This window comes from Streptococcus equi subsp. zooepidemicus (assembly GCF_015689395.1).
Classification (GTDB): Bacteria; Bacillota; Bacilli; order Lactobacillales; family Streptococcaceae; genus Streptococcus; species Streptococcus equi.
In genome coordinates, this window is record NZ_CP065054.1 from 115,344 (window position 1) to 173,014 (window position 57,671).

Annotated in this window: 53 protein-coding genes, 1 tRNA gene and 3 pseudogenes (2 of these 57 cut by a window edge); 46 read left to right on the top strand and 11 right to left on the bottom strand. The window is 41.5% G+C overall.

Translation table 11 applies throughout. The features are described from left to right. Both rpoB and rpoC read left to right on the top strand, forming a co-directional pair. On the top strand, positions 1 to 2,757 hold the 3' portion of the coding sequence (rpoB, locus tag I2432_RS00710) for a DNA-directed RNA polymerase subunit beta (RefSeq protein ID WP_037580647.1). The gene continues 810 nt to the left of window position 1, outside the view; only the last 2,757 of its 3,567 coding nucleotides appear in the window; the start codon falls outside the window, past its left edge; it ends in the stop codon at positions 2,755 to 2,757. A 90-nt stretch (positions 2,758 to 2,847) separates the two neighbouring features. Then, entirely contained in the window at positions 2,848 to 6,483 is a 3,636-nt protein-coding gene (gene rpoC / locus I2432_RS00715; RefSeq protein ID WP_206158894.1) for a DNA-directed RNA polymerase subunit beta', read from the top strand. A 44-nt stretch (positions 6,484 to 6,527) separates the two neighbouring features. Here the strand turns inward: rpoC and I2432_RS00720 are convergent. Next, positions 6,528 to 6,716, bottom strand: a pseudogene (locus I2432_RS00720) (transposase); the annotation flags it as partial. Between the two features lie 286 nt (positions 6,717 to 7,002). Between I2432_RS00720 and I2432_RS00725 the strand changes: the two are divergent. From I2432_RS00725 to I2432_RS00790, 14 genes and pseudogenes are all read left to right on the top strand, one after another. After that, on the top strand, positions 7,003 to 7,557 hold the full coding sequence (locus I2432_RS00725) for a hypothetical protein (RefSeq protein WP_012514775.1): 555 nt from the start codon (positions 7,003 to 7,005) through the stop codon (positions 7,555 to 7,557). Positions 7,558 to 8,120: 563 nt separating this feature from the next. Further along, positions 8,121 to 9,167 carry an acyltransferase family protein gene (locus tag I2432_RS00730; protein ID WP_206158895.1) on the top strand — a complete coding sequence of 349 codons (1,047 nt, stop codon included), beginning with the start codon at positions 8,121 to 8,123 and terminating at the stop codon, positions 9,165 to 9,167. A 60-nt stretch (positions 9,168 to 9,227) separates the two neighbouring features. Further along, on the top strand, positions 9,228 to 9,593 hold the full coding sequence (locus tag I2432_RS00735; RefSeq protein WP_012514777.1) for a DUF1033 family protein: 366 nt from the start codon (positions 9,228 to 9,230) through the stop codon (positions 9,591 to 9,593). A gap of 536 nt (positions 9,594 to 10,129) precedes the next feature. Then, a pseudogene (locus I2432_RS00740) lies at positions 10,130 to 12,133 on the top strand (DUF1430 domain-containing protein). 1 nt (position 12,134) lies between these two features. Further along, complete coding sequence (locus tag I2432_RS00745) at positions 12,135 to 12,782, top strand: ATP-binding cassette domain-containing protein (RefSeq protein WP_206158896.1); 648 nt, start codon at positions 12,135 to 12,137, stop codon at positions 12,780 to 12,782. A 180-nt stretch (positions 12,783 to 12,962) separates the two neighbouring features. Next, positions 12,963 to 13,901 carry a competence type IV pilus ATPase ComGA gene (gene comGA, locus I2432_RS00750; RefSeq protein WP_206158897.1) on the top strand — a complete coding sequence of 313 codons (939 nt, stop codon included), beginning with the start codon at positions 12,963 to 12,965 and terminating at the stop codon, positions 13,899 to 13,901. Further along, complete coding sequence (gene comGB / locus I2432_RS00755) at positions 13,834 to 14,868, top strand: competence type IV pilus assembly protein ComGB (RefSeq protein ID WP_249093266.1); 1,035 nt, start codon at positions 13,834 to 13,836, stop codon at positions 14,866 to 14,868. The genes comGA and comGB overlap by 68 nt, the downstream gene beginning before the upstream one ends. Next, positions 14,869 to 15,192, top strand: a complete 324-nt coding sequence (comGC, locus tag I2432_RS00760) for a competence type IV pilus major pilin ComGC (RefSeq protein WP_206158899.1) — start codon at positions 14,869 to 14,871, stop codon at positions 15,190 to 15,192. Continuing rightward, positions 15,170 to 15,595 (top strand): competence type IV pilus minor pilin ComGD, encoded by a 426-nt coding sequence (gene comGD, locus I2432_RS00765; protein ID WP_012514783.1) that lies wholly within the window; start codon positions 15,170 to 15,172, stop codon positions 15,593 to 15,595. Before comGC ends, comGD begins: the two co-directional genes overlap by 23 nt. Before the next feature lie 4 nt (positions 15,596 to 15,599). Further along, positions 15,600 to 15,842 carry a competence type IV pilus minor pilin ComGE gene (comGE, locus tag I2432_RS00770; RefSeq protein WP_249093270.1) on the top strand — a complete coding sequence of 81 codons (243 nt, stop codon included), beginning with the start codon at positions 15,600 to 15,602 and terminating at the stop codon, positions 15,840 to 15,842. Then, positions 15,829 to 16,263, top strand: a complete 435-nt coding sequence (gene comGF, locus I2432_RS00775) for a competence type IV pilus minor pilin ComGF (RefSeq protein WP_012677237.1) — start codon at positions 15,829 to 15,831, stop codon at positions 16,261 to 16,263. Before comGE ends, comGF begins: the two co-directional genes overlap by 14 nt. Beyond that, entirely contained in the window at positions 16,241 to 16,603 is a 363-nt protein-coding gene (comGG, locus tag I2432_RS00780; protein WP_206152302.1) for a competence type IV pilus minor pilin ComGG, read from the top strand. Before comGF ends, comGG begins: the two co-directional genes overlap by 23 nt. Before the next feature lie 61 nt (positions 16,604 to 16,664). Then, positions 16,665 to 17,618, top strand: coding sequence for a class I SAM-dependent methyltransferase (locus tag I2432_RS00785; RefSeq protein ID WP_037580627.1), 954 nt, complete (start codon positions 16,665 to 16,667; stop codon positions 17,616 to 17,618). Between the two features lie 59 nt (positions 17,619 to 17,677). Then, positions 17,678 to 18,877, top strand: a complete 1,200-nt coding sequence (locus I2432_RS00790) for an acetate kinase (protein WP_165627047.1) — start codon at positions 17,678 to 17,680, stop codon at positions 18,875 to 18,877. Between the two features lie 610 nt (positions 18,878 to 19,487). Here the strand turns inward: I2432_RS00790 and I2432_RS00795 are convergent. Next, a complete protein-coding gene (locus I2432_RS00795) occupies positions 19,488 to 19,670 on the bottom strand; it encodes a class IIb bacteriocin, lactobin A/cerein 7B family (protein ID WP_206158901.1) in 183 nt (60 codons plus the stop codon). A gap of 17 nt (positions 19,671 to 19,687) precedes the next feature. After that, on the bottom strand, positions 19,688 to 19,939 hold the full coding sequence (locus tag I2432_RS00800; protein WP_206158902.1) for a bacteriocin class II family protein: 252 nt from the start codon (positions 19,937 to 19,939) through the stop codon (positions 19,688 to 19,690). 513 nt (positions 19,940 to 20,452) lie between these two features. Between I2432_RS00800 and I2432_RS00805 the strand changes: the two genes are divergently transcribed. The 6 genes from I2432_RS00805 to I2432_RS00830 all read left to right on the top strand — a co-directional run bounded on the left by I2432_RS00805 (position 20,453) and on the right by I2432_RS00830 (position 28,375). Further along, a complete protein-coding gene (locus I2432_RS00805) occupies positions 20,453 to 22,495 on the top strand; it encodes a BglG family transcription antiterminator (protein ID WP_115250224.1) in 2,043 nt (680 codons plus the stop codon). Position 22,496: 1 nt separating this feature from the next. Beyond that, complete coding sequence (locus I2432_RS00810; RefSeq protein ID WP_012514792.1) at positions 22,497 to 22,784, top strand: PTS sugar transporter subunit IIB; 288 nt, start codon at positions 22,497 to 22,499, stop codon at positions 22,782 to 22,784. A 12-nt stretch (positions 22,785 to 22,796) separates the two neighbouring features. Then, entirely contained in the window at positions 22,797 to 24,140 is a 1,344-nt protein-coding gene (gene ulaA / locus I2432_RS00815; protein WP_206158903.1) for a PTS ascorbate transporter subunit IIC, read from the top strand. A 2-nt stretch (positions 24,141 to 24,142) separates the two neighbouring features. After that, a complete protein-coding gene (locus I2432_RS00820) occupies positions 24,143 to 25,000 on the top strand; it encodes a transketolase (protein ID WP_115250226.1) in 858 nt (285 codons plus the stop codon). Continuing rightward, complete coding sequence (locus tag I2432_RS00825) at positions 24,997 to 25,929, top strand: transketolase family protein (protein WP_206158904.1); 933 nt, start codon at positions 24,997 to 24,999, stop codon at positions 25,927 to 25,929. The genes I2432_RS00820 and I2432_RS00825 overlap by 4 nt, the downstream gene beginning before the upstream one ends. Positions 25,930 to 26,479: 550 nt before the next feature. Further along, positions 26,480 to 28,375 (top strand): M13 family metallopeptidase, encoded by a 1,896-nt coding sequence (locus tag I2432_RS00830; RefSeq protein ID WP_206158905.1) that lies wholly within the window; start codon positions 26,480 to 26,482, stop codon positions 28,373 to 28,375. 200 nt (positions 28,376 to 28,575) lie between these two features. On the opposite strand, the gene tsf is transcribed toward I2432_RS00830, so the two are convergent. From tsf to ahpC, 4 genes are all read right to left on the bottom strand, one after another. Beyond that, on the bottom strand, positions 28,576 to 29,616 hold the full coding sequence (gene tsf, locus I2432_RS00835; protein WP_206158906.1) for a translation elongation factor Ts: 1,041 nt from the start codon (positions 29,614 to 29,616) through the stop codon (positions 28,576 to 28,578). Positions 29,617 to 29,783: 167 nt separating this feature from the next. Continuing rightward, entirely contained in the window at positions 29,784 to 30,554 is a 771-nt protein-coding gene (gene rpsB / locus I2432_RS00840; RefSeq protein WP_012677249.1) for a 30S ribosomal protein S2, read from the bottom strand. Positions 30,555 to 31,013: 459 nt separating this feature from the next. Then, the gene (gene ahpF, locus I2432_RS00845) at positions 31,014 to 32,546 is read right to left on the bottom strand and encodes an alkyl hydroperoxide reductase subunit F (protein WP_206158907.1); all 1,533 of its coding nucleotides are present in this window, start codon (positions 32,544 to 32,546) and stop codon (positions 31,014 to 31,016) included. Between the two features lie 20 nt (positions 32,547 to 32,566). Next, positions 32,567 to 33,127 carry an alkyl hydroperoxide reductase subunit C gene (ahpC, locus tag I2432_RS00850; protein ID WP_012514798.1) on the bottom strand — a complete coding sequence of 187 codons (561 nt, stop codon included), beginning with the start codon at positions 33,125 to 33,127 and terminating at the stop codon, positions 32,567 to 32,569. 348 nt (positions 33,128 to 33,475) lie between these two features. Between ahpC and I2432_RS00855 the strand changes: the two genes are divergently transcribed. The 4 genes from I2432_RS00855 (at position 33,476) to I2432_RS00870 (ending at position 37,036) form a co-directional block, all read left to right on the top strand. Continuing rightward, a tRNA-Cys gene (locus tag I2432_RS00855) sits at positions 33,476 to 33,546 on the top strand. A gap of 212 nt (positions 33,547 to 33,758) precedes the next feature. Continuing rightward, positions 33,759 to 33,962: a cold-shock protein gene (locus I2432_RS00860; RefSeq protein ID WP_012514799.1), complete on the top strand. Its 204-nt coding sequence runs from the start codon at positions 33,759 to 33,761 to the stop codon at positions 33,960 to 33,962. Positions 33,963 to 34,133: 171 nt separating this feature from the next. Next, positions 34,134 to 34,595 carry a CtsR family transcriptional regulator gene (locus I2432_RS00865; RefSeq protein WP_012514800.1) on the top strand — a complete coding sequence of 154 codons (462 nt, stop codon included), beginning with the start codon at positions 34,134 to 34,136 and terminating at the stop codon, positions 34,593 to 34,595. Then, a complete protein-coding gene (locus I2432_RS00870) occupies positions 34,595 to 37,036 on the top strand; it encodes an ATP-dependent Clp protease ATP-binding subunit (RefSeq protein ID WP_206158908.1) in 2,442 nt (813 codons plus the stop codon). Before I2432_RS00865 ends, I2432_RS00870 begins: the two co-directional genes overlap by 1 nt. Before the next feature lie 340 nt (positions 37,037 to 37,376). Here the strand turns inward: I2432_RS00870 and I2432_RS10450 are convergent. Next, a pseudogene (locus tag I2432_RS10450) lies at positions 37,377 to 37,522 on the bottom strand (putative holin-like toxin). Between the two features lie 280 nt (positions 37,523 to 37,802). Between I2432_RS10450 and I2432_RS00880 the strand changes: the two are divergent. The 6 genes from I2432_RS00880 (at position 37,803) to groL (ending at position 42,449) form a co-directional block, all read left to right on the top strand. Continuing rightward, the gene (locus I2432_RS00880; RefSeq protein WP_206158909.1) at positions 37,803 to 38,234 is read left to right on the top strand and encodes a hypothetical protein; all 432 of its coding nucleotides are present in this window, start codon (positions 37,803 to 37,805) and stop codon (positions 38,232 to 38,234) included. Between the two features lies 1 nt (position 38,235). Further along, positions 38,236 to 39,525, top strand: coding sequence for a lipase family protein (locus tag I2432_RS00885; protein ID WP_206158910.1), 1,290 nt, complete (start codon positions 38,236 to 38,238; stop codon positions 39,523 to 39,525). Further along, positions 39,507 to 39,899, top strand: a complete 393-nt coding sequence (locus I2432_RS00890; RefSeq protein WP_206158911.1) for a hypothetical protein — start codon at positions 39,507 to 39,509, stop codon at positions 39,897 to 39,899. Before I2432_RS00885 ends, I2432_RS00890 begins: the two co-directional genes overlap by 19 nt. Next, the gene (locus tag I2432_RS00895) at positions 39,880 to 40,170 is read left to right on the top strand and encodes a hypothetical protein (RefSeq protein ID WP_206158912.1); all 291 of its coding nucleotides are present in this window, start codon (positions 39,880 to 39,882) and stop codon (positions 40,168 to 40,170) included. Before I2432_RS00890 ends, I2432_RS00895 begins: the two co-directional genes overlap by 20 nt. 298 nt (positions 40,171 to 40,468) lie before the next feature. Then, complete coding sequence (groES, locus tag I2432_RS00900) at positions 40,469 to 40,756, top strand: co-chaperone GroES (protein WP_012514806.1); 288 nt, start codon at positions 40,469 to 40,471, stop codon at positions 40,754 to 40,756. A 67-nt stretch (positions 40,757 to 40,823) separates the two neighbouring features. Beyond that, a complete protein-coding gene (gene groL, locus I2432_RS00905; RefSeq protein WP_206158913.1) occupies positions 40,824 to 42,449 on the top strand; it encodes a chaperonin GroEL in 1,626 nt (541 codons plus the stop codon). Positions 42,450 to 42,783: 334 nt separating this feature from the next. Here the strand turns inward: groL and I2432_RS00910 are convergent, their stop codons facing one another. Next, positions 42,784 to 43,254: an 8-oxo-dGTP diphosphatase gene (locus I2432_RS00910; protein WP_206158914.1), complete on the bottom strand. Its 471-nt coding sequence runs from the start codon at positions 43,252 to 43,254 to the stop codon at positions 42,784 to 42,786. A 235-nt stretch (positions 43,255 to 43,489) separates the two neighbouring features. On the opposite strand from I2432_RS00910, the gene I2432_RS00915 reads away from it, so the two are divergent. The 8 genes from I2432_RS00915 (at position 43,490) to I2432_RS00950 (ending at position 50,483) form a co-directional block, all read left to right on the top strand. After that, positions 43,490 to 44,353 carry a helix-turn-helix domain-containing protein gene (locus I2432_RS00915; RefSeq protein ID WP_206158915.1) on the top strand — a complete coding sequence of 288 codons (864 nt, stop codon included), beginning with the start codon at positions 43,490 to 43,492 and terminating at the stop codon, positions 44,351 to 44,353. A gap of 336 nt (positions 44,354 to 44,689) precedes the next feature. Next, complete coding sequence (locus I2432_RS00920) at positions 44,690 to 44,983, top strand: uberolysin/carnocyclin family circular bacteriocin (RefSeq protein ID WP_042669851.1); 294 nt, start codon at positions 44,690 to 44,692, stop codon at positions 44,981 to 44,983. Positions 44,984 to 44,992: 9 nt separating this feature from the next. Then, positions 44,993 to 46,132, top strand: a complete 1,140-nt coding sequence (locus I2432_RS00925) for a hypothetical protein (RefSeq protein WP_206158916.1) — start codon at positions 44,993 to 44,995, stop codon at positions 46,130 to 46,132. Beyond that, positions 46,129 to 46,611, top strand: a complete 483-nt coding sequence (locus I2432_RS00930; protein WP_111692112.1) for a stage II sporulation protein M — start codon at positions 46,129 to 46,131, stop codon at positions 46,609 to 46,611. Before I2432_RS00925 ends, I2432_RS00930 begins: the two co-directional genes overlap by 4 nt. Then, on the top strand, positions 46,608 to 47,195 hold the full coding sequence (locus I2432_RS00935) for an ABC transporter ATP-binding protein (protein WP_012678903.1): 588 nt from the start codon (positions 46,608 to 46,610) through the stop codon (positions 47,193 to 47,195). Before I2432_RS00930 ends, I2432_RS00935 begins: the two co-directional genes overlap by 4 nt. Further along, entirely contained in the window at positions 47,192 to 47,674 is a 483-nt protein-coding gene (locus tag I2432_RS00940) for a hypothetical protein (protein ID WP_206158917.1), read from the top strand. Before I2432_RS00935 ends, I2432_RS00940 begins: the two co-directional genes overlap by 4 nt. 24 nt (positions 47,675 to 47,698) lie before the next feature. Next, a complete protein-coding gene (locus I2432_RS00945) occupies positions 47,699 to 48,214 on the top strand; it encodes a DUF8777 family protein (protein ID WP_043983904.1) in 516 nt (171 codons plus the stop codon). 634 nt (positions 48,215 to 48,848) lie between these two features. Continuing rightward, complete coding sequence (locus I2432_RS00950; protein ID WP_115250239.1) at positions 48,849 to 50,483, top strand: zinc ribbon domain-containing protein; 1,635 nt, start codon at positions 48,849 to 48,851, stop codon at positions 50,481 to 50,483. 140 nt (positions 50,484 to 50,623) lie between these two features. On the opposite strand, the gene I2432_RS00955 is transcribed toward I2432_RS00950, so the two are convergent. Further along, positions 50,624 to 51,517: an RluA family pseudouridine synthase gene (locus I2432_RS00955; protein WP_206158918.1), complete on the bottom strand. Its 894-nt coding sequence runs from the start codon at positions 51,515 to 51,517 to the stop codon at positions 50,624 to 50,626. Further along, a complete protein-coding gene (locus I2432_RS00960) occupies positions 51,501 to 51,692 on the bottom strand; it encodes a hypothetical protein (RefSeq protein WP_012677265.1) in 192 nt (63 codons plus the stop codon). Before I2432_RS00960 ends, I2432_RS00955 begins: the two co-directional genes overlap by 17 nt. A 234-nt stretch (positions 51,693 to 51,926) precedes the next feature. Between I2432_RS00960 and I2432_RS00965 the strand changes: the two genes are divergently transcribed. The 6 genes from I2432_RS00965 to nusG form a co-directional block, all read left to right on the top strand. Further along, the gene (locus I2432_RS00965) at positions 51,927 to 53,708 is read left to right on the top strand and encodes a transglutaminase domain-containing protein (RefSeq protein ID WP_249093273.1); all 1,782 of its coding nucleotides are present in this window, start codon (positions 51,927 to 51,929) and stop codon (positions 53,706 to 53,708) included. Between the two features lie 140 nt (positions 53,709 to 53,848). Next, positions 53,849 to 54,229, top strand: a complete 381-nt coding sequence (locus tag I2432_RS00970; protein WP_012514818.1) for a RidA family protein — start codon at positions 53,849 to 53,851, stop codon at positions 54,227 to 54,229. A 37-nt stretch (positions 54,230 to 54,266) separates the two neighbouring features. After that, positions 54,267 to 56,588 carry a penicillin-binding protein PBP2A gene (pbp2a, locus tag I2432_RS00975; protein ID WP_115250240.1) on the top strand — a complete coding sequence of 774 codons (2,322 nt, stop codon included), beginning with the start codon at positions 54,267 to 54,269 and terminating at the stop codon, positions 56,586 to 56,588. Between the two features lie 48 nt (positions 56,589 to 56,636). Then, positions 56,637 to 56,789, top strand: a complete 153-nt coding sequence (gene rpmG / locus I2432_RS00980; RefSeq protein WP_012677268.1) for a 50S ribosomal protein L33 — start codon at positions 56,637 to 56,639, stop codon at positions 56,787 to 56,789. Positions 56,790 to 56,800: 11 nt separating this feature from the next. Further along, complete coding sequence (gene secE, locus I2432_RS00985; protein WP_115250241.1) at positions 56,801 to 56,977, top strand: preprotein translocase subunit SecE; 177 nt, start codon at positions 56,801 to 56,803, stop codon at positions 56,975 to 56,977. Between the two features lie 390 nt (positions 56,978 to 57,367). After that, positions 57,368 to 57,671, top strand: partial view of a transcription termination/antitermination protein NusG gene (nusG, locus tag I2432_RS00990; protein ID WP_012514821.1) — the 5' portion only. Its footprint extends 242 nt past the window's final position; only the first 304 of its 546 coding nucleotides appear in the window; it begins with the start codon at positions 57,368 to 57,370; its stop codon lies beyond the right edge, outside the window.

The following is a 57,671-nucleotide window of genomic DNA, read 5'->3' on the forward strand; positions in this document are numbered from 1 at the left end:
GACTTGGCAGCAGTTGGTCGTTATAAGATTAATAAAAAGCTGAACATCAAGACACGTCTTTTAAATCAAATTATTGCTGAAAATCTAATAGATAGTGAGACTGGAGAGATTCTGGTTGAGGCTGGAACAGAGATGACTCGTAGTGTGATTGAGTCAATCGAAGAGCAGCTTGATGGGGATTTGAACAAGTTTGTCTACACACCCAACGATTATGCGGTGGTGACAGAGCCTGTAATCCTCCAAAAATTCAAGGTGGTTTCACCAGTTGACCCTGATCGTGTGGTAACTATCGTTGGTAACGCCAATCCAGATGACAAGGTTCGTGCCCTTACTCCGGCTGATATTTTGGCTGAGATGTCTTATTTCCTTAACCTTGCTGAAGGTCTTGGAAAGGTCGATGACATTGACCACTTAGGCAATCGTCGTATCCGTGCGGTTGGTGAATTGCTTGCTAACCAATTCCGTATCGGTCTTGCTCGTATGGAGCGTAATGTCCGTGAGCGTATGTCTGTACAGGATAACGATGTGTTGACTCCTCAACAGATTATTAATATTCGTCCGGTGACTGCTGCTGTCAAGGAATTCTTTGGCTCTTCACAGCTATCACAGTTCATGGATCAGCACAACCCATTGTCTGAGCTGTCACACAAACGTCGTTTGTCTGCCTTAGGACCTGGTGGTTTGACACGTGATCGTGCTGGCTATGAGGTGCGTGACGTGCACTACACTCACTATGGTCGTATGTGTCCGATTGAAACACCTGAAGGACCAAATATCGGTTTGATTAATAACCTGTCTTCATTTGGGCATCTTAACAAATATGGCTTTATTCAAACCCCTTACCGTAAGGTTGATCGTGTGATTGGCCGAGTGACTAATGAGATCGTTTGGTTAACTGCTGATGAAGAGGATGAGTTTACAGTGGCTCAGGCTAATTCTAAGCTCAATCCAGACGGTACCTTTGCTGAAGATATTGTCATGGGACGTCACCAAGGTAATAACCAAGAATTTCCTGCTAGCCAGGTTGATTTTGTTGACGTGTCTCCTAAGCAGGTAGTGGCTGTTGCGACAGCTTGTATTCCTTTCCTTGAAAATGATGACTCCAACCGCGCCCTAATGGGAGCTAACATGCAGCGTCAGGCTGTGCCATTGATTGATCCAAAGGCTCCTTATGTCGGTACGGGTATGGAATATCAAGCAGCCCATGATTCAGGTGCTGCGGTAATTGCCCAGCATAATGGTAAGGTCGTCTTTTCAGATGCTGAAAAAGTAGAGGTGCGTCGTGAGGACGGTTCGCTTGATGTTTACCACATCACAAAATTCCGCCGTTCAAACTCTGGTACTGCCTACAACCAACGAACCCTTGTTAAAATAGGTGATATTGTTGAAAAGGGTGATTTTATTGCTGATGGCCCTTCTATGGAAAAAGGTGAGATGGCGCTTGGTCAAAACCCAATCGTTGCCTACATGACTTGGGAAGGGTATAACTTTGAGGACGCGGTTATCATGAGTGAGCGCCTTGTGAAGGAGGACGTTTATACCTCTGTTCACTTGGAGGAGTTTGAATCAGAAACACGTGATACAAAGCTTGGACCTGAGGAAATCACACGTGAGGTGCCAAACGTTGGTGAAGAAGCCCTCAAGGACCTTGATGAAATGGGTATTATCCGTATCGGTGCAGAGGTCAAGGAAGGCGATATTCTTGTTGGTAAGGTAACGCCTAAGGGTGAAAAAGACCTTTCTGCTGAAGAACGTCTCTTGCATGCTATCTTTGGTGACAAGTCACGTGAGGTTCGTGATACCTCATTACGCGTGCCTCATGGTGGTGATGGTATTGTGCGTGATGTGAAGATCTTTACGCGTGCCAACGGTGATGAGCTTCAATCAGGTGTTAACATGCTTGTGCGTGTCTACATTGCTCAAAAACGTAAAATCAAGGTCGGAGATAAAATGGCCGGTCGTCATGGTAACAAGGGTGTCGTCTCACGTATTGTACCTGTTGAGGATATGCCATATCTACCAGACGGAACACCTGTTGACATCATGCTGAACCCTCTTGGGGTGCCGTCTCGTATGAACATCGGACAGGTTATGGAGCTTCACCTAGGTATGGCTGCTCGCAATTTGGGCATTCATATTGCAACGCCGGTCTTTGACGGAGCTACCTCTGAGGATCTTTGGGAGACTGTTCGTGAAGCAGGCATGGATAGTGATGCTAAGACTGTTCTCTATGATGGCCGTACTGGTGAGCCATTTGACAATCGTGTGTCAGTTGGTGTCATGTATATGATTAAGCTTCACCACATGGTTGATGATAAGCTTCATGCACGTTCTGTAGGACCGTACTCGCTTGTTACCCAACAGCCGCTTGGAGGTAAAGCCCAGTTTGGTGGTCAACGTTTTGGTGAGATGGAGGTATGGGCCCTTGAGGCTTATGGTGCTTCAAATGTTCTTCAGGAAATCTTGACCTACAAGTCTGATGATGTGAATGGTCGCTTGAAGGCTTATGAGGCGATTACCAAAGGTAAGCCAATTCCAAAGCCTGGTGTACCAGAATCCTTCCGCGTTCTTGTGAAGGAATTGCAATCACTTGGTCTTGACATGCGTGTCCTTGATGAAGATGATAATGAAGTTGAGCTTCGTGATCTTGATGAGGGTGAGGACGATGACGTTATGCACGTTGATGATCTTGAAAAAGCGCGTGAAAAGCAGGCTCAGGAAACTCAAGAAATTGCTGAATCAACTGAAGACAACTAAATCATAAACATTTGTAACAGAAATAATGACTAGACTAGGGCTATTTGCCCTAGCTGCTAGTAAGTCATCAAAGGCAGAAAGGTAAAACTAGTGGTTGACGTAAATCGTTTTAAAAGTATGCAAATCACATTAGCCTCACCAAGTAAGGTCCGATCATGGTCCTATGGTGAAGTTAAAAAACCTGAAACAATCAACTACCGTACATTAAAACCAGAACGTGAGGGTCTTTTTGACGAAGTCATTTTTGGACCAACCAAGGATTGGGAGTGTGCGTGTGGCAAATATAAACGTATTCGCTATAAAGGGATCGTTTGTGACCGTTGTGGGGTTGAGGTAACTCGGGCAAAGGTTCGTCGCGAACGTATGGGGCATATCGAGCTAAAGGCACCGGTCTCACATATCTGGTATTTTAAGGGAATCCCATCTCGTATGGGCTTGACTCTTGATATGAGTCCTCGTGCTCTTGAGGAGGTAATCTATTTTGCGGCTTATGTGGTTATTGATCCAAAGGACACACCGCTTGAGCCAAAATCACTATTGACAGAGCGTGAATATCGTGAAAAAATCCAAGAATATGGACATGGCTCATTCATTGCTAAAATGGGGGCAGAGGCTATTCAAGACCTCCTAAAGCGTGTTGATTTGGTCACAGAAATTGCTGAGCTAAAGGAAGAATTAAAAACAGCAACAGGCCAAAAGCGTATCAAGGCTGTTCGTCGGTTAGATGTGCTTGATGCCTTTCATAAATCAGGCAATAAGCCAGAATGGATGATCCTGAACATCTTGCCGGTCATTCCACCAGATCTTCGTCCTATGGTGCAATTGGACGGTGGCCGCTTTGCAGCCTCAGACTTGAATGACCTTTACCGTCGTGTCATTAACCGTAATAATCGTTTAGCACGTTTGTTGGAGCTTAATGCGCCTGGTATCATTGTGCAAAATGAAAAGCGTATGCTGCAAGAGGCAGTTGATGCTTTGATTGATAATGGTCGTCGTGGTCGTCCTATTACAGGACCTGGTAGTCGTCCGCTTAAATCCTTGAGCCACATGCTTAAAGGAAAACAAGGGCGTTTTCGTCAAAACCTGCTTGGGAAGCGTGTTGACTTCTCAGGTCGTTCAGTTATTGCTGTAGGTCCAACGCTAAAAATGTACCAATGTGGTGTGCCGCGTGAGATGGCTATTGAGCTTTTCAAGCCATTTGTGATGCGTGAGATTGTTGCCCGCGAATTTGCCGGCAACGTCAAAGCAGCTAAGCGTATGGTTGAGCGTGGCGATGAGCGTATCTGGGATATTCTAGAAGAGGTTATCAAGGAGCATCCAGTCCTGCTTAACCGCGCACCTACCCTTCACAGATTAGGGATTCAGGCCTTTGAGCCGGTGCTTATTGATGGTAAGGCTCTTCGTCTTCACCCGCTTGTGTGTGAGGCCTACAATGCCGACTTTGACGGAGACCAAATGGCTATTCACGTGCCGCTTTCAGAGGAAGCACAGGCAGAGGCTCGTTTGTTGATGCTTGCTGCTGAGCATATTCTTAACCCTAAGGACGGTAAGCCAGTTGTAACACCTTCTCAGGATATGGTGCTAGGAAACTACTACCTAACAATGGAAGATGCTGGTCGTGAAGGCGAAGGTATGGTCTTTAAGGACAAGGACGAAGCGGTAATGGCTTACCGTAATGGCTATGTTCACCTTCATAGTCGTGTTGGTATTGCTGTTGACAGTATGCCAAGCAAGCCTTGGAAGGATAGTCAAAGACACAAAATCATGGTGACAACGGTCGGTAAGATCTTGTTTAATGACATCATGCCAGAGGACCTTCCTTACCTCCAAGAGCCAAATAATGCTAACCTGACAGAGGGCACTCCAGATAAATATTTCTTGGAGCCAGGTCAGAATATTCAGGAGGTTATTGATAGCTTACCGATCAATGTGCCCTTCAAGAAGAAAAATCTTGGTAACATCATTGCGGAAACCTTCAAGCGTTTCCGTACAACAGAAACATCTGCCTTTCTTGACCGCTTGAAGGACCTTGGCTACTATCATTCAACCCTTGCGGGCTTGACGGTTGGGATCGCTGATATTCCGGTTATTGACAACAAGGCTGAGATCATCGAGGCTGCTCACCATCGTGTTGAGGAGATTAATAAGGCCTTCCGTCGAGGCTTGATGACTGATGATGATCGCTATGTTGCAGTCACAACAACATGGCGCGAGGCAAAAGAAGCTCTTGAGAAGCGTCTGATTGAAACACAGGATCCTAAGAACCCAATCGTTATGATGATGGACTCAGGAGCGCGTGGTAACATCTCTAACTTCTCGCAGCTTGCCGGTATGCGTGGCTTGATGGCTGCTCCTAATGGCCGTATTATGGAGCTTCCTATCCTGTCTAACTTCCGCGAAGGCTTGTCTGTTTTGGAAATGTTCTTCTCGACTCATGGTGCTCGTAAGGGTATGACTGATACGGCTCTTAAGACAGCTGACTCAGGCTATCTGACACGTCGTTTAGTTGATGTTGCGCAAGATGTCATCATTCGTGAGGACGATTGTGGTACAGACCGAGGCCTTCTTATTCGAGCTATCACAGATGGCAAGGAAGTCACTGAAACACTTGAGGAGCGCTTGCAGGGTCGATACACTCGTAAATCAGTCAAGCACCCTGAGACTGGTGAGGTACTGATTGGTGCTGACCAATTAATCACTGAGGACATGGCTCGCAAGATTGTTGATGCTGGTGTTGAAGAGGTTACTATTCGCTCGGTATTTACCTGTGCTACTCGTCATGGTGTTTGTCGTCACTGTTATGGTATCAACCTAGCAACAGGTGATGCGGTTGAGGTTGGTGAGGCTGTTGGTACTATCGCTGCCCAATCTATCGGTGAGCCTGGTACTCAGCTGACCATGCGTACCTTCCACACAGGAGGGGTTGCCTCAAATACCGATATCACGCAGGGTCTTCCTCGTATCCAAGAAATCTTTGAAGCGCGTAACCCTAAAGGGGAAGCAGTTATCACAGAGGTTAAGGGTACTGTTATTGAGATTGAAGAGGACGCATCAACTCGTACTAAGAAGGTCTACGTTCAAGGTAAAACAGGCATGGGTGAATATGTCGTGCCATTTACAGCGCGTATGAAGGTTGAGGTTGGTGATGAGGTCAATCGTGGAGCTGCCCTTACAGAAGGGTCAATCCAGCCTAAGCACCTCCTTGAGGTTCGTGATACCTTGTCAGTTGAGACCTACTTGCTTGCTGAGGTTCAAAAGGTTTACCGCAGCCAAGGGGTAGAAATCGGAGACAAGCACGTTGAGGTTATGGTTCGTCAAATGCTTCGCAAGGTACGTGTCATGGATCCAGGTGATACAGATCTTCTGCCAGGAACCTTAATGGATATTGCAGACTTTACAGATGCCAACAAGGAGATTGTTATCTCAGGAGGTATTCCTGCGACCTCTCGTCCAGTGCTTATGGGAATCACAAAAGCCTCACTTGAGACTAACTCATTCCTATCAGCAGCTTCCTTCCAGGAAACTACTCGCGTACTGACAGACGCTGCTATCCGAGGCAAAAAAGACCATCTATTGGGGCTTAAAGAAAATGTTATCATCGGTAAGATCATTCCAGCAGGTACTGGTATGGCTCGTTACCGTAACATTGAACCGCAAGCTATCAATGAGGTTGAGGTTATCGAAGAAGCTGAAGCTACAGAAGAGCCAGCAATTATTGAGGAATAAAAGATTAAAGGACTCACTGTCAACTGTAGTGGGTAGTTGAAAAGCTAACATCTCGAGAGGACCAATTTGGTCTTCTCTTTTTTAATGTTCAAAGCAAGGGAAATGCGTTTTTTGAAGTTGTCAAAGGTTCTGAATCCAAAAGCATTGCGCTTAATGTCTTTGATCAGTTTGTTAGACGCTTCAAGCTTGGCGTTAGAATAAAGTAGTTCAATAGCATTAGTGATATAGTCTTTCTATTGTAGATAGACAAAACTATTTTAAAAATGTTAATCAAAAATAACTTAATAGTGGAAAAATCGATAAATTAATTTATTATAAAAAAACGCTTCTAAAACTTCATTTTATCATTTATTTTTTAAAAATATAGTCTTTTTATTAAGGAAAATATATGTTATTCTGTACATGTAGGTTTCTTAGGTGGTTAATTTTATCAGAAAGGAGTTTATTTTTAGTAGTAAAATTAACTATTATCAGTAAAGATTGTTTGTTTTAATTTTAGAGATTAAAAAGGAGTAAATTATGAGAATAAAAAAGGTTATTTATTCTAGTATCGCTGCGCTTGCAATTTTAACTTACGGTACTATTTCGGCTAATGCTGATGCCTCTATTTCAGAAATTGATCAAACTGAAGTAATAACTATTTTAAAATCTGATGGGTATTTAAATATTGATGAAGGTACTCAAGAAGTTACTATAACAGAGAAATATAAACAAGCAGTTTTATCTTCTATTGATTTAGATAGACAAGAAGCAATTTTTACTGAAAATTCTGTTACTATAAGAGATATATTTAGTCCTAGATCATTTACTGGGGTAAATAAAATTGTTTTTACTTGGAAAGGCTATGATCTTTATTTAGATAGTACCAATGCGAATAGGTTATCCGCACTAGGCTGGGGATCAGCTGCTTTGTCAGGTCTTATTCCAGACCCTATAGTATCTAAGGTACTTGCAGCTGCTTTAGGAGTTGTGTCTGCATCAATATCTTATGCTAATGCTGCAGGAAGAGGAGTAATTGTTGCCTTTGTAGGAACTTTTCCAAGAGGTGTGATACATTGGGTGGCTTCACAATGATAGTACTATATTTAAAAATACTGTGTTTAGCAATTAATTTGATATTATTGGGATTTGTTGATAAATTATTTAAAAATAATACTATTTTTTGGAAAATTTTTTTCTGCCTATTGGGTATAGTTTTACCTATCATTTTTTTCGTATACTAATGATCCAGGCAGGTAATGGATTTGTTAGAAAGACAATCAAGTTGTGATTAATTATGTCTTTTATTGAATTATGTCATTATTGCTGGTAGTTATTCTTACTATATCCGTAAGAAAAGTCTATAAAAATATTCCAAGAAAAATTGAAAGAAAACGAAGGAGTTAATTCCTTCGTTTTCTGGCTCCATGTTAACTGTAGTGGGTGGCTTATATCTAAGCACGAGAGGAGATGAAGTTCGTCTTCTCTTTTTTAATGTTCAGGAGCTAGTCTTAGCTCCTTTTGTTATGCTAAAATCATTAGATTAATTGGTTATATTACGCTATAATAAAAACAATATTAATCAAAATGAGAGACAAATGTGACAAACACTAAAAGTTATGCGTGTATTAATCTCTTAAAAGAAAGTGATTGAATTGATGACGAAAGAGAGCCAGAAAGTCACTGACAGCCTCAATACCTCTGTGGTAAGCCTGTTACAATACTGCTTTGCCATAATGGTTATTGTTATTCATAGCGGTAGGCTGTTTCAGTATGAGCCGCTGCATTTCTTTTTGAAAAGCTTTTTAGGAAGAATGGCGGTGCCTTATTTTCTCATTTGTACCGCCTTTTTTCTAAGAGGCCGCCTTAGAGAGGCGAATCGGGAAAAGCAGTACTTCAAGCAAATGCTAAAAACCTATTTACTTTGGTCTATGATTTATCTCCCTTATGCTTATGCCTTTTTTGAGTCGCTTCGTCTGCCCAAGCATTATCTTCCCCTTGGCTTGTGTTTAGCCCTTAGTTATTTTGGGATGTGCTATCATCTGTGGTATATTCCTGCTTTATGGCTGGGGTGGGTGCTTGTTCAGCTTTCTCTGAAGACCTTTGGTCAAAGAGTAACACTTATCATAGTGGCAGGCTTGTATTTACTAGGGAGTATGGAAACCTATTCTCATTTTTTAAGCTCGACGCCTTTTGAGCCTTTGCTGACAGGCTACATGCACATTTTTCAAACAAGTCGCAATGGTATTTTTTACACCCCTGCTTATCTTTGTGCGGGCTGCTTGCTCTATGATCACTTTTCATCGTCGCTTTTTTCTCAGCGGTATATGAGAAAGGCGGCTGTTTGCCTGATCTTATTGGCCTTGGAAAGCCTGCTTATTTACCATCATCAGGGTCTGGATAAAAATTTCTTCTTGCTTTCTGCGCTGTTCATTACCTTTTTGTTCAACGCTAGTGTTCGTACCAGCCTTTTGTCTAAGTATTCTTTAGCTAAATTAAAAAAGCTAAGCTATTATTATTTTTTCTTGCACCCAATGTTTATCGAATGTTCGCTATTTCTGCTAAGGCCCTACCAGCTTGCCCCGGCCACAAAAGGGAAACTGGTCTTTCTCATGACCCTGCTAGCTACTCATCTTTGCTCAGAGGCCCTTATGCTGCTGGTACGTTCTCAAGCTCATGCCAAGGCCTATCTTAAAAGGCAGTGAGCAGATGTTTTTTAAAAATATCTTTCTTCGGCTATAATAGGCAATAGAGGAAATGAGAACATGTATCAAGTGATTGAAATGTATGGAGACTGGGAGCCTTGGTGGTTTATAGATGGTTGGCAAGACGATATTGTTCAGGAGAAATCGTTTGACAGCTGGCCTGCTGCACTGGCTTATTTTGAGGAAGAATGGCAGCGCATGAAAAAGAGCTATCCCAGCTACCACAGTCAAAAAAGCTTATTGGCTACCTTTTGGAGGGAAGATGAGCGAAGATGGTGTGAGGATTGCGATGAGGAGCTGCAGCAGTATCACTCTCTTTTATTGCTAAAGGATAGAGACATTGTGCCAAAGCATCATTATCAGTCATATTTTGAGCAAAGAAATGACTGCCCACAAGCCTCCCTTAGCTGTAAATTAAGCATCTGAGAGGCTTACAGCTATCAGTCAAATCTATTATCACTCAAATAGCCTAAGATCAGCTAATTAGAGAGCTGACCTTAGGCTATTTTTGTTGTCTGGAAAGATGTCTAATCTAGCAGTGCCTGATTGGGATAGAGAAAACAACATAGCGAGCCTCATTATGATAAAATCATTTGAGGTATGATATAATGTTATTTTTTTATAAAAATGGATTAAATATAACATTGTAAACGTTAACAGAATATGGTATATTTTTGTTAAATAGTTAATGATTTGAGTGGTATTGTGGTAATCGCCATGTCCTTTATGATTGAAGGCGTTTTCAATAGGTGACCTTCTGACCTCTTCTCACCGGTCCTTTGTGGAGAGCTCAGGACGTGATAATCAGAGGCGTGCATGGTCTGGTGCTGGTTACTACTCCTATGCTTTTATCAATACTAATTTTGGAGAGCACGTGACCTTTGATGCAGGGAAATAGGCAGGTCAGTGTGTGTTTATTAGGGGCGGAGAGACTCCGTCCCTTTTAAGGTAAGGAGTGGGTTATGAAGAGACTGTTTATCATATTGTCTAATATACTAGTTAGCCTCTTTTTGGTTTGGGTATTTACGATCTGGTCAGATACCTTTGTTTCTCATTATTATCCGTCTGTTGTTGTTTTAGATGCTTCGCCTAAGGCAAGCTATAATCAGGTTGAAGCAGGCTTAACCCGTCTAGCAAAGGAAACGGATAGCCTAATTGCAATGCAGCATCAGGAGCCAGGGCCAGAGGGGGCACCTATTGTAACCTATACCTTATTTGGCAAGGGAAAGCTACCGAATGGATTAACTGAAAAGGTTATTGAGGAGCCATCAAGGCTTAGTGTGGAGAATAATTACTTTATTCTTAAAGGTGGCTTGACTGTAGAGCGGCTAAGAGATACATTAGCTGGGCTTGGTATGACCAAAATGACAGTGCTGAAGCCTTCATTTTTAGGGACTGTGGTTCTGATTTTTAGTAGCGGTTCTCAGGCTTTAGGTCTTGTGATATTCTGTCTAACCTTTGGAGCCCTGACCTTGATTGGTCATATTCGCACCCTGAGAACAGCAGGTATCCGCTTGATTTCAGGTGAACGTCGTTGGCAAATCTTTCTTTATCCAATCAGGTCTGATGTGTGTTATTGCTGTTTAGGCCTAATATTTGGATTTAGCCTAGCGGCTGTTATGGGGCAGTTTATGTCTTTTTCGCCGCTTGTTCTTTACCTGATTGGAATAGGTCTTGTTTGCTATAATCTTCTGCTGGTATTTATTGCCCTTTTCTTTGCTGGTTTATTTGTAATTGGGATTAAAAGAGTGCATTTGATGCAGGTGATTAAAGGTCAGATACCTGTCAGAGGTATCATTAGCTTGATTTTAATTGCCCAATTGTTGGCAGTGCTGGTTGTTTCCTTTGGCGCTAGCCGGACCCTTCTTTATGTCCAGGCTGAAAGACAGCAGAAGCAGGGGCAGGCTGCTTGGCTACAAGAGGATAGGCTGGTTACTCTTTTAATAGGACGTGATGGCTTAGATATTGGAAATACGAAGGAAGCTATTGCCAAACAAAAGACTTGGTTTCATGTTATGGATCAGGCTGTTTCAGAGCATGGAGCGATCCTGTCTCGTCATTACCTAGTCGAGCGCGACCTGCAATCAGGCCTCTCTATGCTAACAGCCTCTTCTAGTTGGAATGATTACAGTCCACAAGGGAATGTGCTGCTTGTAACGCCTCAATATGTGAAGCACCAAAAAGTTGAGGTGGCACCTGATATTAGTGAAAAAATCAATCAGCTGTCCCTTGGAGAATTTGTCCTTCTTTTACCAGAGCATTTGAAAGCGCAGGCTGCATAGTACCAATCGGTCTTTGAAACAGCTGTCACTGGGCTTGCTTCCGGTGAGGGTCATCAGCCGATGACTGCTACTGTTTCCTATACAAAGACAGGTCAGGAACGTTTTCTTTATAACACAACACCGATATCCTATCAGCAGTTTTTAAGGGATCCCATTATTGTTGTTTTGACGCCTAAGTCAACTGGCGAACAAGCCTATGCCTTTTGGGAGGTTGCTTTACAAAATTATTTCCTTTTCGATCAGTTGGCAGATACTCAAACGCTCATCAAGCAAAACGGTATTGAGAACTGGGTAGGAGAGCTAAAAACTGGTTATCACATTTATGAGACATTGTTGAACAATCTTCGTAGGGAGATTTGGTTGATGATTGCAGGAGCTATGTTAGGGATAGCGACCTCTATGTTGATGTTTAACACAATGAACCTTCTCTACTTTGAAGAATTTAGACGGGATATTTTCATTAAGCGCGTCTCTGGTCTTAGATTTTTTGAGCTGCATCGTCGTTATTTGCTGTCGCAGCTGCTTGTTTTCTTTGTTGGATTGGTGATTAGTGCCCTGTTAACACAGAATCCTCTTATGTGCCTGCTGGTTTTCTTCCTATTTCTAGGGAATGCCATATTGCTACTATATCGGCAAATGAGAATAGAAAATAAGATGTCACTGCTGATTTTGAAAGGAGCTTAGTATGATTCGATTAGAAAAGGTTAGTAAATGCTTTGGTGATCGTGTCTTATTTTCTGATTTGTCGATGACCTTTGAGTCTGGAAAGGTTTATGCCCTGATTGGGTCAAGCGGTAGTGGTAAGACAACCTTGATGAATATGCTGGCAGCTCTTGAGGATTATCAGGGTGAGATTTTCTTTCGTGGAAAAAACTTGAAAACATACAGATCCAGCGATTTTTTCCGTCACGAATTGGGCTACCTATTTCAGCATTTTGGGCTGTTGGAGAGTCAGACGATTGCTGATAATTTGAAGCTAGGGCTAATTGGTCAAAAATTAAGCAAGGAGGAAGGCCGGCAAAGGGAATTAGAAGCCCTAAGGGAAGTTGGCTTGGATTATCTGAGCTTAGAAAAGCCTGTTTTTGAATTGTCCGGTGGTGAATACCAGCGTGTTGCCCTAGCTAAGGTGATGCTAAAAGATCCTCCCTTTATTTTAGCTGATGAGCCTACGGCTTCTATTGATCCAGAGGCTTCTAAGACAATTATGGCTATTTTGCTGTCACTTCGGCATGAAAATCGGACAATTATTATCGCAACCCACAGCCCAACAATTTGGGAAATGGCAGATGAGGTCATCTCTGTTGATCAGCTTAGTAGCCTCACCAAGCTCTAAATAAAGCCTGGACTAGCTAAGTGATTAAGGCTTGACCTTGTCATCATAGCATCGCAAAAGGATTCTGCGCTGTTCGTAGCGTGCTGACTCTCTTGTTTAATGCTAAGAATTTATCAAAAAATGGCCTTTTTCTTGAGGCTATTTTTTTATTTTTCGAATAGTCTTAGTGAGGAGGTAAGAATGATTCAAGAATTAGCCAAGCGGCTTATCAGGCAGGCTGAAGAATTGCAGGCTCAGGATATTTATATACTACCAAGGGGGACAGGCTATGAGCTTTTGATGAGGGTAGGTGATGACAGGAGGCTAATAGATGTTTGTGAAAGTGATCGGATGGCTAATCTTATTAGTCACTTTAAGTTCGTTGCAGGAATGAATGTGGGAGAAAAAAGACGCTGTCAGCTCGGTGCTTGTGACTACGACCTTGATGACACTAAGGTGTCTCTACGATTATCAGCTGTGGGTGATTATCAGGGACAGGAGAGCTTAGTTATTCGTCTCTTGTATCATCATCAACGCCAGCTCAGGTATTGGTTTAATGGTTTAGAGCGAGTCACATCAGCTATTGGAGCTAGAGGCCTTTACCTCTTTTCTGGACCAGTCGGATCAGGTAAGACAACCCTGATGTATCAGCTAGTCTCTGACTATTGCAAGGAGCTTCAGGTGATCAGTATTGAGGATCCTGTGGAAATAAAAAATGACCAGCTCCTGCAATTACAGGTTAACGATAGCATTGGCATGACATACGATAATCTGATTAAGCTTTCCTTGCGTCATCGTCCAGATGTGTTGATTATCGGAGAAATTAGAGATACACAGACTGCTAGAGCGGTTATTAGGGCTAGCCTAACAGGAGCAATGGTCTTTTCAACCGTCCATGCAAAGAGTATTTCAGGCGTTTACGCTAGGCTGCTAGAATTAGGCATTTCTAGGGCAGAATTGGATAATAGTCTAGCAATGGTTGCTTACCAGCGATTTATTAGTGGAGGTGCTTTAATTGATTGTGCGCAAAAGGAATTTGAACATCATCAAGCCAACCGGTGGAATCAGCAGATTGATCAGCTTCTTGCAGAGGGACATCTCAATAGCAGGCAGGCAAGGCTTGAAAAAATTATCCAGTAAGCAGCAAGAAAAGCTTATCCAATTGCTCTATAACCTATTGTCTAACGGCTTTAATTTGACAGAGGTCATTGCTTTTTTGAGAAAAAGCCAGCTGCTACTGCCAGTCTATGTTACAAGTATGGAAGCAAGCCTATTAAAGGGCAACGGCCTTGCTGACATGCTAGCAGCCTTAGGTTACTCTGATGCTGTTATGACACAAATTAATCTGGCAGATAAGCATGGCAATATCAAGCTAACCTTGGAAAAAATTCAGGACTATCTGAGTCAATTTCGCCAAATCAAGCGAAAGACCATCGAGGCAGTCACTTATCCGATCATACTTTTGGGTTTTTTAGTGGTTATCATGCTAGGCTTGCGGCATTACCTAATCCCTCAGCTAGAGAGTCAAAATGCCTTGACTGACTTGTTGCTTCATTTGCCTCATTATTTCTTAGGCTTTTGTCTGCTTTTGCTGTCGCTGATTGGCTCTTTTTACCTATATGCCAGGTCCTGTAGCAGGTTAAGGCTATTTAGTCAGCTGAGCTATTATCCTATCATTGGGTCCTTATTGCGGCAATATTTGACAGCCTACTATGCTAGAGAATGGGGCAACCTCATCGGACAAGGCTTAGAATTGATCACCATTTTAGAAATGATGTCAAACGAAAAGTCACAGCTCATGCGAGAGCTTGCCAAGGATATCAAGCAGGGCCTGCTAGCTGGCCAATCCTTTCATCAAAGGGTTGCAGCTTATCCCTTTTTTAAAAAGGAGCTGAGCCTAATGATTGAATATGGCGACATCAAATCAAAGCTTGGTCGGGAGCTAGATATCTATGCCCAAGAAAGCTGGGAGACCTTTTTTAGTCAGCTCAATCGGGCAACACAATGGATCCAGCCGATTATTTTTTTAGTGGTTGCTGTGGTTATTGTGATGATTTATGCTGCTATTTTATTACCAATTTATCAACATATGGGAGATGTTTTTTAAATGAAAATGAGATTATCAACCTTAAAAGATCAAGCTGTTCAGGCCTTCACTTTACTGGAAATGCTTCTGGTTTTGTTAATCATTAGTGTTTTGATGCTGTTATTTGTTCCAAATTTAAGTAAACAAAAGGATAAGGTGACAGATACAGGCAATGCTGCGGTGGTAAAGCTAGTTGAAAATCAGGCAGAGCTTTATGAATTATCACATGGGGAAAAGCCAAGCCTGAAGCAACTGCAAGAGGATGGAAGCATCAGTGACAAGCAACAAAAGGCTTATCAGGATTATTATGCAAAGCATAAAGATGAAACTAAGAAGCTCAATTAAAGCTTTTACCCTCTTAGAGGGCTTACTGACGCTTTTTTTGATTAGCTTTATGCTGCTGTGCTTGTCATTACCGGTATCAGATAGCTATGCTAGGGTTGAGGAGCATCTCTTTTTCATGCGCTTTGAACAGGCCTATAGGCACCTACAGAAGCTATCGATATTACGTCAAAAAGAGCATGTGCTGGTCTTAAAGCCACATTATATTAAGGCCGAAGAAGCTATTTTGCCTCTGCCAAAGCAGGTCAAGCTAAAATCTACCCAGACCTTAACCATTGATAAACTGGGCGGCAATCATTCGCTGGCAAGGGTTGTCTTTGAAAATAGAGATCGGCAGATTACTTATCAATTTTATTTAGGGAGTGGTAATTATCAAAAAACAAGTCAAAGCCTACATCGCTCTTGAAGGCTTGATAGCAACAGGACTTATTCTTGTTATTGTAACACTGATCCTGTCAGCCCTGCATTATAGCCAGCAAGAGCTAGCAGCCTGTCGTCAAAAGCAAGAGCTATTGAATACAGCTGTGATGGCTATGCAGACAAAACAAAGGGTATTAAGCCTTAATGGTTGTCATATTAAGCTATTATCACATCAGAAGGGTATCGCTATTGTTGAAAAAGACCAAACGATTATTAGGATTGAAAGACAGTAGGTTAAAGGCTTTCACCTTGATAGAGTGCCTTATTGCCTTGCTTGTCATCTCAGGCTCTTTATTAGTTTATCAGGCCTTAACCAAGAGCCTTATGGTGAGTGAGAGGTATCTAGCAGCAAATGATCAGGACAACTGGCTTTTGTTTTCCCAGCAATTGCGAGCAGAGCTTTCAGGTACTACCTTACAGGGTGTCTCCAATAATAGGCTATATGTTGAGAAAGACAAGAAAACTCTGTCCTTTGGACAGGTCAAAAGCCATGATTTTAGAAAAGCAGCTGGCAATGGTCGAGGCTATCAGCCCATGCTGTTTGGCTTGTCAAGTAGCCAAATAACAGCAGTAGGTCAGCAGGTTATCATCAAGCTGAAGTGGCAAAGCGGCTTAGAAAGGACCTTTATTTATGCATTTCAAGAGAAGGGTTAAGGCAGGAGTGCTTTTGTATGCTTTGCTGATGGCATCAGTCTTTTTATTACTGTTACAGGCTTATCTTAGTCATATTAGCCAGCTACATCAGGAATATCAGGCTCAGATGGACTACGCAAAGGCTCAGCTAATGGCAGAAATGGTCTATCAGGAGCAGCCTCCTAGTGATGGTCAGATTGCCTTTAATTGTGGTCAGGCTAGCTATAAGTCGCATAAGCAGCATTTTATAATTGAGATCAAATTACCACATCAGCAGTTATATCAATTCAGCTATCCTAAAGTTCAGCAGGTCTCTCAGACTTCTAAAAAGGAGCCTGAGCTTAGGCAATCACTCCCATAACTAAGGGAGCCTGGCTAGTGGTATTCTTTTCATTTCAGCCTTATTTTGATATGATAGACGTATGAATTTTGAAAAGATTGAACAAGCCTATGAGCTTATATTAGAAAATAGCCAGCTGATTGAAAATGATCTAAAAACGCATATCTATGATGCTATTGTTGAGCAGAATTCTTTTTATCTGGGAGCCCAAGGAGCAAGTCCTCAGGTTGCTAAAAATATTGAGACGTTGAAGGCCTTGCAGTTAACCAAGGAGGAGTGGCGCCAGGCTTATCAGTTTGTTTTGATCAAGGCTGGGAAAACAGAGCCATTACAGGCCAACCACCAATTTACCCCAGACGCGATCGGCTTTATCATGCTTTATATTTTGGAGACCTTGAGCTCACAAGAGTCACTTGATGTGCTTGAGATTGGCAGTGGGACAGGCAATCTGGCTCACACCATTTTAAACCATTCACACCAAGCGATTCATTATTTAGGCATTGAGCTTGATGATTTATTAATTGATCTATCAGCTAGTATTGCTGAAATCATGGGGTCGTCAGCCCAGTTTATTCAAGAGGATGCTGTCAGACCTCAGTTGTTAAAAGAAAGTGATATGATCATTAGTGATTTGCCAGTTGGCTTTTATCCTAACGATGATATTGCCAGCAGGTATCAGGTGGCTAGCTCAGATGAGCATACCTATGCCCATCATTTACTGATGGAGCAGGCCTTAAAGTACCTGAAAAAAGATGGCTTTGCTATTTTCTTAGCACCGGTAAATCTTTTGAGCAGCCCACAAAGTCACCTCTTAAAACAATGGCTGAAGGGCTATGCTCAGGTTGCGGCCTTGATTACTTTGCCTGAGGCTGTGTTTGGAAATCCAGCTAATGCAAAATCGATTATTGTTCTTTGTAAGCAATCGAATCGCTTTGCAGAAACCTTTGTTTACCCCATTAGGGATTTGAAATCTGTTGATAATGTTCGTGATTTTATGGAAAACTTCAAAAATTGGAAACGGGATAATGTTATTTAACGGAATTTTTTGATATAATAGAAAAGCATTGCAGAAAACGATTTCAAGAGAGGTAAAACATGTCAAAGACAATTGCAATTAATGCAGGAAGCTCCAGCTTAAAATGGCAGCTATATCAAATGCCAGAGGAAAAGGTATTAGCACAGGGAATTATCGAACGTATCGGTCTGACAGACTCAATCTCTACTGTTAAATTCGATGGCAAAAAAGAAGAGCATATTCTTGATATTCCAGATCATACAGAGGCTGTTAAGCGCTTGTTGAATGATTTGATTCATTTTGGCATTATTGGTACGTATGACGAGATCACAGGTGTTGGGCACCGTATTGTTGCAGGTGGTGAATACTTTAAGGAATCTGTGGTTGTTGATGATAAGGTTGTTGAGCAGGTTGAGGAGTTAGCAGCCTTGGCACCCTTGCACAATCCGGGGGCAGCAGCAGGTATTCGTGCCTTTCGTAAGATTTTGCCGGACATTACGAGTGTTTGTGTGTTTGATACGTCGTTTCATACCACAATGCAAAAGCATACCTACCTTTATCCAATTCCTCAAAAATATTATACAGATTATAAGGTTCGCAAGTACGGGGCGCATGGGACTAGCCATAAATATGTTGCTGAGGAAGCAGCAAAAATGCTGGGTCGCCCTCTAGACGAATTAAAGCTCATTACAGCCCATGTTGGTAATGGTGTGTCTATCACAGCCAATTATCATGGTCAGTCAGTGGATACTTCTATGGGCTTTACACCGCTTGCTGGTCCGATGATGGGGACACGCTCTGGTGATATTGATCCTGCTATTATTCCTTATTTGATTGCTCAGGATCCTGAGCTAAAGGACGCAGCAGATGTGGTCAATATGCTTAACAAGCAATCTGGATTAGGTGGTGTGTCTGGTATTTCCAGTGATATGCGTGATATTGAGGCTGGCTTGCAGGCTAACAATCCAGATGCCGTCTTAGCTTACAATATCTTTATTGATCGTATCAAGAAATTTATCGGACAATACTTTGCGGTATTAAATGGTGCAGATGCCTTGGTCTTTACCGCAGGTATGGGTGAGAATGCGCCCTTGATGCGCCAAGATGTCGTTAATGGCTTGTCATGGTTTGGTATGGAAATTGATCCAGAGAAAAATGTGTTTGGTTATCGTGGTGATATTTCAACAGCAGCTTCAAAGGTGAAGGTGCTTGTCATCTCAACTGATGAAGAGCTGTGTATTGCGCGTGACGTTGAACGCTTGAAACAGACTATATCATAATCTGATAATATAATCTTAGCTCAGCTGATCACTTTTAAAAGGGTTGAGTTTGGGGCAAAAGACTAACGATCAATCTAAAAAAACACGAACAAAAGTATATTTCTAGTCAATAGGTTTATACTTTTGTTCGTTTTGCTATGTTAATCACTGTGGATCGAGGTTTCATAAAAAGAGTCTGAGACAAAAAGTCATCTCAGTCGAGAAAAATAGGCAATTATTTTTCGTGTAAGTTCCTATTTTAGTATTGAATCATTTTTTTATTGTACTTGATAAGAGTATTAGCTATAAGAACTAATCTCATATCAGTTTTAATCCGCTGTTTATCTATTAAATATTCTTTGATATTAACGATATGATCTTAGATAATAAGTTTAAAAGCAAAATGCTTACTAAAAATAAAGAGGTAATAGCATTAAAGCAATATTACCTCAAAGATTCTACAGATATGTTTTGGTTATTTATTTAAAAATCAATTTTATGAATATATAAACTAATATTGTGATAGCAATGACCTTACCAGCATTTGCCTTTACCTTTTGATCTTTCAAAAAGACTTGTGATAATATAAGACAAATTAATCCAGATATAATAGTTATCGCCATATGATTAACTACAAGCCAGTCGCAATTCCTGAAGCAATACAAACAAATGCTGCTGCACCACCTGTTATTGGACCTCCAGCTGCTGCAAGTAATACACCACCTATACAACCACCTATAGCAGAGCCAATGTTCCCACCTCCGCCGTATACATTAGTTAACGCTTGATCTTGTAATTCTAAAAAATTATTCATATACTTTTACCTTTATATTAGAATTTTATATTATTTCCTATCATGCCACCTATACAAGTTATTCCACCTGCAATCGCCCCAATATGAGCTCCAACAAATGCTCCAGCAGGCCCTCCTACACCTAATGTAACCAGACCTGAACCAACTCCTCCAGTTATAGCACCACCACTAATACCACCAATTAAATGATTTCTACAGTCAGTAGCATTATAGCCTCCTATAATATCGGCTAATTCTTCACTTGTTAATTTTTTACTTCGTTTAAACATATTTATTTAAAAAGCCTCCCATTCTATATTTGTCAAACTGCTGCAATCTAACAAACTAAATGTAGCACATCCTATCATGATTTGTCAATTTAGAAGCGGTTACATTAGAGTAAATAGAGTTTTTCTTTTTACCTAAATTAATTTTAATTTAAGTAAAAAGAATATTATGTTACTATTTGACCTATGGTATTATTTTCGTTTTATACCTAGAGTTATCACATGCTGATGAGGTCAATCAGTTTTTTTGATTATTTGGAACATTTTTGACGGTTATTACTCCAAAGAGTTTAAGCTTTGGCTTGGACCTGGAAAATCATGAGGTAACTGCTTAGCGGTAGGGGTGGATTTGTTTGCCCTTTATTGATAGTTAGAGGAGCTAGTAGCCTGTTTAGATTGGCTGGTCTGCAATCTTGAGCCCAAGGGCTGTTGATGGTGCTGGATAAGAAATTGTGCCCAATGGGGGCTAGTTTATTGTAATCGTTTTCGATAGAATGACTTTAGAAAGGAAATCAAATGGTTGATAGCAAAGCAGTTGTCATTTTGATGACTTTGATGACTTATCAAGACTTATCACTTTACGAGCTGAGTGTTAAGACAAAATTCACCATTAGAGAGATTAAGGACCGTATTGATGAGCTGAATGATTTTTTGGCTCAGCATGAGCTCTCAGAGCTGCAGACAACAAGATCTGGTTATCGGATCAGTCAGCAGCTTAAGGCTGAGTCAGATCATTTGTTTACGTTGATTAATGCTGAGCAGGTCTATCTTTCTCAGGCAGAGCGGATCAATCTTATCTATCTGTATACCTTTTGCCGTAGGGATTTTGTTTCAAATAGTCATTATCAGGACTTTTTAAAGGTCAGCAAGAACACAGCATTGACAGATATTAAGGCCTTGCGGCAGAAGCTGGCAGATGTTGACTTGGAATTAAGGTATACCAGAGCAAGTGGCTATACTCTAGTTGGTGATGAGCTTGATAAGCACCGATTAGCTTTGGCTATGATTGCTACTCTGCTTAAATCTCCTATTGGCTTGTGGGCCTTGGATTATATTTTGGCTTCTTGGCACTATCAGGTGTCGTTTGAAGCGCTTGAAAAACGTGTGAGCCATTTTTATCAGACCTTTCAGATGTCTCCAATCCTTGATCGTCTGCAGGCCTGTTTGTACGCTTTCATCTTTATTTTATGTCGTTACCAAAGACGGGTGGATAGAGTCAAGCAAAGACCGGTAGTAGTTTCTGAGCAGCTGGATCAGCTAACAGCCCTTTTGGTGTCAGAAATAATGCAGCAATTGTCTCTTAGGTATCAGCTATTTGAAGCTGATGAGGCCTATTTTCAATTGCTGTTAGCGGGCTGCTTTGAGGGTGAGGGGACTGTCAGTGATGATTTCTTTGAATCACTAACCGCTGCGATTGTTGATCAAATGCAGGGGGTTGCTTTACTAAGCTTCAGCCAATCAGATCAGCTCAAGGAGGATTTGAAGAGGCATTTGATCCCAGCCTATTACCGTTTGCGCTATGGTTTGCCAAGTGATAATGATTATACCTTGCGGGTTAAGGATAGTTATTCTGAGCTCTTTGACTTGGTAAAGCAGTCTCTGGAGCCTTTAGCCAAGGAGCTGGATAGTCCCATACCAGATAGTGAGATTGCTTATTTTGTTCTTCATTTTGGAGGCTATTTAAAGCAGCAGGGAAAAGATTTTCATCGTCAAGCCTATCGGGCTGTGATTGTCTGTCCTAATGGTGTTAGTTCTTCTTTAATGATCAAGGAGCATTTAAAGCTTTTATTTCCTGATATTGCTTTTCGGGGACTTTCAAGGCTTGATCAGCTTGGGCAATTAGATGAGAGCGGCTATGATTTGGTTTTTTCAACGATACGATTAGAGACTGATAAGCCCTTTTATTTGGTACCTATGATAATGACTGATGAGCAGGCTTTTCAGCTGGTTAGCTTGGTTAATCGTGATTTTCCAGATATTGGCTATCGGCTAGAGGTTGAAGAGCTGCTCCATCTTATCAGCTCATATGCGGTCATTCATCAAAAAGAAAAGCTGCGCTTTGCTTTGCAGCAATATTTAAGACAAGATGTGAAAAGAAAGGATATTCGACCAGTGTTACAAGACTTAATTACCAAGAAAACCTATCAATCAACCTCAGAGCAATTGGGGTGGAGAGAGGCTATTTATTTGGCGGCTCAGCCCTTGTTAGAGAGTGGGCAGATTCAAGCGAGCTACCAGGAGGCTATGATTGCTAAGGTTGAGGAGTTTGGTCCTTTTATTAATCTAGGTAAGGGGATTGCTATCCCACATGCGAGGCCAGAGGATGGTGTGAATCAGGTAGGTATGTCGATGCTTGTTTTAGAGCACCCGATTTATTTGTTAGATGATCCTAAGCAGGAGATTCGTTTGTTAATTTGTATTGCTGCTATTGATAATGAAACACATCTAAAGGCCCTGTCTCGGCTGACGACCATTTTAAGAGACAATGAGCAGGTAAAGGCTTTACTTGCGTCTAAATCATTTGAGGATATTAAAACTATTATTGCAGAGGAGGCATAAAATGGCATTGAGAATTGGTACAGCCTGTGGTTCAGGCTTAGGGTCTAGCTTTATGGTTCAGATGAATATCGAATCCGTATTAAAGGACTTGGGAGTAACCGGTGTTGAGGTGGAGCATTATGATCTTGGCGGCGCGGACCCCACAGCGGCAGATGTGTGGATTGTAGGGCGTGATTTGGCAGACTCGGCAGGGCATCTGGGAGATGTGAGAATTTTAAATAGTATCATTGATATGGACGAATTGACTAGTCTGGTAAAGGCTATTTGCCAGGAAAAGGGGCTTGTCTAGAAGGAGGATAAGATGACATTTTTACTTGATATTGTTAGCACACCAGCTATTTTGGTTGCCTTGATTGCTATTGTTGGTCTCTTGCTTCAAAAAAAGCCTGCTCCTGACATTGTTAAGGGAGGCATTAAGACCTTTGTTGGGTTTTTAGTGGTTTCAGGTGGTGCAGGTATTGTGCAAGGCTCACTCAATCCTTTTGGAACGATGTTTGAGCATGCCTTTCATCTGTCTGGGGTTGTGCCAAATAATGAGGCTATTGTTGCAGTTGCTTTGACGACCTATGGGTCAGCGACAGCTCTCATTATGTTTACAGGAATGATCTTTAATATTTTGATTGCTCGCTTTACCCGCTTTAAGTATATCTTCTTGACGGGGCATCATACGCTTTACATGGCCTGTATGATTGCTGTGATTATGTCTGTTGCAGGCTTTACATCAGTGTCCTTGATTGTGTTTGGTGGGCTGGCCTTAGGGATTATCATGAGTATTTCACCAGCTCTTGTGCAAAGATACATGATTCAGCTGACGGGACATGACAAGGTCGCTTTGGGGCATTTTAGCTCTCTTGGTTATTGGTTAAGCGGTTTTGTGGGAGGTCTTGTTGGAGACAAGACCAAGTCAACAGAGGACATCAATTTTCCAAAGAGCCTTGCCTTTTTGCGCGATAGTACGGTAAGCATTACCCTGTCAATGGCAATCATTTATTTGATTGTAGCTATTTTTGCAGGTCCTGCTTGGATTAGCAAGGAATTATCCTCTGGCACACATGGCTTGGTTTTTGCTTTACAATTGGCAGGACAATTTGCTGCAGGTGTCTTTGTGATATTAGCTGGTGTTCGGCTGATCCTAGGTGAAATTGTGCCAGCCTTCAAGGGCATTTCTGAAAAATTAGTGCCACATTCTAAGCCAGCCTTGGATTGTCCTATTGTTTACCCTTATGCCCCAAATGCAGTGCTAATTGGCTTTGTATCTAGCTTTATTGGTGGCTTGGTGAGTATGGCTGTGATGATAGCAAGTGGAACCACGGTGATTTTGCCTGGTGTTGTGCCTCATTTCTTCTGTGGTGCAACAGCTGGTGTTATTGGTAATGCCTCTGGAGGTGTGCGCGGTGCAACTGTGGGAGCCTTCTTACAGGGTGTTCTTATTAGTTATCTTCCTATTTTCTTGATGCCTGTTTTAGGTGGTCTAGGCTTTGAGGGCTCAACATTCTCAGATGCCGATTTTGGCTTATCAGGTATTCTATTAGGGACACTTCGTCAGATGGGCGGTGTGACAGCTATTGTGATTGGCATTTTTGTGATATTAGCTGGACTTGTTGGGCTTTCTGTTGTTGGAAAATCAGCAGCTAAGGAGGAATAAGTATGGCTTTGAGTGATGAGCAGCTAACAGATATGAAGCGATTTGCAGCAGAGATTCGCCTAAATACCTTGGAGACTCTTAATCACCTTGGCTTTGGTCATTATGGTGGTAGCTTGTCTATTGTAGAATTGCTGGCTGTGCTTTATGGAGAAATCATGCCTATGACACCTGAGCTCTTTGCCCAGTCAGATAGAGATTACTTGGTCTTATCAAAGGGACATGCGGGTCCTGCCCTCTATAGCACTCTCTATCTCAAGGGATTCTTTGATAAGGCCTTTTTACAGTCTCTTAATACCAATGGAACAAGCCTGCCCTCGCACCCAGATCGTCTGCTAACGCCTGGTATTGATATGACGACAGGCTCTCTTGGTCAGGGAATTAGCGTAGCAACGGGCATTGCCTATGCTCAAGCGCTTGAGCAGTCACCATATTATACCTATACTATCGTTGGTGATGGGGAATTAAACGAGGGCCAATGCTGGGAGGCTATTCAGCTTGCGGCCCATCAGCAGTTAAGTCATTTCTTTGTCTTTGTTGATGACAATAAGAAGCAATTAGATGGAACAACCAAGGCAATCTGTCGTCCAGGTGATTTTGTTGAAAAGTTTACGGCATTTGGCTTTGAAAGTTTGCGTGTAGATGGTAGAGATGTTCAGGCTATTTTTGAAGCCATCAGGGCTTTGCAGGCGTCATCGAGTCATAAGCCCAAGTGTATCGTCCTAGATACTGTTAAAGGTCAAGGGGTCAGTGAGCTAGAGTCAATGGCAGCTAACCACCATCTAAGACCAACAGCAGCCGAAAAGGAGATGCTTGCTGCCGCTGTCAGGAAGCTACGAGCTAGTTTGGAGGTGACAAGATGACTCGAGCAAGTCAAGAAATGCGTCATGTTTACCGAGATTTCCTCATTGCAGCCAACCAAGACCACCCTGAGCTAGTAGTTCTGGAGGCGGATTTATCAAGCTCAATGGCAACCAACCATTTGGATCAGGTCTTTGGAAAGCGCTATGTCAATGTAGGAATCATGGAGGCAGAAATGGTTGGTCTGGCAGCAGGCTTAGCCATTAAAGGCTATAAGCCTTACCTGCACACCTTTGGTCCCTTTGCTTCACGTCGTGTGTTTGATCAGCTGTTTATTTCACTAGGCTATGCACAGCTAAGCGCAACGGTTATTGGCTCAGACGCTGGCGTTAGTGCGGAAATGAATGGTGGTACTCATATGCCCTTTGAGGATCTAGGACTATTGCGCTTGATTCCAAAGGCTATTGTCTATGAGGTCAGTGATGACATTCAATTTAAAGCTGTCTTAAAAGAGACCTTATCACTTGATGGCTTAAAATACATTCGAACCATTCGCAAAAAGCCAGAAGCTATTTACCAAGGGACTGAGGATTTTTCTAAGGGTTATTGCCTATTGCGTCAAGGAAAGGACCTTGTGCTGGCTTGCTCAGGGATCATGGTCAAAAGCTGCTTGGAGGTGGCTGATAAAATGGCAGAGCAGGGCTACTCTATCGGTGTGATTGATGTTTTTAGACTAAAGCCACTAGCTGATGAGCTCAAAGACTTGCTGGCTGGGCATTTGATCTTGACCGTTGAAAATCATAATCGTATAGGTGGACTTGGCAGTGCTATCTGTGAGCTATTGGCCCAGGAAATCAATACGCCAGTCTATCGTATGGGGATAGATGAGCGCTTTGGTCAGGTCGGGCAATTGGAATACCTATTAGAGGAATACCAGCTAACATCAGCTGCCATCGAGCAGCAGGTCTTGAGGATTTTAGAGGTAGATTAGCTAAAAATAGCTATTCACTTTTATCAAATGTATTGCTCCCAAAAAACTGGACCTTACAGCTTAGGATTGAGCTCTGTATGAAATAGAGCTCAGTCCTTTTAATTATATGATTTTTAGTCTATTTCACTCCGCAGATGTGAAACAATGATTGGTAACTCTTGATTTCACCTTCTAATTTTAATGCCATAGAAAAATATCTCAAGCGTGAGGTTTTATCTTCAACTTTTTTGGTCAGGGCTGATAGGGCTTTTTGTTATTGCTGCTAAGCTTTTAGCAATTGTGAGGGCTGTTTTCATGAAGCTGGAGAAGAATCGTTTGATTTCTTAGTGATTGTTCAGTTTTTATGATCAATCTTACCTGATAAAAGAACCAAAGCAGCTAAGCGTTTACTATCTATGCCATGCGATACGAAGAATAAGCTTATTTTTTGAAGAGAAAGTTAATATAAAACGAGTATTTTGGTCGATTTTTTGGTAAAATGTAAGAGATTACATTATCAGGAATGAAATCAATCCTGACATAATGGTTTAACTAAAAAAAGGAGCTATTCATGACAACATATCAAGAAGATTTTTATCAAGCCGTCAATGGTCAATGGGCAGAAACAGCTGTTATCCCAGACGATAAGCCTCGTACAGGGGGCTTTTCAGACCTAGCAGATGAGATTGAGGACTTAATGCTGACCACAACAGATGCTTGGTTGGCTGGTGAGAATGTTCCTAACGATGCTATATTAGAAAACTTCGTCAAGTTTCACCGCTTGGTTGCAGATTATGACAAGCGTGATCAGGTGGGCGTAGCGCCAGCCTTGGACTTAATTGAAGAATACAAGGCCTTAGGATCTTTTGCCGAATTTGCTAGCAAGGTGGCTGATTATGAGCTAAATGGAAAACCAAATCAGTTTCCATTTAGTGTAGCACCAGACTTTATGAATGCTCAGTTAAATGTCCTTTGGGCAGAGGCACCAGGTCTTATCCTGCCAGACACCACTTACTATGCCAAAGACAATGACAAAGGCAAAGAGCTGCTTGCTATCTGGCGTGGCATGCAAGAGGAGCTATTGCCTAAATTTGGCTTTTCACATGAAGAGGTTAAGGACTTGCTGGATAAGGTTATCACGCTTGATAAACAGCTGGCAGATTATGTCCTTTCTCGTGAGGAATATTCAGAGTATGCCAAGCTTTACCACCCTTATGACTGGGCCGAGTTTACCAAGCTAGTGCCAGAATTGCCTTTAGATGATATATTTACTGTGATTTTAGGTGAAGTACCAGACAAGGTCGTTGTGCCAGAGGAGCGGTTCTGGACAGAATTTGCAGCTGACTATTATTCTGAGAAGAACTGGGAGCTGCTAAAAGCCTGGCTAGTGCTTACAGCAGCAGGTGCTTATCATACTTATTTGACTGATGAGATTCGTGTGCTATCAGGAGTTTACAGTCGTGCCTTGTCAGGAACTCCACAGGCTATGGATAAGAAAAAAGCAGCCTATTACTTAGCACAAGGACCATTTAATCAAGCTCTTGGGCTTTGGTATGCTGGTGAAAAATTTTCACCAGAGGCTAAGGCTGATGTTGAACACAAGGTAGCTAAGATGATTGAGGTTTATAAATCTCGTCTTGAAACTGCTGATTGGCTTGCACCAGCAACACGTGAGAAAGCCATTACAAAGCTAAATGTTATCACCCCACATATCGGTTATCCAGAAAAATTACCAGAAACCTATGCTAAAAAGGTCATCGATGATAAGCTTTCGCTTGTTGAGAATGCTCAGAATTTAGCCAAAATTTCAATTGCTCATTCATGGAGCAAGTGGAATAAGCCTGTGGATCGTAGTGAATGGCACATGCCTGCCAATATGGTTAATGCTTATTACGACCCACAGCAAAACCAAATTGTGTTCCCAGCAGCTATTCTGCAGGCGCCGTTTTATTCGTTGAGCCAAAGCTCATCAGCTAATTATGGTGGTATCGGTGCTGTTATTGCTCATGAAATTTCGCATGCCTTTGATACCAACGGTGCTTCCTTTGATGAGCATGGTAGCCTAAAGAATTGGTGGACAGACGAGGATTATGCCGCCTTCAAGGAGCGTACCGATAAAATTGTAGAGCAATTTGATGGTCTTGATTCTTACGGTGCTAAGGTCAATGGTAAATTAACAGTGTCTGAAAATGTTGCTGACCTAGGTGGTGTGGCTTGTGCCTTAGAGGCAGCTCAATCAGAGCCAGATTTTTCTGCCAGAGATTTCTTTATCAACTTTGCTACCATCTGGCGTATGAAGGCGCGTGAGGAATTCATGCAAATGATGGCAAGCATTGATGTTCACGCACCTGGTCAATGGCGTACTAATGTCACACTGACAAACTTTGATGAATTCCACCAAGAATTTGATATTAAAGAAGGAGATCCAATGTGGCGTGCCCCAGAGGATCGTGTGATTATTTGGTAATCATCGCTCAATAAAAAAAGACTAAGAGGATTTGTACGGTCTTCCTATCGTTAGAACGTGTAGTCTAGCTTGTGGAGGAAGGCATGCTTCTCTTAGTCTTTTTGTGTTGGATAAGCTTGAACAGCTCTTCTTTTAGGTGTAAAAAAAAGATTGAAGATAGCTCTTAAAAGCTGTCCTCAATCTTATATTTTATGATTAGACTAGTTATTAAGCGCAGCTGCCATTGTAGCTGCAACCTCTGATTCAAAGTCGTTAGCCTTTTTCTCAATACCTTCACCGACTTCAAAGCGAGCAAAAGCAATAGCCTTAGCATTGACTGAGTCAAGGTATGCTTCAACCGTTTTGCTGTCGTCCATGATATAAACTTGAGCAAGAAGAGTATAGGCTTGGTCAACCTTAGTGTTATCAAGCATGAAGCGATCCATCTTACCTGGGATAATTTTGTCCCAGATCTTTTCAGGCTTACCTTCAGCAGCAAGCTCAGCCTTGATGTCTTCTTCAGCTTGCGCAATCACGTCAGCTGATAATTGAGCCTTTGAACCATATTTCAAGAATGGAAGTGCTGGCTTGTTAACCATTGCACGTGATTCATTGTCCAGCTCAATAGCGTGGTTCAATTGTGCCAACTCGTCCTTGATAAATTGTGGGTCAAGCTCAGTGTATGATAAAACAGTTGGTTTCATAGCTGCGACGTGCATTGATACTTGCTTGGCAAGTGCTTCGTCTCCACCTTCAACAACAGAGATAACACCAATACGACCACCATTGTGTTGGTAAGCACCAAAGTGTTGGTCATCAGTTTTTTCAACTAGGGCAAAGCGGCGGAATGAAATTTTCTCACCGATTGTAGCTGTTGCATTGACATAAGCGTCAGCAAGTGTTTCACCAGAAGGCATGATAAGAGCAAGTGCTTCGTCGTTATTAGCAGGCTTACCTTCTGCGATAGCCTTTGCAGTTGCGTTTACCAATTCAACGAATTGAGCGTTTTTGGCAACGAAGTCAGTTTCAGCATTGACCTCAACAACAGCAGCAACGTTACCATTAACATAAACACCTGTCAAGCCTTCAGCAGCAACGCGGTCAGCTTTTTTAGCTGCTTTTGCCATACCCTTTTCACGAAGAAGCTCAATAGCCTTTTCCATGTCGCCATCTGTTTCAACAAGTGCTTTTTTAGCGTCCATAACGCCGGCACCAGATTTTTCACGCAATTCTTTTACAAGCTTAGCTGTAATTTCTACCATTTTTATTTCCTCCAAAATTAGAATCGGTCCTCTTAAAGCTCGCTTTAGCAGAGCCTTTGACCTGCTGGGTTTTCTTACTTAAAAAATAACGAGACAGAGCGGAATGCTTTGCCCCGTTAGACCATGTTATGAATAGCAAGAAGCTATCCTAGTTCAATAAGCCTGACTTAAGCTTCGTTTGAACCTTCAACAACCTCAACGATTTCTTCGATTGACTCTGCTTGAGTATCAGCTTCAAATGCAACCTCTGCGTCTTCACCTTGACGGCCTTCGATAACAGCATCAGCCAATTTAGCAGTGATTAATTTGACAGCGCGGATAGCGTCGTCGTTAGCTGGAATGATCACATCAATGTCATCTGGGTCAGCATTTGTATCAACCATTGCCACAACTGGAATACCAAGCTTCTTAGCTTCTTTAACAGCGATTTGTTCTTTGTGTGGGTCAACAACGTACATTACATCTGGGATACGAGGCATATCCTCAATACCACCCAAGAATTTTTCAAGACGAGCACGTTGCTTGTTAAGAAGTGCAACCTCTTTCTTAGGAAGAACTTCAAAGGTTCCTTCTTCTTCCATGCGTTTGATTTCTTTCAAACGAGCGATACGCTTTTGGATAGTTCCCCAGTTTGTAAGTGTTCCACCCAACCAACGATGGTTAATGAAGTATTGACCTGCACGGGTTGCTTCGTCAGCAACTGCTTCAGCAGCTTGCTTTTTAGTACCAACAAACAAGATAACAGCATCGTTTGCTGCTGCGTCACGAACAAACTCGTAAGCTTGATCAGCTAATTTAACAGTTTGTTGTAGGTCGATAACGTGGATACCGTTACGCTCTGTGAAGATGTATTTAGCCATCTTAGGGTTCCAGCGACGAGTTTGGTGACCAAAGTGAACACCAGCCTCAAGAAGTTGTTTCATTGAAATTACTGCCATGAGTAGTTTCTCCTTTATAGAAATGTTTTTTCCTCTCTTAGACGTCGGCTTGCAACTCCACCTGACGGCAACAGAATCACAATCGATCTAAGATGAGTATTTGTTGTCTGCACAACTACAACAGTATACCAAAAAAAGCTAGTCATAGCAAGCCTAAATACACTAAAACCCACGTCGTACGCATGAGGAAAATGCATGCCATTATTTTCTAACCATATGCATGTTTTCAATGCATTTTTGATATGTTGACGTTTTGACACGATCCATTTTTCAAGCGCAACTTAGTTTTACTATCAATCTTTCTGAAAAAGAACACATGAATCATGAAAAGATATCAGAGAACATAAGTTTCTTCAAGCATTTGGCGTACCCCAAATGCTTGATCTATCAGCCTTGCTGTTTATTAGGCCTCTAAAAAGCAAAAACCAGGGTAAACAGTTACCTTGGTTTTTTGCTAACTTACTGACGAATCAGGTAATCAAATGCTCCAATAGCAGCAGTAGCACCTGACCCCATAGAAATAATAATTTGTTTGTAGGCTGAATCTGTACAGTCGCCTGCGGCAAAGATACCTGGAATATTGGTTGAACCATATTTATCAACAATAATCTCGCCACGATCGGTTAAGCTGATACCGCTGTCTTTGAGCCAAGCTGTATTTGGCACCAAGCCAATCTGTACAAAGACTCCTTCAAGGTCAAGATGCTTTTCTTGATTGCTGTCACGCTCGATATAGTTAAGCCCTGTGACATGATCGTCCCCAACAATATCCTTTGTAGCAACATTTTTTAGAATAGTCATATTGTCTGTTTTAGCAGCGCGATCCTGTAGCACCTTGTCGGCCTTAAGCTCAGGTAAGAACTCAAGAACATAGACATGCTTAGCTAAGCCAGCTAAATCAAGTGCAGCCTCAAGTCCAGAGTTACCACCACCAATAACAGCAACGTTTTTACCTTCAAAGAGAGGGCCGTCGCAGTGTGGGCAGTAGGTTACCCCTTTATTTTTAAAGTCATCTTCGCCAGGGACATTGATACTGCGCCATTTTGCACCAAGCGCTAGAATAGCTGTTTTAGCCTTCAAGACAGCGCCATTAGCAAGAGTAACCTCAACAAGGTCTTTTTTCTCAATCGAAGTAGCCAACTGGGCTTTGATGATGTCAACATCATAGGATTTAGTATGCTCCTCAACCTGGGCCATAAGCTTTGGTCCTTCTGTATAGAGGGTCCCTATCATGTTTTCAATACCTACAGTTTCCATGACTTGACCACCAAAGGTTTCAGCCAAAAGACCTGTATTTAAGCCTTTACGAGCAGCATAGATGGCAGCACTATTTCCTGCAGGTCCTCCACCAATGACAAGGACGTCATAAACTCCTTTATCAGCAAAGGCCTCCTTAGATAGAGGTCCTGCGATTTGCTCAAGTAGCTGCTCAATAGTGGCGCGACCAGAGGTGAATTCTTCTCCATTCAAAAAGACAGTTGGCACAGACATGATTCCCTTTGCCTTGACTTCCTCTTGGAACATGCCGCCCTCGACCATAGTATGTGAAATGTTCTTGTTAAGAACAGCCATAATGTTCAAGGCTTGGACCACATCTGGGCAATTATGACACGTTAAGCTAACATAGGTTTCAAAGCTTAAAGGACGGTCAATAGCCCTGATGCGGTCAATAATATCCTGCTCAATCTTTGGTGCACGTCCTGAAACCTGTAGTAGAGCGAGGATAAAGGAGGCAAACTCGTGACCTAGAGGCAGTCCAGCAAAGATCACTCCGCTGTCTTGACCTTTTTGGGTAATCTTAAAGCTTGGTTGACGTGTTAAGGTAGTCTCCTCAATAGTGATGCGGTCTGACATGGCAGCAATTTCTTCAATGAAATCCTTGACCTTTTGTGAGCTATCGTCACTACCAAGATAAGCTTGTAGGACTAAGTCAGATTCCAAAAGATTAAGGTATTGGGCAAGCTGCTCTTTAATATCAGGACTTAATGCCATAGCTTTTCTCCTTTGCCTGCTTAAATTTTGCCGACAAGGTCAAGGCTAGGTGTTAGTGTTTCAGCCCCTTCTTTCCATTTGGCTGGGCATACTTCACCTGGGTGCTTACGAACGTATTGAGCGGCACGAATCTTATCAATCAAGCTGCTTGCATCGCGACCGATACCATCAGCGTTGATTTCCATCATTTGGATCACACCATCTGGGTCAATAATGAAGGTGCCACGTTGAGCAAGTCCGTCCTCACCAAGAACATCAAAGGCTTGTGAGATAGCATGTGATGGGTCACCAATCATTGGGTAAGTGATTGTTCCAACAACATCTGAATCATCGTGCCATGCCTTATGAACAAAGTGTGTATCAGTAGATACAGAATAAACCTCAACACCTAAAGATTTTAGTGTTTCATATTGCTCTTGAAGGTCACCTAGCTCGGTTGGGCAAACAAAAGAAAAGTCTGCTGGGTAGAAGCAAACAACTGCCCACTTCCCTTTAAGGTCCTCATTAGTTACAGTGATAAATTTTCCATTGTGAAAAGCTTGGGCTGAAAATTCAGCAATTTCCTTTCCTACTAAAGACATGTCATGTCCTCCTTTTTTACATTTGATACCTGTATTATAAGCTAAGAAATCCTATCTGTCTACTTGTAAACCCCTAGATTTATCAAGGTTTTTGATGTTCTTTTCTAATAATTTCGTATGTGAATTTAGTCACAATGTTTAAAACCATTCTAAATAATAGAAAACTCTGATGATACCAAAGATTCTTAAAAATAAGTTTTTCAAATAATTTTAATATTATTAAAATTGAGCTTTCTGATTTAAACTCTAAAAAATAGTATTAACCGAAAAAAGGAGGAGCTCGTTGAAAAATAGCTGCTATTTTATCTTGACGAATGCTGTCAACTAGGGTAAAATAGTTCTTGTTATGGCGGTATAGCCAAGTGGTAAGGCACGGCTCTGCAAAAGCTTGATCGTCGGTTCAAATCCGTCTACCGCCTTAGATTGTTAAAGCAAGGTCAGCATGACTTTGCTTTTTTACATTTTAGTAGGTGGAGTAGAAAAGCTGTCATTGTGAGGGGTATGTGTTGACAGTGGCTGCCATTCGTGTTACACTGAGCGAGTAAATTAGTTTTTGAATTAGTAGTTGTGTTTTGGCATCTTTATTTCTCTCTATGTTTACAAATGCGTTATAGAAAGGAAGTGGATGACTATGGCACAAGGTACAGTCAAGTGGTTTAATGCTGAAAAGGGCTTTGGCTTTATTTCAACTGAAAATGGTCAAGATGTCTTTGCACATTTTTCAGCGATCCAGTCTGACGGCTTTAGATCGTTAGACGAGGGACAAAGGGTGACGTTTGATGTTGAAGACGGACAGCGCGGTCCTCAGGCAGTAAATATCACTAAATTGTCTTAATCTAGTGAGCAGATAGTAGGGGATGGGTGTTGTCAATGACGCCTGTCTTTTTACATTCTAGTGATTTCCATTTGCTTTTAGTGACTGCTATTTGATATAATGTTAGTCAGTTTTAGTCAAAAATAAAGGCTTAAAGCAGCAAATGAATCGTTTTAGCAAAGGAGTGACGGCATGCCAACAAAAAATACTTCCGATAGTATCGAAGAATATATCAAAGAATTGTTAGCCCAATCAGGAATCGCAGAGATTAAGCGCTCCATGCTGGCGGATTCCTTTCAGGTAGTACCAAGCCAGATTAATTATGTGATCAAGACTCGCTTTACAGAAAGCAGAGGCTATGAGGTAGAGAGTAAGCGTGGTGGGGGTGGCTACATTCGTATTGCTAAGGTTCATTTTTCAGATAAGCACCACCTGATCGGTACGTTGATCGCTTCTATTGATGATCGTTTAAGCGAGCAGGCCTTTACAGATTCGATTCAGCTGCTTTTTGATGAGCAGTTATTAACAGAACGCGAAGGAAACATTATTTTAGCTATAGCGTCTAATGATGTTTTGGGACATCAAGCACCAGAAATTCGTGCTCGTATGCTTTATCGTCTATTGCAACGAATTGATAGAAAGGGAAGCAATTAGTGATGACTTATTCATTAAAGATGCAAGACATTTTTAATCAGGCTCAATTTCAGGCAGAGCGCTTTGATAGTCCCTACCTTGAGACCTGGCACATTTTATTAGCTATGGTAGCCGTTGATCATTCTTTAGCAGCCATGGTTTTAAGCGAATTTGAACGAAAGATCAGAGCTGAAGAGTATGAGGCAGCTGCCATTTTAGCTATGGGAAAAAGTCCCAAGGAGGTGACTTCTGTCCAATTCAAGCCGCAATCCAAGGCCTTATCAGAAATACTAGCATTTGCGCATGCTATCTGTCAGGTTACCAATGAGCATGAGGTTGGCTCAGAGCATGTGCTTTTTGCTATTTTGCTCAATCCGGACATTATGGCTAGTCGTCTGTTAGAATTGGCAGGCTATAGGCTTAAGGATTCTGGCAAGGGAGAGCCTAGGTTTGCGGATTTGCGTAAGGCAATTGAGCTAAATGCCGGCTATAGTAAGGAAACCATTAAGGCGATTCATGAGTTGCGTAAGCCTAAAAAGAGTAAATCAGTAGGCACCTTTTCTGAAATGATCAAGCCACAGAGTACAGCTGGTGAGCTATCAGACTTTACTAGAGACCTGACAGAGATGGCAAGACAGGGCTTGTTAGAGCCAGTTATCGGACGAGAAAAAGAAGTGTTACGTATGGTTCAGGTGCTCTGTCGTAAGACTAAAAATAATCCTGTTCTTGTTGGTGATGCTGGTGTTGGAAAAACTGCTCTAGCTTATGGCTTGGCACAGCGTATTGCAAACGGCGTGATTCCTTATGAATTACAGGACATGCGTGTCTTGGAGCTTGACATGATGAGTGTGGTTGCAGGTACCCGTTTTCGTGGGGATTTTGAAGAGCGCATGAATCAACTCATTGACGATATTGAAGCAGATGGCAAAATCATCTTGTTTGTCGATGAGCTACATACCATTATGGGATCAGGAAGTGGTATTGACAGCACTCTTGATGCAGCTAATATTCTAAAGCCAGCCCTTTCTCGCGGTACCCTGCATATGGTTGGTGCTACAACTCAAGAGGAATATCAAAAGCATATTGAAAAGGACGCAGCCCTTTCTCGTCGCTTTGCCAAAATATTGATTGAGGAGCCTAGTGTTGAGGACGCTTATCAGATTTTGCTTGGCTTGAAGCCTTCCTATGAACAGTACCATAATGTAACAATCTCTGATACAGCTGTCCATACTGCTGTGAAGCTGGCTCGGCGCTATTTGACAAGTAAGCAGCTTCCAGACTCAGCGATTGATCTGCTTGATGAAGCCAGTGCGATGGTGCAAAGTATGGTTAAAAAGACGCAGCCTGACTTTATAACACCGCTTGATCAAGCCCTGCTTGATGGTGATATGAGCAAGGTGTCAGCCCTTTTAGCCAAAGAGGATAAGCAACCAAAGCTAAAACCAACAGCAGTCACTGAAGATGATATGTTACACACCTTAAGCAAGCTATCAGGTATTCCCCTAGAAAAACTAACTCAGGCGGATAGTAAAAAATACCTGAATCTGGAAAAGAAATTGCATAAGCGTGTTGTTGGTCAGGAAATGGCTGTTTCTGCTATTGCACGAGCCATTCGTCGTAACCAGTCAGGCATTCGCACAGGCAGGCGTCCGATTGGCTCCTTTATGTTTCTTGGTCCAACTGGTGTCGGAAAAACAGAGCTAGCAAAGGCCTTGGCCGAATTACTCTTTGATGATGAGTCAGCCCTTATTCGTTTTGATATGTCTGAGTACATGGAAAAATTTGCAGCCTCCCGTCTTAATGGGGCTCCTCCTGGCTATGTTGGCTATGATGAGGGAGGAGAGCTAACCGAAAAGGTTAGAAATAAGCCTTATGCCGTTCTTCTTTTTGATGAGGTTGAAAAGGCTCACCCAGACATCTTTAATATCCTGCTGCAGGTCCTTGATGATGGTATGTTAACAGATAGTCGTGGACGTAAGGTTGATTTTTCAAACACGATTATTATCATGACGAGCAACCTAGGAGCAACTGCTCTAAGAGATGATAAGACGGTTGGATTTGGCGCTAAAGCGATCGGTCATGATCATCAAGCAATGGAAAAGCGTATTTTAGAGGAATTGAAAAAGGCTTATCGGCCTGAATTTATCAACAGAATTGATGAGAAGGTGGTCTTCCATAGCCTAACACAGGAAAACATGCGTGATGTGGTGAAAATTATGGTTAAGCCGCTGATTGCAGCCTTGGCAGAAAAGCATATTAGCCTTAAGTTCCAGCCATCAGCTCTCAAGTACTTGTCTGAAGCTGGTTACGATGTTGAAATGGGCGCTCGCCCACTTCGTCGCACCTTGCAAACAGAGGTTGAGGACAGGTTAGCAGAATTAATGCTGTCAGGAGAGTTATCAAGCGGTCAAAGCCTCAAGATTGGTGTATCACGTGGGAAGCTAGCTTTTGATATCGCTTAATGCTTGATATTAAATTAAGCTAAGAGCTTTGAGAGAGTCTGAGACAAAGTTTCTCAGGCTCTTTTTGTCGTATGGTGATGAAGTACTAGAGTGAGAGTTTAAAGCGTAGCAGACAGATAGGATTTAATTTTAATCGAATTTAGCGAAAAATAGGTATTTTGAAGATTTGGCTACCAATCTAGCTGCCAAAATAGTATCTCATTTGACTATTTTTCTTAGCTGAGATATAATGAAAATAGAAAAAGGGCAGTTGCTCGAAACAACTACCCAATGCAGAACCGTTTAAGACGGTAGCTTGTTTTTAGTTAAAAAATAACCGTTACTCGCTAAAGTTAGACGGTTATTTTTTATTGCTCATTTTTACGATAATAACAACTAAGCCAATGAGTGAAAGTAGAAAACTACCGAACCCAAGCATGAGTTGCATTGCCTCGTAAACGGACAATATTCGCTCCTTTCTCTTTGGATTTTAGCACTTACAGTCATAAGCACCACCACCTTTCAGAAATTAGAGCCACCGCCTTAACTTTTCTGTAGAAACCATTATACCATAGTCATACGAAATAGCTTTCTGATGTTGAAAATTCAGATGGCTTTTTTTGTGTCCTTTGCTTGCAGGGAAGAAATATACCCTAAAATCGTTTTTAAGCGATTGTTTGTTGAGATGGTATATTTTTTATCGAATACGACATAAAAATTGAATATGGTTATTCTATGACTTCTGATTTATTGTATACTATTATTAGAAATCGAAAGGAGAACTTTCATGAAAAAGTCGACCAAAGCTTTTATTGCTTTAATGATTCTAATAGGAGGGCTGTTTATGGTTTTTAGTTTGAATGGCAAAAGAACGGAAGAGCAACAAAAAAGGGATTTGGAAACCAGCATTGCTAAGCTGCTTGTTCATGACTATGAAGGGGTTAAAGAAATTAAGTTTACAGGCTGGGGACATTCTCGTGAAACAGGTTCGTGGGGAACGACGGTAGTTATAAATGGAGAAAATGAAATAGGCTTTTCGTTTGATGGTTTGTCAGGATTAGCGGACATTAGTGGGCGCTCTTATCATCCAGATACTTTTAAGTTAGTTGAGAAAAATAGTCTGGAAGAAATGGGGCCTGTGAAATATAGAATTAAAGACATTGAAAAAGTTTCTTTAGAGGGAGTGGCAATTACGTATTCTCATGAGAAAAGGAGTTAATATGATGATATCCGATAGTAGTTATAAGGAAATGGCTAAGCAAGTTTATAATATCGAACCTAGCAAAGCTAAGTCAAATGATGCCCCTATTGTTTTAAAGGGAAATCGTCTCATCGATTATAATACGGGTAAGCAATACCGAGTCCTCTTAGTTCAGGACAATAACAACGATGCCCATAAAACCAATGACAACGGTATGCAGGCAATGGCCGTAGCTCCTATTGTTCAAGGTGATGTCGACACCTCCCAGGTTGTGATTGCCTATGCAGGGACAAATGCTGTAGATTCCAGAGATCTTGATACGGATTGGCAGCTGCTCATTCGGGGAAATCAAGATGATTTAGTCAGCGGCAATATTGATGGCGGCAATTTTGTTATTGCCGAAAACCAATTACGATCTGCTCAAAAGTTTTATCAACAGGTCAAAAGAAAGTACCCTCATTCTGCCCTAACAACCACAGGTCACTCTCTCGGAGCCTATCTAGCACTTATAGTTGCTGCAGAACATAGGATCCCAGCAACAACCTTTAATGGTCCAGACCCTGTTCGCGGCATGTCAGCTGAAGCCATCACATGGGTTAAGGCTAATAGCAATATGTACAATAATTTCCGCATTAATTTTGATGGCATTGGCAATTTTGGCGCCTATTTTGGAACTGATGATTTAGCTATTTCTCGGAATGTCGATGCTATGCTCTTATCAGCCAACCTTTTGTATTATCACGATTTAGGAGCTTATCGTTTTAATCAAAAGGGTCAGATTGTAGACAGAGACGGTAAGCTCATTGTAACACAATACCTTGTGAGTCGGGCCTATTTAACTGTCCTTGCCTCAAAAAAGAGCATGTCAAGCTACCATAAGCTCAAAAAACACTGGCAGTCCACCGGCAAGGGGATCAGTAGCTCTGAGGAGCTCTTTTTAGATGCGGCACAGGGAATGATCCTAGGCTCGTCCATGGCTAAGGCTGCTCGAGAGGGGGCTGATGAGGCACTGGATCATAAAACGGTTGCCGACGCAAAGCTTATGGAAGTGTGGTCGGCGATTGATTTTAACGCTTTTCATGAGCTGCCCTATTATGAGGTGCAAGCCTTGTTTGCTTCTTATGGTATCACTTATGACCGCTTTGTCCAAGACTTTCAGAACTATACTCAATCCAAGGTCAGCAAGCTGTCAGCCTTGGCCACAGACTTTGAAAACTTGAATAGAGATATTCAGACGGTTATTGATAGCAAGCTTGAAACGGATCGTCAGTTAGCAGGAGAGTTTAGAGCATGGCAGACAGAATTGTAGAGGAAGTGGCTATTTATCGTAAGCTTCGGGAGATGGAAGATGCCGAGCAGGACTTTCTCCGCCAGAAAAAAGCCTATCAGAAGCGTGAAGACAGCTTATCTGAAAGAAGACATGTCTTAGATGATTTGATCAACTCTGAGTACCAGAAGATGGGTGCTTTTTTGAAGCGTTTAGACCTATCTGTCAACGCTGCGTCAGATTTTTTCAAGGAACTGGATCGCTTAAAGGATCAATCCAAGGCAGAGTTTCACCTCCATCGGGCAGCTCTTGAAGAGGAGCGAGCACAGTCAACCAAGACTTTTCGTCAAGAGCAGGCTCAAAGAGAGACAGAGTTATCAGATATGAGGAGAGCTTATGCTAATACCAATAAATGAGTACTATATCGAAGAAGAATACGCCTATGCCCTGAGGCTAATGCGTCAAATGCTGGAGCGTCAAAGGATTGCCACAGTCGCTAGGCTTGTAAACAGCCAAGGTGAAGCGATCAAAAAGGCGTTTAAAGACCAGATCAAAGCGACTGCCAGCCAAACCAAGGAAAGCCTTCAGATCATGGAAGGGCAGCTAGATACGGCTATTAAAGGAGCTGTTAGAGATCAGCTGGAACAGGTATTGAAGAAGAAGCTGCCAAAATACAACAAGCTATAGTCAAATGGTGTCACCTCTAAGAAACCATAGGGGGTCAATCAATACCCACCAAGCAAGTATTATCAAAAGAGGTTATCAGCCGCCAGAGCTTTTGTCCTGTTATTTTGAAAGGTGATAGTTGTATACAGGGTGACTGATAGCCAAAGATGGGAGAGGACCAGCTGGGTCTTTTCTTTTTTCCTAGACTTTTTTTCTTGACTATTTTTGACCAAGTGATAAAATAGAGAAGAAAGTTAGCACTCATAAAACAAGAGTGCTAACAAAATAGATAATCTAGTCATTATTGGAGGTACTATTCATGTTAAAACCGTTAGGAGATCGTGTGGTCCTAAAATTTGAAGCAGAAAAAGAGCAGACCGTCGGTGGCTTTGTTCTTGCTGCTAGTCACAAAGAAGCCACTAAAGTAGGGACAGTTGTAGCTGTTAGTGAGACAGGTATTCGTACTATTACTGGAGACATTGTTCCACCAAGTGTGGCTGTAGGTGACAAGGTTTTGGTTGAATATGGATCAGGCTTAGAGGTTAAAGATGGCGATCAAGAGCTTGTCATCTGTCGTGAAGCTGACATTCTTGCAGTTTTAGCTTAATTGTGAATCCCTATCATTTCAGGTAGGATTAACAGATATACATTCAAATAGGAATAGAGGAAATAAGATGGCAAAAGATATAAAATTTTCAGCAGATGCTCGTGAAAGCATGGTACGTGGTGTTGATATTTTGGCGGATACTGTTAAGGTAACCCTTGGCCCTAAAGGGCGTAATGTAGTCCTTGAAAAGGCCTTTGGTTCTCCTTTGATCACAAATGATGGTGTAACGATTGCCAAGGAGATCGAATTAGAAGATCATTTTGAAAATATGGGGGCTAAGCTTGTATCAGAGGTGGCTTCAAAGACAAATGATATTGCCGGTGACGGGACAACAACAGCTACTGTTTTGACTCAGGCTATTGTGCGTGAAGGGCTGAAAAATGTAACAGCAGGTGCTAACCCAATTGGTATTCGTCGTGGGATTGAAGCAGCGACAACGACAGCTGTTGAGGCTTTAAAGGCTGTTGCTCAACCAGTATCTGGAAAAGAAGCGATTGCTCAAGTAGCGGCGGTGTCATCACGTTCTGAAAAGGTTGGTGACTATATTTCTGAAGCTATGGAGCGCGTGGGAAATGATGGTGTTATCACTATTGAGGAATCACGTGGTATGGAAACAGAGCTTGAGGTTGTTGAGGGAATGCAGTTTGACCGCGGCTATTTGTCACAATACATGGTTACTGACAATGAAAAAATGGTTGCTGATCTTGAAAACCCATTTATCCTGATTACTGATAAGAAAATTTCTAATATCCAGGATATTCTTCCTTTGCTTGAGGAGGTGTTGAAAACAAGCCGTCCATTGCTGATCATTGCTGATGATGTTGATGGCGAAGCCCTTCCGACCTTAGTGCTTAATAAAATTCGTGGTACCTTCAATGTTGTAGCGGTTAAAGCGCCTGGCTTTGGAGATCGTCGAAAAGCGATGCTTGAAGACATTGCTGTCTTAACTGGTGGAACAGTTATCACTGAGGATCTTGGTCTTGAATTGAAGGACGCTACAATGGCTGCCCTCGGACAAGCGGCTAAAGTAACTGTTGACAAGGATAATACAGTGATTGTAGAAGGTGCAGGCAGCTCAGAGGCTATTTCAAACCGCGTTAGCCTGATCAAATCACAATTAGAAACAACCACATCTGAATTTGATCGTGAAAAATTACAAGAGCGCTTAGCAAAATTAGCAGGTGGTGTTGCAGTTATCAAGGTGGGTGCAGCTACTGAAACCGAGCTAAAAGAAATGAAGCTTCGTATTGAGGATGCGCTAAATGCAACACGCGCTGCAGTTGAAGAAGGCATCGTTGCAGGTGGTGGTACTGCTCTTATCAATGTCATGGATAAGGTTGCAGCCCTTGATCTTGATGGTGATGCAGCAACTGGTCGCAATATCGTGCTTCGTGCGCTTGAAGAGCCTGTGCGTCAAATTGCTTACAACGCTGGCTATGAAGGTTCAGTGATTATTGATAAGCTGAAAAATAGTGCTGCTGGTATTGGTTTTAATGCAGCAACTGGTGAATGGGTTGATATGATTGCTACAGGTATCATTGACCCAGTCAAGGTAACACGCTCAGCACTTCAAAATGCAGCCTCTGTTGCAGGTTTGATCCTAACCACTGAAGCTGTTGTTGCTACTAAGCCAGAGCCTGCTGCACCAGCAATGCCACAAGGAATGGACCCAGGCATGATGGGTGGCTTCTAACAAAAAGCCTGTTAGGATAGGCTAGTTGTTCTATCATAGGATATCAAAATAATTGATAAAGACTCCCCTGACGTTAAGGTGATATGATTATCCCTAAAACGCCCAGGGGAGCTTTTTTATTGCTTACCTTAGCACGCTTAACGGACATGTGACTTGTCTTTGTTTTAAATCATTGACAACAATTAAAATGACCAGTGTGAATTAGTGCTTTTCTGAAGACAAAAAAGCAAAAGCCCTGAGAAATCAAGGCTTTTGCAGGAGATTTATGAAAAAGAAAAATTTAGGATAATGTAAGTATAAGCTAGTTTCCTTAAGGAAAGCTTAACTGAAGCAATTAATCGTAGAGATGGGTGACTGTTTTGACGACTTTTTTCTCCTTGTCAGACCAATAATGAAGACGTTCAAAAGATCCTTGTCGCCAGTAGAGCGGTAGCCTTTGTCGAATATCCTCTTGCATGTCTAGCTTATCTAGATCAGCAATAGCATGCCATTGTGGTAGGCCCTCTCGTGATTCAGTTAGCAGCTTGCCTTCAAAATCTTCGCAAAGAAAGTCATAATAAACATAGCGCTCAGGCTTATCAGGATTGGTAAAGCCTGAGATTCCCTTTAATTGCAGGTTTAAGGCGGTTAAGCCGGTCTCCTCCTTTAGCTCACGCACTGCCGCTTCAAAAAAGGATTCTGAGATGTTAACCTTGCCACCCGGTTGAATCCAGCCAGGAAAGTCGTCATGCTGGCGGTTGAGGAGTAGGATCTTGTCGCCCTCCTTGACACAGATATTGACCCAATTTTTGATGACTTCAAGCATTAGCTACCTCGTTTTTAGTTTTATTATATCAAAAAAAGATCAGTATGAATAGCTGAGAGATTTATTGATATGGTCATAATGGCTTCAGATAGTTTTACTGCTGCTTTAGCCAAAGCTTGATTAAGATCTGTATAAATAACATAAAAATACTGGTTCACATCATTATTTAATAGATTTATTACCGTATTAATGGTATAATTATGTAAATATTAGAACTATAGGCAGAGAGAATGTAATGAATAATACAGATTTGATGAGCTTGGGAGAGCTCTATAAGGAGCTTCGTATTGCTCGTGGACTTAGGCTAAAGGACGTTGCTAGAGACAATTTATCAGTTTCACAGCTATCTAAGTTTGAAAATGGCCAGAGCATGCTGGCAGCTGACAAACTACTATTAGCTATTTCAGGAATCCATATGACATTTGCTGAATTTGGTCATGCTGTAAATGGGTATAAAGTCAGCGATTTTTTTCAGTTAGGCACTAAGGTTGCCGAGCTACAAACAGCATCAGATATAGATGGATTGAAGGAGCTTCTGAGCCAATATAAGGGTGATGACATTTTTTCTGTTTATAATAGATTAAATGAATTAATCATTAAAAGTGCTGTCTACTCACTTGATCCAAATGTTAAAATTGAAGAGTCAGACAAGCAATTATTGACGGAATACCTTTATAGTATTGAAGAGTGGACAGAATATGAGCTATACATTTTTGGTGGCTGTTTGGCCATTTTGTCTGATGAGGATATGATTTTTTTGGGAAAAGCATTTATCGAACGAGATAAGATTTTCCTTTCTCTTCCACAACATAGAAAGGCAGCTCACATCACTCTATTAAACATTATCATGACTTTACTGGAAAGAAGGCAGCTTTTTTATATTGACTTTTTTATCAAAAAGCTAGAGGAGTTGATTATCTATCAAGATATGTTCACTATAGTGAGCTTAAATTTTTTCAAGAAAATACACACTTATTTAAGTGAAGAAAGCAGTCATAAGAGTGATATTGAGGATTATATTAACCTTGTTAAACAGCTTGGCAACCCTCAGTTTGTCCAAATTCTACATCGGACGCTATCAGTGATTCTAGATAGCTAATACTAAAAAAAGAGGCCCAATCGTTTGGTAGTTAGAGCGGCCAAAGCCACCAAATGAATAAAAGGGTTGGTGAGAAAATAAAAACTTTTCGCATAATGTCTAACCTCCTTGGTAAGGATATTATACAGAGGGGAAGCCTCAATCTCAGCAATTCGCAAATATGAAAATATTAAAAAAAGTATCATCATATTTGCGAATATCGAGAATATGATGATAGTCGTGATATAACTACTGTGTTAATGACCTAGCTAAGTATTAATAAGTCTAAATATAAGCTACAGAAAGGTCGCTCCTTATACTAGTTTGAGGGCTAATGGTCTGGTTAGGAGGAAGCGTATGGCGACATTAGAACGACATCATAAAATGTTATTATTGTCAATGGCATTAGGGGCAGCAAGCTGGTTAGCACTAGGGCTCATTAGCTTGCCGGATCTTGCAGGTGCTTTAGGAATAAGTACTTCTAATGCTAGTACTACAGTTAATTTATTGAGTGCTTACAGTACAGTTTCTAGCGTTATTGCAATAGTTGGTGCTATTACGGGCGTAGGATCTATTGGAGCTGGAATGACAGCTACTGTTTATACCTTATCAAACACAAAGGAAAGGTTATTGCTATTTTCTGGCAGTTAATGATCTAATATGAAACATGTTTTTAAATACCATAACGGTAACATTTTAGGGTATCTCAATATTGTTGGGTTTACCCTTTTGTTTTATGGCTCAGTGATAGGTATGATAATGTTTAGGAATTCTTTGACCTATGATGGAGCTGGTTCTCTAATATCGACCTTTATTCTGGTATCAGGAACCTATCATTCTGTGAAATCAACATTTCCATATGAGGGGAAGCGTCATCCAACGTTTATACTAACACCCTATTATCTACTTAAGCATCTATTGCTTTCAGTTAATAAGGTTTATGCTTTGCAAATTCGAGTGGTTAGCATAGGAGTCATCTGTTTAGCTATAGCCTTTCCGGAGCAGCTTGCTTGGATAGCCTTGTCTTTGCTGGCAGTATTTATGTATTGGTTATCGCTTTCACTAGCGACTATTTTTCAAGTAGCTGGAAGAATCCTGAATCTTCTAATGATTTATGGCATGTACCTCCATCAGGAGTCGCTGGTCATTGCTTGTCTTTGTTTAAATGCGGTTATTCTTGTGCTTAATATTACTATTGATTTCCGTTATCCCTACCAATGGCTGGCAGCAAGAGCTAAGAAGACGGAAAACACAATTACTCTATTAAGGCTTGTTGTCAATATGATAACAGATCATTTAGCTTTAATGATTCTGTTTATCATCTTCTGTATAGCTACGACCTATTTCACGCAAAGGCTATTGTTGCTGTTTGATTATTCTAGCTTTAGCATACCAGTTTTTTTCTTATCTGCTACTACCTATATCACGTTACTAGAGGTTATGGTAGGTAAAGACATTAAGGAGCTTGAGTTAGACCGAGGCTTGGTTGTTTTACATTTTTTGAATAAGGATATCAGTGTTTACAACGCTTATCGTAACAGTCAATTCTTGCTTTCTGCTCACATCTTAGCTATTATTCATACGGGATGTGTCATAGGCTTACTACCATTTTTACTAAATGGTCAAGCTGCTCTTTTTCTATCTAACCTAGTGATGATCCCCTTCATATACTTTATATCATTTTGCTATTTCGTAAAATCAATAAAAATGGTTGCTGATGATTTGTCAGTGTTTAGGTGGGTTATTTTGGTTTTGTATTTTATTCTAGTGGTCATTGCAATGGTAGGTAGTCGTTTATGACAATGAGGAAATTTTTAAGGTACTATATCAGTTTTATTATTTTCTCAATAGTGATTGGGATTTTAATTGGTTTACTGATTACCAGTGATACTGTCATATTATCTAAGCCAGAGCGGGGCTGGGATTTTACTCTGGAGGTTTTAAAGAATAATAGTAATAATTTTTTGTCTTATATTTTCCTCTTCTTTTTGTCCCCAGCCTTGCAATTGATTGATTTGGTATCGGTTGTTATACAAATTACTTTAGGAATGAGGAAGTCTGGATTTCTAATAACTGCCTTGGGTTTGTTTCCGCATGGTTTGCTGGAGATCCCTAATTTTCTCTTTTATCAAGGCTTGAGTCAATATATGCTATGGACTGTTTTGACTGAAAAAAGCATGACGTCCTTCTTAGAAAGAGAAAGAAGATATGTAAGGTACTATCTTATATCGTATTGTGTTTTGTTAATTGCTGGTATTATGGAAGGGTTACTCGGATGAAAATAGTAAATGAAAGCAAGTCATTTTCAAACAGAAAAATCTTAAATCACATATCCTTTGACTTTAGTAAAGGGCTGTATAAGGTTGAAGGGAATAATGGTAGTGGTAAAACCACTTTTTTGCGCTTGTTAGCAGGCTTAGAACGGTTTGATAGCGGCCATCGCTTACAGCATAAGGGAGATATTCTATATCTTGATACTAATGCTATCGGTGTAGTTCCCTTAACTATTGAAGACAATCTGACATTATTATGGAAAACCTTTAATGCCTCTCCTGATGAGGAGACCTTGTCTGTGATTAATCAGTTCTTTGGAGAACGGTTACTAGATCATTATCTGACGGCTTCTGTAGGAACAAAGGCTAAGGTGGGCTTATCCTTGCTTTTTGTAAAGGATTGGGATTATATTTTCATAGACGAAGCCCTATCAACGCTTGATGGCTTTAGTCTTGATATGGTTGCAGGAAGATTATTAGCATTAAAAGAAAAGGCTACTGTTTTTTACGTTTCTCATAATCTATCACACCAGCAGCTATTGTCAGAATCACAAGTGATCTATCTTAATGGAAAAGGAGAAATCTATTGAAAGGTAATCCTTTTAATCGTAATCTTTCTTGGTTAATAGCCTATGTGCTATTACTTTCTTGTTATGTATTCATATTAGTAGATGGTGGTTTTTTAAAAAACAGCGTTCAAGAATTGGAAGTCCTGCTCGGCCAAACACCACTAGCTATAAAGCTGTTTTTGATGGTGATATCAATAGCTTTTAGCATCATATCTTTATTGGTTGAGTATTTTTTAAGCAAATTTTTAGTGCTGCTTTTTCTTGAAGCTGGCATCGTTTCTTTAAATGATGTTGTTATTGCTAAATCAGTGACGTTAGTGATCCATTTAGTTGCTTTGCTATTGAAGCTATCTCCCTCTCCACTTTTTCAGTTTGTAGTGAATGCTTTAGGGATTGTGATCATGTATGGATTGAGTATCAAGAGACAAGGAAATAGGACAACTGCTCTTTTGTTTTGTTTACCCTTTACACTGGATATTCTAGCAACATTGTTGCTTTAGTGATTTTGAGTTGGAGGAAAAGTAATGAAAAAAATCTTATATTTATCAGTACTTTTAGGAACGTCAATTCTAGCAACATTGATTAAAATTTATAACACTTTTTTTGCAAAGCTAAAGGCTTCATCAGGTCATTCAACTGGGAATATAGAGATTGATGCCCTTTTATCTGAGTCTAGACTAGTGTTGGAAAGGCAGCATGCCTTCACAACGAACGGAATCAATAAGCTATTCGTTATGATGATGAGTCTAATGCTGTTACTAGCCTTATACTATCTGATAAAAAAGGATTTGAAGGCTGTCTATAGTTATTTGCTTTACCTGGTGTTAACCTTGGTTCATGCGATTTATAGCTTCTTTTCGTTAAGTCCCTTGGCAAGGCTTTATTCTGATGATATGCTGAGGGCTACAATCCAGACGGGAGAGAAAGCTAAATTGATTTTTTCAGTGGTTCTTTTTCTTCTTTATCTGCTTATTGTGGTGGCCAATAATAGAGTAAAATCTAATGTAGAGCTGACTTCATCTGTTGGGATAGATGTGTAATACCTTTCACATTGTGACCTTTAAAGCCTTTTAGCTTCTCTAATTTTCAGAGTAACTAGGAGGCTGTTTGTGACGCTCTTAGCGTTTTTTCGTTTCTATCAAAGTTTATCTGCGTTAATGCTATCTATTTCCGTAGCTGAGATACAAGATATTATGATATGTGTTGTCATACCATAAAAAAACACCTTACAAGATATTTGATGATCAATCCTCCTTGAATTAAGCTTTCTTTAAGCAAGTGTGTGTATACTAACTGTAATCCTAAATAATTGGTTACCTAATGATAACTAATTTTTTCATAACCTCCTTCCTAAAAACGATGTCAGGGCAGTCGGGATTGATTGCTGTTATGGCATCGTTTTTGTTGCGCTTTGATAGCAAATCTAGCTGTATGTCAAATAGCTTATCGGGATTGATGAAGATGATCAGCAGGGGTCTCTTGGCTCTAGGTTATGCTGCTGTTTCATGAGAAACAGCTCTTGATGATCAATTTAGGTAGTATTAGTGGTGGTCATCTTAGCCTTTTAGGCTTTGAGCTGCTTTATGTTTGCTCATTTTTAATGTGTTAGTGTTTACACAAATAATTCTCATTTTTTGATATAATAGAAAAGGTAAGGAAGGGTAGGAGATAAGGATGACAAGATTTTTTCAAAAAAAACAGGCCAAAAGCTTAGCAATTGGTTTTGTGAGCTTGTTTGCTGTGCTCATTGGGTATGGAGCTTTTCACTATTCTAAGGCCAGTCGTATCAATGCCTATCTACAAGCAAGGTCATCAGGCTCTGGGCAGGTGCTTGAAAATATCAAGGAATACCTCGTATGGGCTGATACCAATGAGCAGCTGACCAATGATCAAGCAAGATACACCAGCTTTAAGAGATATAGTAAGGCAGAGCTAGTAAGTAAGCGTCATCAGCTGCAAACAGCAACTGCAGCTGATGATATGTATGTCAAATCGGTTGGTCGCAAATTTTTGATTTTCCCTGATTATCGCATAGCAGTGAAGCCTGTGGCCCTGACTATCAAGACCAATGTGCCAAATGTTGATATCTTGTTGAACCATAAAAAGCTTGCTGTATCACAGTCAGAGGATTTTAGCGCAACGATTGAAAGGCTTCCGGCTGCTGATTATAAGGCGAGTATCAATGGCTATTATAAGGATCGTAAGATTAAGGTTAGCAAGACCTATGATGGCAAGAACAATACACTGGATTTGAGGGTTACCTTTAAGACATTTACGGTAACCAGTAATGTCAGAGACGGCGAGCTTTATGTTGATGGTGAGCGCGTGGAAACTTTGAAGGATGGGCAGCTTCAGCTGGAAGACTATCCTGTGACAGAAACCGCAAAGGCCTATATTAAAAAGACCTTTCCTGATGGCGAGCTAACCTCCAGCAAGCATGCCCTTGCTCCTGTTGCTGAGGGCTCCCAGCTAGAGATTAACATTGAGCATCTCTTGACTGAGGAACAGGCAGGACAGGTGTTGGTGGCAGCCTTTGATCAATTGCTTACTTATCTCAATCAAGGACAGGATCCAGCGAGCCTTTCAACCGTTTTTGAGCAGGGGGCTAATAATGCTTTTTACAAAGGCTTGAAGGATTCCATCAAGGCAAAATTTCAAACTGATCCCAGAAAGGCTTCTCGTTTAAGCATTCCGTCTATTTTGTTAAGCAAGTTGACTCAAATTGGTAAGCAGTCTTATCTAGTAGACTTTACAGCTGTTTATGATTTTGTTTACGATAAGGAAACTGATCCTGAAAAAGGCACCTCAGGGAATGTTCGTCAAGACCTGACTGGTAAGCTGACCCTGAAAAAATCTGGGGATAGCTACCTTGTTAGTCAGTCTGGTCCTAAAAATATTACAGTTGCCAGTGAAAAAAATCAGGTTAAGCCGTCTATTTTCCCAGAGGGGCTAGTGGGAACCTGGATAGGACATCGCTCGGACATGACCTTTACAATGATATTGGCTAAGGACGGCAGTATCACAACAACCATTGGAAATAAAAATGGGAATGGCTCACAGACTACTAGGTCTGCTAAAATTACCAAGGTGGAGGAAAAAGGAGATGGCTTATTCCTCTATACCGTAGCTCCAGATACTGATATAGTAGCCCTTGTTCCAGGAGGTGGACTGGGTGGTGTCAATGTCAAATACGCTTTTGGTGTCAAATGGAGCGGAGATGTCGCTACGATAGTGGTTTGGCAGACAGCAAGCAATGCGGCGTTTGATTACAGTAAGCCAATGTTTGGTCCTGACATGAAAAAGCAATAAGCGCTTTACCCTACAAACCGGTTTAGCACTTCTAGCTAGGGGAATCAGCATAAGAAAAAAGCTTCTCTTTTTAACCCTTTGTGGTTAAGAAGAGAGGCTTTTTAGTATAGGGCTGACTGTATGAGGAGCAACCGATATAATCAATTTAGCTGCTGTAGTCCTTCTTCAAAGCTTTTAGACGGGGCAGTAACCCTAATCATCTCTTGGGTCAAGGGGTGTGTAAGGGTTAGCTGATGAGCGTGCAGCATGAGACGGTCAGCTTTTTGACTGCTATAGAGGGGATCACCAATTAGGGGGTGTCTATGATGTGCGAGATGTACTCTGATTTGATGTGTTCGTCCTGTCTCTAGGCGACAGTTGACCAGGCAGGTCTGATCAAAGGATTGTAATAAGGTTAGATGGGTGATTGCCTTTTGCCCATGCTTAGCATCAACCACACGCTTGCGCCTATCGTGGCGGTGACGTCCGATTGGATCGCGATAGGTTACTGTTTGCTGCGCCAGCTGACCTTCGATTAGGGCCCAATAGTCTCGCTTAATGTCTCGACGCTCCAATAGGCGATTTAAAATCGGAAGGATAAAGGGATTTTTGGCAAAGAGAATCGCTCCGCTAGTCTCCATGTCTAAGCGATGGACCACATAGCAGGTCTTGCCAGTATAGGCAGAGACATGGTTGAGCAAGGCTAGCTCAGTAGGCTCATTGCCATGTGTTTTCATGCCTTCGGGCTTGTTGACAATGATGAGGTGTTCGTCCTGATATAGGCAATCCACTAGGGCAGGCTTGCCCATTAGAATGCTTTTCTCAGGGTAGTCCTCTTGGTCAAAGCGTAGCTTGATGTGATCACCCTGCTTGACAGGGCTCTGCCAGTTAATCAGCTCATCATTGACCCAAACATGCTTTTTGATGCGCAAGAAATGTCTGATTTTACGGGGAATTAATAGCTTATCTTCCAATAACTCCTTGACAGTTGTTGCTTTATGAGGGTTAGTGAGGGAGACCTGAAAGCCCATCTCAGGCTTATTTGCTGTTGTCATTGAGCCAGTCATGGTATTTTTCAATCAAATTGATGGCCATTTGGGTTGCAAGAGCTACAGAGAAAGCTTCGGTTCCCTCGCGCTCGTCACTGGCAACCTCTAAGCGTGTCTCATCATAGACAGCCTTGAGGCTCTCTGCTGACAGGGTTTCTTTAAAAGCTTGAAATTTGTTCATGATCATGTCCTACCTTTCTAAACGTTTGTAACAATGCTATTATAACATGTTTTTCGTCAAAGCTAATCATTTGCTCGATGATTTGTGCTGCGCTAACAGCGTGATTCTTTTGAGAAAAGATAAGATTAGCTATTGTGAAATTGTCTGTCTTTTATTATACTAAGAATAGTCTGATAAATATATTATTTAAGGACACGATAACATTGGGATTATGAATCATTTAGGAGAATACTATTGAACAAGCCATTGATAAAATCCTGTCTGCTTGCTCTATTGATCTTGGCCGGCTTGACCAGTATGGCAGCACAGGCTGATGTCAACACTTACAACCAAGGTAGGACATATAACGATACACCCTATTATTCTGCTTATCATCACTACTATGACCACATGAGGGATACTGCTGACAATGGTATTGATAATTGGGGTCGTCTGACACGCTATCGCTATTACAGAGAGACCTATTATCAGCTTGAGGCTGAGCGTCAGCAGCTTGTTAGGACTTACTTGGAGTTGAAGGCTTCATATGATGATCAGGTGGCTCTTAGCAGTCAACGACTACAGCAGTACCAGTCTGGCTGGTCTGATCTCCAATCACGCTTTGAGCAGCTCAGGAAAACCAATCCTGTTGTAGGCGGTGATTATCGGATTGTTGAGCTAGAGGGCAATCTTCAAAGCTATCAGACCTTGCTGCAGCAGCTTTCTATGGCTGATTTTGTCAGCCAGTACAAAGATAGACTGGATGCCTTGACTAGACTTGATACAGAGCGAGCTAGGCTCATTGACACCTGGTGGGAAAGTGATAGCAATTACTCAGATCTCAATACCAATCTAACACTGGTCAATGGCTATATCAAGGAGCTGAATCAGGCTTTACAGGAGCTTCTTAAGGACCATCAAGGTAAAATGACATCAGATCTGCAGACCTTGGGTGACCGACAGGCCGAGCTTGCTAGACGGCTGACAGATATAGAAAGCATGCCTAAGAGACAGGCTACCAGTCAACCTCGTGGTTCACAGACACATTGGCGATCAGCCCCTAGAGCTGATGTTGCCTTGTGGAATGAATTGCGAAACGAAGGAGATTATGCTTCTGCTACAACAGACAATGCTTTGCCATCGCAGCCTTATCGAGCAGACTTAACAGCTGTTCATGATCTAGAAGCCTTGCAAGCACAATCTGACGAAGCACACCGCTTGCGGGCAAAGGAAATTGTCTTTACGCTGCAGCGTTCCAACATCAGTCGTCAGGGTGATATAGATTTGTCAGGGGCCATTACAGCATTTGTCAAAGAAAAGCTTCTTGTCACTCCAAATGCGCGTGGGGTATCATCTGGCTTTAGATGGCAAATGCAAACCTATGACAATGAATACTTAACCATCACTCTAATGCCTCAATATTATATGACTGATGATCAGTACAAGGAGTATTACGACCATCTCAAGGCTTGGACAGCTCAGCATATCCAGTCTACCGATACAGAGGTTGAGAAAATTGATAAGATTCAAGACTATATCATGACAAACTACCACTATGCGACCGGCAAGGTTGGAGGAGTGACCCGTACTGGCATTTCTGTGCAGACGCCATATGCCTTTATCAAGGACAGGGAGGCTGTTTGTCAGGCCTATGCGCAGATGTTTAAGGACATGGGACGACTAGCTGGACTTGATGTTCATTATATCCAAGGCTATGGAGACCCAGTTGGCGGCTTATCAAGTCTACATGCTTGGAATATCGTCAAGGTTGATGGCCAGTATTATCATATTGACCTGACTTGGAATGATACTATTGACAGCACCAATCACAATCATACCTACACCCTGCGAGGCAATGATTTTATGAGCAAAACACATTTGTGGAATGCTGCCTATGCGATCTCAGATAGTGACTATGCTGCTTATCCTAGAGCAATCTATTCAGCTTATGGCTCTGGTAGACTTCAACGTTCAAGGACTGACTATTTACCTTATAGGGGAATGGATTATTCGGTATCAAGATACAGCTATGCTTAATAACAGCTAATGTCATAGAAAACCCTGGAAAGCTTACTTGATTCTTTCAGGGCTTTTTGAGATGTCATGGTTTTTGGTATAGGATTTTGAAAGAAATTGTTATAATAGGGTAAAACGTTTATGTAGCAGGAGAAAATAAAATGAAAAGTATTAGACGCTATGATGTCAATGAAGAGTGGGCACATACTGGCTTAGTAGAGGCAGGCGATTTTTATTTTTTAAATTATTGTGTAGGAAATGTCGGTCAAGATATTGAGGCTCAAATTAACGGTGCCTTTGATGAAATGGAGCGTCGTTTGGGGCTGGTAGGCCTGACGCTAGAGGCCGTTGTTCAAATGGATTGCTTGTTTAGAGACATTTGGAATGTGCCAGTTATGGAAAAAATCATCAAGGAGCGATTTAATGGCAAATACCCGGCTCGTAAATCTCTTCAAACAGCTTTTGCTCATCAGGGTGGTCCAGACGGCTTGCTATTTCAGGTAGATGGGGTTGCTTATTCAAAGCATATTTCCGTATCCTAAACAATATGACTTGGAGGCTTAGTAGTATCATAAGACTATGACATTTTTAGAATTATTACAAAAGAAATTTTTTCCAAAAAAATACCAAGAAAAACAGGCCTTAAAGGAAAGGGCGGCGCAGCATATGGCTGACAAAGAGGCTGCTGTTGCTGCTTTGGTTGATCAGGAGGCACAAGCAGGGCAGGCAGAGGGGCAATCAGTCTTTCAACGCAGCAAGTCTTATGGGGCTAAAAGGAAAAAACAGCCGGTCTGGCTTCAAAGGCTAGAGGCGATTTTGCCATCGCAGCAAGGTCCTATTCGCCGTTTTCTTCGTCGTTACCATGTTGGTAAAATCCTGCTGATTTTGATGGGTACCTTTGTCTTGCTGCTGGGGTCTTACCTTTTTTACCTTTCAAAGACAGCCAAGGTTTCTGACTTGCAGGACGCTCTTAAGGCGACGACAGTCATCTATGACCGCAAGGGAGAATATGCAGGCAGTCTTTCTGGTCAAAAGGGGACCTATGTGGAGCTTGACGCTATTTCAGATGATTTGGAAAAGGCGGTTATTGCCACAGAGGACCGTACCTTTTATACCAACAATGGTATTAATTTCAAGCGCTTTTTATTGGCTATTGTGACCGCAGGCCGCTTTGGTGGAGGCTCGACCATTACTCAGCAGTTGGCTAAAAATGCTTATTTGTCTCAGGAGCAGAGCATTAAAAGAAAGGCGCGTGAATTCTTCCTCGCACTTGAGCTCACCAAAAAATACAGTAAAAATGACATTCTGACCATGTACCTCAATAATTCCTACTTTGGTAATGGTATTTGGGGTGTTGAGGACGCCAGCCAAAAATATTTTGGTACCTCAGCAGCTAATCTAACCTTGGACGAGGCAGCAACCCTTGCCGGTATGCTCAAGGGACCTGAAATTTACAATCCCTATTACTCAATCGAAAATGCAACTAATCGTAGAGATACCGTTTTGTCAGCTATGGTTGACGCTGGGAAAATCAGCAAGCAGCAGGCACAAGAGGCTCAAGCTATTGGTATGGGGAATCGTTTAGCAGACACCTATGTCGGCAAAACAGATGATTATCAGTACCCATCTTATTTTGATGCTGTTATCAATGAGGCTATCTCGCGCTATGGCATCTCAGAAAAGGATATTGTCAATGATGGCTACAAGATTTACACAGAGTTGGACCAAAATTACCAAGCAGGCATGCAGACCACCTTTAATGAGGATAGTCTATTTCCTGTGTCGGAGTTTGATGGTAGCTCAGCTGAGGCAGCTAGTGTGGCTCTAGATCCTAAAACCGGAGCTGTCAGGGGGCTTGTTGGTCGTGTCAATAGCACAGAAAACCAGCCCTTTAGAAGCTTTAACTATGCTACTCAAGCCAAGCGTAGCCCTGCTTCAACGATCAAGCCCCTAGTTGTTTATACTCCTGCTGTTGCAGCAGGCTGGTCACTGGAGCACGAACTGCCAAACAGCGTTCAGGATTTTGGCGGTTATCAGCCGCATAATTATGGCAATTACGAATCAGAAACAATTCCTATGTATCAGGCTTTGGCTAACTCCTACAATATTCCTGCTGTTTCAATTCTGGATCAGTTGGGGGTAGATAAGGCCTTTAGCTATGGTGAAAAATTTGGTTTGAAGATGAGTGATACCAAAAGGGAGCTTGGAGTGGCTCTTGGTAGTGGTGTCACCACCAATCCGCTTGAGATGGCACAGGCCTATGCAGTATTTGCCAATGGCGGTGTCAAGCATATTGCCCACCTGATTACCAGAATTGAAAATGCTAAGGGCAAGGTTATCAAGACCTTTACAGATAAAACCAAGCGGGTTATCAGCCAATCAGTGGCTGATAAGATGACTAGCATGATGCTTGGAACCTTTTCTAATGGTACAGCTGTTAATGCCAATGTCTATGGCTATACTCTGGCTGGTAAAACAGGGACCACAGAAACTGACTTTAACCCGGACCTTTCCGGTGATCAGTGGGTCATTGGCTACACGCCAGACGTTGTTATCAGTCAATGGGTTGGCTTCAATCAAACTGATGAGCATCATTATTTATCAGATTCAAGTGCGGGCACTGCCTCAGCAATTTTTAGCACCCAAGCCTCCTATATATTGCCATATACCAAAGGAAGCCAATTTAAGGTCGATAACGCTTACGCTCAAAACGGTATTTCAGCGGTTTATGGGATTAATGAGACCAATACGCAAGCAGGTATTGATTCTCAATCCATCATTGATAGTCTTAAAAAGTCAGCCGAGGAAGCTTCAAAGTCTATTTCAGAGGCAGTTGATCAATCTGGTCTCAGAGAAAAGGCGCAAAGTATCTGGAAGAGTATTGTTGACTACTTTAGATAGCTTGCGAAAATATCTAAATCGTGTTAGAATAATCACTACGGAGGCGTTATGGCACAGAAAAAAGCAAGCCTAGCGTGTGTAGAATGTGGCAGCCGCAATTATTCTATCGGGATTAGTAGCACGCCTAGACCAACACGACTAGAAGTCAATAAGTTTTGCAAATATTGTAAAGCATACACCTTACACAAAGAAACACGTTAGAGGAGAGCCTGATGGGATTCATTAGTGGGATTTTTAAGCTTTTAAGGGATACAACTTGGCCGGATCGTAAGCAGCGCTGGAAGGACTTTATTTCTGTCTTTGAGTATACAGCATTCTTTACGGTAATCATCTTTATCTTTGACCAGTTGCTATCAAAAGGCATTTTATCATTGATTAATTTATTCTAAGTCATTGCAATGATGAGACCTGTTATGATTAAAATTGCTTGGAAAAGCCTAGGCTGGAACAATCGTTTCGGCCTTTTTGAGTGCGATGGGCAGGTTGTACTCTGATAGATATAAGACCAATAGACCACCTACTATGCGGGTGCGTAAAGGGGTGATAGCTACCGATAGTCAAGGGCTATAGCAAGTAGAAAGGCTGGGCAGCTCAGCTGATCCGCTGTTATGACTAAAGGCATTGACCAGAAAGGTTCGTTGGCAGCCAACAAAGTGCTCTTACCCTGCTATGAGAGGCTATTAATGCGTTGACAGCCAATCCTTCTTCTATTATAATGAAAGTGTGATAACAGCAATGCAAAGGCCAACAGAGGCTTTTTTATAATGAAAGGAAGTAACATGTTAGATTCTTTTGATAAGGGCTGGTTTGTCCTTCAAACTTACTCAGGCTATGAAAATAAAGTAAAAGAAAACCTTTTGCAGCGTGCTCAGACCTATAACATGCTAGACAATATTCTTCGCGTTGAGATTCCTACCCAAACAGTAAATGTTGAAAAAAATGGTCAGGTCAAAGAGGTTGAAGAAAACCGCTTCCCAGGATATGTTTTGGTTGAGATGGTTATGACTGACGACGCTTGGTTTGTTGTTCGTAACACACCAAACGTGACAGGCTTTGTCGGATCGCATGGTAATCGCTCAAAAC

Coding starts and splice junctions, on each gene's coding strand:
- I2432_RS00725 (WP_012514775.1), top strand. CDS start 7,003: ATGAGAATAAAAAAGGTTATTTATTCTAGTATCGCTGCGCTTGCAATT.
- I2432_RS00730 (WP_206158895.1), top strand. CDS start 8,121: ATGACGAAAGAGAGCCAGAAAGTCACTGACAGCCTCAATACCTCTGTG.
- I2432_RS00735 (WP_012514777.1), top strand. CDS start 9,228: ATGTATCAAGTGATTGAAATGTATGGAGACTGGGAGCCTTGGTGGTTT.
- I2432_RS00745 (WP_206158896.1), top strand. CDS start 12,135: ATGATTCGATTAGAAAAGGTTAGTAAATGCTTTGGTGATCGTGTCTTA.
- comGA (WP_206158897.1), top strand. CDS start 12,963: ATGATTCAAGAATTAGCCAAGCGGCTTATCAGGCAGGCTGAAGAATTG.
- comGC (WP_206158899.1), top strand. CDS start 14,869: ATGAAAATGAGATTATCAACCTTAAAAGATCAAGCTGTTCAGGCCTTC.
- comGD (WP_012514783.1), top strand. CDS start 15,170: ATGAAACTAAGAAGCTCAATTAAAGCTTTTACCCTCTTAGAGGGCTTA.
- comGG (WP_206152302.1), top strand. CDS start 16,241: ATGCATTTCAAGAGAAGGGTTAAGGCAGGAGTGCTTTTGTATGCTTTG.
- I2432_RS00785 (WP_037580627.1), top strand. CDS start 16,665: ATGAATTTTGAAAAGATTGAACAAGCCTATGAGCTTATATTAGAAAAT.
- I2432_RS00790 (WP_165627047.1), top strand. CDS start 17,678: ATGTCAAAGACAATTGCAATTAATGCAGGAAGCTCCAGCTTAAAATGG.
- I2432_RS00795 (WP_206158901.1), bottom strand. CDS start 19,670: ATGAATAATTTTTTAGAATTACAAGATCAAGCGTTAACTAATGTATAC.
- I2432_RS00800 (WP_206158902.1), bottom strand. CDS start 19,939: ATGTTTAAACGAAGTAAAAAATTAACAAGTGAAGAATTAGCCGATATT.
- I2432_RS00805 (WP_115250224.1), top strand. CDS start 20,453: ATGGTTGATAGCAAAGCAGTTGTCATTTTGATGACTTTGATGACTTAT.
- I2432_RS00810 (WP_012514792.1), top strand. CDS start 22,497: ATGGCATTGAGAATTGGTACAGCCTGTGGTTCAGGCTTAGGGTCTAGC.
- ulaA (WP_206158903.1), top strand. CDS start 22,797: ATGACATTTTTACTTGATATTGTTAGCACACCAGCTATTTTGGTTGCC.
- I2432_RS00820 (WP_115250226.1), top strand. CDS start 24,143: ATGGCTTTGAGTGATGAGCAGCTAACAGATATGAAGCGATTTGCAGCA.
- I2432_RS00825 (WP_206158904.1), top strand. CDS start 24,997: ATGACTCGAGCAAGTCAAGAAATGCGTCATGTTTACCGAGATTTCCTC.
- I2432_RS00830 (WP_206158905.1), top strand. CDS start 26,480: ATGACAACATATCAAGAAGATTTTTATCAAGCCGTCAATGGTCAATGG.
- tsf (WP_206158906.1), bottom strand. CDS start 29,616: ATGGTAGAAATTACAGCTAAGCTTGTAAAAGAATTGCGTGAAAAATCT.
- rpsB (WP_012677249.1), bottom strand. CDS start 30,554: ATGGCAGTAATTTCAATGAAACAACTTCTTGAGGCTGGTGTTCACTTT.
- ahpF (WP_206158907.1), bottom strand. CDS start 32,546: ATGGCATTAAGTCCTGATATTAAAGAGCAGCTTGCCCAATACCTTAAT.
- ahpC (WP_012514798.1), bottom strand. CDS start 33,127: ATGTCTTTAGTAGGAAAGGAAATTGCTGAATTTTCAGCCCAAGCTTTT.
- I2432_RS00860 (WP_012514799.1), top strand. CDS start 33,759: ATGGCACAAGGTACAGTCAAGTGGTTTAATGCTGAAAAGGGCTTTGGC.
- I2432_RS00865 (WP_012514800.1), top strand. CDS start 34,134: ATGCCAACAAAAAATACTTCCGATAGTATCGAAGAATATATCAAAGAA.
- I2432_RS00880 (WP_206158909.1), top strand. CDS start 37,803: ATGAAAAAGTCGACCAAAGCTTTTATTGCTTTAATGATTCTAATAGGA.
- I2432_RS00885 (WP_206158910.1), top strand. CDS start 38,236: ATGATGATATCCGATAGTAGTTATAAGGAAATGGCTAAGCAAGTTTAT.
- I2432_RS00890 (WP_206158911.1), top strand. CDS start 39,507: ATGGCAGACAGAATTGTAGAGGAAGTGGCTATTTATCGTAAGCTTCGG.
- I2432_RS00895 (WP_206158912.1), top strand. CDS start 39,880: ATGCTAATACCAATAAATGAGTACTATATCGAAGAAGAATACGCCTAT.
- groES (WP_012514806.1), top strand. CDS start 40,469: ATGTTAAAACCGTTAGGAGATCGTGTGGTCCTAAAATTTGAAGCAGAA.
- groL (WP_206158913.1), top strand. CDS start 40,824: ATGGCAAAAGATATAAAATTTTCAGCAGATGCTCGTGAAAGCATGGTA.
- I2432_RS00910 (WP_206158914.1), bottom strand. CDS start 43,254: ATGCTTGAAGTCATCAAAAATTGGGTCAATATCTGTGTCAAGGAGGGC.
- I2432_RS00915 (WP_206158915.1), top strand. CDS start 43,490: ATGAATAATACAGATTTGATGAGCTTGGGAGAGCTCTATAAGGAGCTT.
- I2432_RS00920 (WP_042669851.1), top strand. CDS start 44,690: ATGGCGACATTAGAACGACATCATAAAATGTTATTATTGTCAATGGCA.
- I2432_RS00925 (WP_206158916.1), top strand. CDS start 44,993: ATGAAACATGTTTTTAAATACCATAACGGTAACATTTTAGGGTATCTC.
- I2432_RS00930 (WP_111692112.1), top strand. CDS start 46,129: ATGACAATGAGGAAATTTTTAAGGTACTATATCAGTTTTATTATTTTC.
- I2432_RS00935 (WP_012678903.1), top strand. CDS start 46,608: ATGAAAATAGTAAATGAAAGCAAGTCATTTTCAAACAGAAAAATCTTA.
- I2432_RS00945 (WP_043983904.1), top strand. CDS start 47,699: ATGAAAAAAATCTTATATTTATCAGTACTTTTAGGAACGTCAATTCTA.
- I2432_RS00950 (WP_115250239.1), top strand. CDS start 48,849: ATGACAAGATTTTTTCAAAAAAAACAGGCCAAAAGCTTAGCAATTGGT.
- I2432_RS00955 (WP_206158918.1), bottom strand. CDS start 51,517: ATGACAACAGCAAATAAGCCTGAGATGGGCTTTCAGGTCTCCCTCACT.
- I2432_RS00960 (WP_012677265.1), bottom strand. CDS start 51,692: ATGAACAAATTTCAAGCTTTTAAAGAAACCCTGTCAGCAGAGAGCCTC.
- I2432_RS00970 (WP_012514818.1), top strand. CDS start 53,849: ATGAAAAGTATTAGACGCTATGATGTCAATGAAGAGTGGGCACATACT.
- pbp2a (WP_115250240.1), top strand. CDS start 54,267: ATGACATTTTTAGAATTATTACAAAAGAAATTTTTTCCAAAAAAATAC.
- rpmG (WP_012677268.1), top strand. CDS start 56,637: ATGGCACAGAAAAAAGCAAGCCTAGCGTGTGTAGAATGTGGCAGCCGC.
- secE (WP_115250241.1), top strand. CDS start 56,801: ATGGGATTCATTAGTGGGATTTTTAAGCTTTTAAGGGATACAACTTGG.